At 61.3% G+C, this 57,671-nt stretch carries 47 protein-coding genes and 1 pseudogene (2 of these 48 cut by a window edge); 25 read left to right on the top strand and 23 right to left on the bottom strand.

Features of this window, described 5'->3' with window-relative positions; all coding sequences use genetic code 11:
• The 3 genes in view from IWY39_RS22875 to IWY39_RS22865 are tightly spaced (at most 24 nt apart) and all read right to left on the bottom strand, a layout consistent with a single transcriptional unit that may run on beyond the window.
• Window positions 1-158 carry the 5' end (the start) of a TauD/TfdA dioxygenase family protein gene (locus tag IWY39_RS22875; RefSeq protein WP_229380801.1) on the bottom strand. The gene continues 757 nt to the left of window position 1, outside the view, so 158 of the gene's 915 nt are visible here — the first part of the coding sequence; its start codon is at window positions 156-158; its stop codon lies beyond the left edge, outside the window.
• 14 nt (window positions 159-172) lie between these two features.
• A complete protein-coding gene (locus tag IWY39_RS22870) occupies window positions 173-1,585 on the bottom strand; it encodes an MFS transporter (RefSeq protein ID WP_107126335.1) in 1,413 nt (470 codons plus the stop codon).
• Between the two features lie 24 nt (window positions 1,586-1,609).
• On the bottom strand, window positions 1,610-4,525 hold the full coding sequence (locus IWY39_RS22865) for a TonB-dependent receptor domain-containing protein (protein WP_107126334.1): 2,916 nt from the start codon (window positions 4,523-4,525) through the stop codon (window positions 1,610-1,612).
• A gap of 186 nt (window positions 4,526-4,711) precedes the next feature.
• Here IWY39_RS22865 and IWY39_RS22860 point away from each other — a divergent pair, with 186 nt between their 5' ends.
• The gene (locus IWY39_RS22860; protein ID WP_017181261.1) at window positions 4,712-5,251 is read left to right on the top strand and encodes a MarR family winged helix-turn-helix transcriptional regulator; all 540 of its coding nucleotides are present in this window, start codon (window positions 4,712-4,714) and stop codon (window positions 5,249-5,251) included.
• A 26-nt stretch (window positions 5,252-5,277) separates the two neighbouring features.
• Here the strand turns inward: IWY39_RS22860 and IWY39_RS22855 are convergent, their stop codons facing one another.
• Together IWY39_RS22855 and IWY39_RS22850 are read right to left on the bottom strand one after the other, a co-directional pair.
• Window positions 5,278-6,915 (bottom strand): FMN-binding glutamate synthase family protein, encoded by a 1,638-nt coding sequence (locus IWY39_RS22855; RefSeq protein WP_107126333.1) that lies wholly within the window; start codon window positions 6,913-6,915, stop codon window positions 5,278-5,280.
• On the bottom strand, window positions 6,912-8,621 hold the full coding sequence (locus tag IWY39_RS22850; protein WP_107126332.1) for a thiamine pyrophosphate-dependent enzyme: 1,710 nt from the start codon (window positions 8,619-8,621) through the stop codon (window positions 6,912-6,914). The genes IWY39_RS22855 and IWY39_RS22850 overlap by 4 nt, the downstream gene beginning before the upstream one ends.
• A gap of 146 nt (window positions 8,622-8,767) precedes the next feature.
• Here IWY39_RS22850 and IWY39_RS22845 point away from each other — a divergent pair, with 146 nt between their 5' ends.
• Window positions 8,768-9,520 carry a BCCT family transporter gene (locus tag IWY39_RS22845; RefSeq protein ID WP_229380800.1) on the top strand — a complete coding sequence of 251 codons (753 nt, stop codon included), beginning with the start codon at window positions 8,768-8,770 and terminating at the stop codon, window positions 9,518-9,520.
• Here IWY39_RS22845 and IWY39_RS22840 read toward each other — a convergent pair.
• Entirely contained in the window at window positions 9,517-9,714 is a 198-nt protein-coding gene (locus IWY39_RS22840; protein ID WP_107124774.1) for a hypothetical protein, read from the bottom strand. The genes IWY39_RS22845 and IWY39_RS22840 overlap by 4 nt on opposite strands.
• 78 nt (window positions 9,715-9,792) lie before the next feature.
• On the opposite strand from IWY39_RS22840, the gene IWY39_RS22835 reads away from it, so the two are divergent.
• Together IWY39_RS22835 and IWY39_RS22830 are read left to right on the top strand one after the other, a co-directional pair.
• A protein-coding gene (locus IWY39_RS22835) for an IS5 family transposase (RefSeq protein WP_107124775.1) occupies window positions 9,793-10,559 on the top strand; the annotation gives its coding sequence in 2 pieces (ribosomal slippage) (window positions 9,793-10,117 and window positions 10,117-10,559; 768 coding nt in all).
• A gap of 23 nt (window positions 10,560-10,582) precedes the next feature.
• Complete coding sequence (locus IWY39_RS22830) at window positions 10,583-11,818, top strand: BCCT family transporter (protein ID WP_229380639.1); 1,236 nt, start codon at window positions 10,583-10,585, stop codon at window positions 11,816-11,818.
• 13 nt (window positions 11,819-11,831) lie between these two features.
• Here IWY39_RS22830 and IWY39_RS22825 read toward each other — a convergent pair whose 3' ends face one another.
• The 5 genes from IWY39_RS22825 to IWY39_RS22805 all read right to left on the bottom strand — a co-directional run bounded on the left by IWY39_RS22825 (window position 11,832) and on the right by IWY39_RS22805 (window position 15,072).
• Window positions 11,832-12,629, bottom strand: a complete 798-nt coding sequence (locus tag IWY39_RS22825) for an HvfC/BufC N-terminal domain-containing protein (RefSeq protein WP_107124776.1) — start codon at window positions 12,627-12,629, stop codon at window positions 11,832-11,834.
• Window positions 12,626-13,456: an MNIO family bufferin maturase gene (gene bufB / locus IWY39_RS22820; protein WP_107124777.1), complete on the bottom strand. Its 831-nt coding sequence runs from the start codon at window positions 13,454-13,456 to the stop codon at window positions 12,626-12,628. The genes IWY39_RS22825 and bufB overlap by 4 nt, the downstream gene beginning before the upstream one ends.
• A gap of 59 nt (window positions 13,457-13,515) precedes the next feature.
• Window positions 13,516-13,785: a BufA2 family periplasmic bufferin-type metallophore gene (gene bufA2, locus IWY39_RS22815; protein WP_107124778.1), complete on the bottom strand. Its 270-nt coding sequence runs from the start codon at window positions 13,783-13,785 to the stop codon at window positions 13,516-13,518.
• 109 nt (window positions 13,786-13,894) lie between these two features.
• Window positions 13,895-14,536, bottom strand: a complete 642-nt coding sequence (locus IWY39_RS22810; RefSeq protein WP_107124779.1) for a DUF1109 domain-containing protein — start codon at window positions 14,534-14,536, stop codon at window positions 13,895-13,897.
• Window positions 14,533-15,072 (bottom strand): sigma-70 family RNA polymerase sigma factor, encoded by a 540-nt coding sequence (locus IWY39_RS22805; RefSeq protein WP_107124780.1) that lies wholly within the window; start codon window positions 15,070-15,072, stop codon window positions 14,533-14,535. The genes IWY39_RS22810 and IWY39_RS22805 overlap by 4 nt, the downstream gene beginning before the upstream one ends.
• Window positions 15,073-15,282: 210 nt before the next feature.
• Between IWY39_RS22805 and IWY39_RS22800 the strand changes: the two genes are divergently transcribed.
• Window positions 15,283-15,558, top strand: a complete 276-nt coding sequence (locus IWY39_RS22800; RefSeq protein WP_019052323.1) for a BufA1 family periplasmic bufferin-type metallophore — start codon at window positions 15,283-15,285, stop codon at window positions 15,556-15,558.
• A 49-nt stretch (window positions 15,559-15,607) separates the two neighbouring features.
• The gene (locus IWY39_RS22795) at window positions 15,608-16,051 is read left to right on the top strand and encodes a DoxX family protein (protein ID WP_107124781.1); all 444 of its coding nucleotides are present in this window, start codon (window positions 15,608-15,610) and stop codon (window positions 16,049-16,051) included.
• Window positions 16,052-16,120: 69 nt separating this feature from the next.
• Here IWY39_RS22795 and IWY39_RS22790 read toward each other — a convergent pair whose 3' ends face one another.
• From IWY39_RS22790 to ku, 4 genes are all read right to left on the bottom strand, one after another.
• A complete protein-coding gene (locus IWY39_RS22790; protein ID WP_107124782.1) occupies window positions 16,121-18,280 on the bottom strand; it encodes a dipeptidyl-peptidase 5 in 2,160 nt (719 codons plus the stop codon).
• A 242-nt stretch (window positions 18,281-18,522) separates the two neighbouring features.
• The gene (ligD, locus tag IWY39_RS22785) at window positions 18,523-21,030 is read right to left on the bottom strand and encodes a DNA ligase D (RefSeq protein ID WP_409994382.1); all 2,508 of its coding nucleotides are present in this window, start codon (window positions 21,028-21,030) and stop codon (window positions 18,523-18,525) included.
• Window positions 21,027-21,500, bottom strand: a complete 474-nt coding sequence (locus IWY39_RS22780) for an MgtC/SapB family protein (RefSeq protein WP_107124783.1) — start codon at window positions 21,498-21,500, stop codon at window positions 21,027-21,029. Before IWY39_RS22780 ends, ligD begins: the two co-directional genes overlap by 4 nt.
• The gene (gene ku / locus IWY39_RS22775; RefSeq protein WP_196871721.1) at window positions 21,500-22,369 is read right to left on the bottom strand and encodes a non-homologous end joining protein Ku; all 870 of its coding nucleotides are present in this window, start codon (window positions 22,367-22,369) and stop codon (window positions 21,500-21,502) included. Before ku ends, IWY39_RS22780 begins: the two co-directional genes overlap by 1 nt.
• 220 nt (window positions 22,370-22,589) lie before the next feature.
• Here ku and IWY39_RS22770 point away from each other — a divergent pair, with 220 nt between their 5' ends.
• The 6 genes from IWY39_RS22770 (at window position 22,590) to glpK (ending at window position 30,967) form a co-directional block, all read left to right on the top strand.
• The gene (locus tag IWY39_RS22770) at window positions 22,590-24,770 is read left to right on the top strand and encodes a TonB-dependent receptor (protein ID WP_107124896.1); all 2,181 of its coding nucleotides are present in this window, start codon (window positions 22,590-22,592) and stop codon (window positions 24,768-24,770) included.
• The gene (locus tag IWY39_RS22765; protein ID WP_107124785.1) at window positions 24,770-26,467 is read left to right on the top strand and encodes an alpha/beta hydrolase family protein; all 1,698 of its coding nucleotides are present in this window, start codon (window positions 24,770-24,772) and stop codon (window positions 26,465-26,467) included. Before IWY39_RS22770 ends, IWY39_RS22765 begins: the two co-directional genes overlap by 1 nt.
• Before the next feature lies 1 nt (window position 26,468).
• Window positions 26,469-26,978, top strand: a complete 510-nt coding sequence (locus IWY39_RS22760) for a DUF3237 family protein (protein ID WP_229380640.1) — start codon at window positions 26,469-26,471, stop codon at window positions 26,976-26,978.
• Entirely contained in the window at window positions 26,975-27,844 is an 870-nt protein-coding gene (locus tag IWY39_RS22755; RefSeq protein ID WP_107124786.1) for a DeoR/GlpR family DNA-binding transcription regulator, read from the top strand. Before IWY39_RS22760 ends, IWY39_RS22755 begins: the two co-directional genes overlap by 4 nt.
• A gap of 139 nt (window positions 27,845-27,983) precedes the next feature.
• Complete coding sequence (locus IWY39_RS22750; RefSeq protein ID WP_107124787.1) at window positions 27,984-29,474, top strand: glycerol-3-phosphate dehydrogenase; 1,491 nt, start codon at window positions 27,984-27,986, stop codon at window positions 29,472-29,474.
• The gene (gene glpK / locus IWY39_RS22745; protein WP_107124788.1) at window positions 29,474-30,967 is read left to right on the top strand and encodes a glycerol kinase GlpK; all 1,494 of its coding nucleotides are present in this window, start codon (window positions 29,474-29,476) and stop codon (window positions 30,965-30,967) included. The genes IWY39_RS22750 and glpK overlap by 1 nt, the downstream gene beginning before the upstream one ends.
• A 16-nt stretch (window positions 30,968-30,983) precedes the next feature.
• Here glpK and IWY39_RS22740 read toward each other — a convergent pair whose 3' ends face one another.
• The 4 genes from IWY39_RS22740 to IWY39_RS22725 form a co-directional block, all read right to left on the bottom strand.
• On the bottom strand, window positions 30,984-32,129 hold the full coding sequence (locus IWY39_RS22740; RefSeq protein ID WP_196871720.1) for a FadR/GntR family transcriptional regulator: 1,146 nt from the start codon (window positions 32,127-32,129) through the stop codon (window positions 30,984-30,986).
• Window positions 32,130-32,566: 437 nt separating this feature from the next.
• Complete coding sequence (locus IWY39_RS22735) at window positions 32,567-33,715, bottom strand: extracellular catalytic domain type 1 short-chain-length polyhydroxyalkanoate depolymerase (RefSeq protein WP_107124790.1); 1,149 nt, start codon at window positions 33,713-33,715, stop codon at window positions 32,567-32,569.
• 207 nt (window positions 33,716-33,922) lie between these two features.
• Complete coding sequence (locus IWY39_RS22730; RefSeq protein WP_017181237.1) at window positions 33,923-34,375, bottom strand: PA2169 family four-helix-bundle protein; 453 nt, start codon at window positions 34,373-34,375, stop codon at window positions 33,923-33,925.
• Window positions 34,376-34,486: 111 nt separating this feature from the next.
• Window positions 34,487-35,314, bottom strand: a complete 828-nt coding sequence (locus tag IWY39_RS22725) for a transglutaminase-like domain-containing protein (protein WP_107124791.1) — start codon at window positions 35,312-35,314, stop codon at window positions 34,487-34,489.
• 214 nt (window positions 35,315-35,528) lie between these two features.
• Between IWY39_RS22725 and IWY39_RS22720 the strand changes: the two genes are divergently transcribed.
• The 6 genes from IWY39_RS22720 to peaA all read left to right on the top strand — a co-directional run bounded on the left by IWY39_RS22720 (window position 35,529) and on the right by peaA (window position 43,864).
• The gene (locus tag IWY39_RS22720) at window positions 35,529-36,311 is read left to right on the top strand and encodes an N-formylglutamate amidohydrolase (protein ID WP_107124792.1); all 783 of its coding nucleotides are present in this window, start codon (window positions 35,529-35,531) and stop codon (window positions 36,309-36,311) included.
• A 67-nt stretch (window positions 36,312-36,378) separates the two neighbouring features.
• Window positions 36,379-37,878, top strand: a complete 1,500-nt coding sequence (locus IWY39_RS22715) for a UxaA family hydrolase (RefSeq protein WP_107124793.1) — start codon at window positions 36,379-36,381, stop codon at window positions 37,876-37,878.
• 52 nt (window positions 37,879-37,930) lie between these two features.
• Complete coding sequence (gene rsgA / locus IWY39_RS22710; protein ID WP_107124794.1) at window positions 37,931-38,962, top strand: ribosome small subunit-dependent GTPase A; 1,032 nt, start codon at window positions 37,931-37,933, stop codon at window positions 38,960-38,962.
• Between the two features lie 139 nt (window positions 38,963-39,101).
• Entirely contained in the window at window positions 39,102-39,554 is a 453-nt protein-coding gene (locus tag IWY39_RS22705; RefSeq protein ID WP_107124795.1) for a (2Fe-2S)-binding protein, read from the top strand.
• The gene (locus IWY39_RS22700) at window positions 39,551-41,734 is read left to right on the top strand and encodes a xanthine dehydrogenase family protein molybdopterin-binding subunit (RefSeq protein ID WP_107124796.1); all 2,184 of its coding nucleotides are present in this window, start codon (window positions 39,551-39,553) and stop codon (window positions 41,732-41,734) included. The genes IWY39_RS22705 and IWY39_RS22700 overlap by 4 nt, the downstream gene beginning before the upstream one ends.
• Window positions 41,735-42,016: 282 nt before the next feature.
• Window positions 42,017-43,864: a quinohemoprotein amine dehydrogenase subunit alpha gene (gene peaA, locus IWY39_RS22695; protein ID WP_331274493.1), complete on the top strand. Its 1,848-nt coding sequence runs from the start codon at window positions 42,017-42,019 to the stop codon at window positions 43,862-43,864.
• On the opposite strand, the pseudogene IWY39_RS22690 reads toward peaA, so the two are convergent.
• Window positions 43,822-45,153 (bottom strand): annotated as a pseudogene (locus IWY39_RS22690) (IS4 family transposase); the annotation flags it as partial. The gene peaA and the pseudogene IWY39_RS22690 sit on opposite strands and share 43 nt — an antisense overlap.
• 133 nt (window positions 45,154-45,286) lie before the next feature.
• On the opposite strand from IWY39_RS22690, the gene peaB reads away from it, so the two are divergent.
• Genes peaB through qhpE form a run of 6 tightly spaced genes read left to right on the top strand, consistent with a single transcriptional unit; the run spans window position 45,287 to window position 51,511 of the window.
• Window positions 45,287-46,741: a quinohemoprotein amine dehydrogenase maturation protein gene (gene peaB, locus IWY39_RS22685; RefSeq protein ID WP_107124798.1), complete on the top strand. Its 1,455-nt coding sequence runs from the start codon at window positions 45,287-45,289 to the stop codon at window positions 46,739-46,741.
• Window positions 46,738-47,097, top strand: coding sequence for a quinohemoprotein amine dehydrogenase subunit gamma (qhpC, locus tag IWY39_RS22680; protein WP_017181228.1), 360 nt, complete (start codon window positions 46,738-46,740; stop codon window positions 47,095-47,097). The genes peaB and qhpC overlap by 4 nt, the downstream gene beginning before the upstream one ends.
• An 8-nt stretch (window positions 47,098-47,105) precedes the next feature.
• Window positions 47,106-48,194, top strand: coding sequence for a YncE family protein (locus IWY39_RS22675; RefSeq protein WP_107124799.1), 1,089 nt, complete (start codon window positions 47,106-47,108; stop codon window positions 48,192-48,194).
• A complete protein-coding gene (locus IWY39_RS22670) occupies window positions 48,191-49,198 on the top strand; it encodes a hypothetical protein (RefSeq protein ID WP_107124800.1) in 1,008 nt (335 codons plus the stop codon). The genes IWY39_RS22675 and IWY39_RS22670 overlap by 4 nt, the downstream gene beginning before the upstream one ends.
• Window positions 49,195-50,898: an ABC transporter ATP-binding protein gene (locus IWY39_RS22665; RefSeq protein WP_107124801.1), complete on the top strand. Its 1,704-nt coding sequence runs from the start codon at window positions 49,195-49,197 to the stop codon at window positions 50,896-50,898. The genes IWY39_RS22670 and IWY39_RS22665 overlap by 4 nt, the downstream gene beginning before the upstream one ends.
• Entirely contained in the window at window positions 50,891-51,511 is a 621-nt protein-coding gene (qhpE, locus tag IWY39_RS22660; RefSeq protein ID WP_107124802.1) for a subtilisin-like serine protease QhpE, read from the top strand. Before IWY39_RS22665 ends, qhpE begins: the two co-directional genes overlap by 8 nt.
• Here qhpE and IWY39_RS22655 read toward each other — a convergent pair.
• A complete protein-coding gene (locus tag IWY39_RS22655) occupies window positions 51,499-53,529 on the bottom strand; it encodes a tetratricopeptide repeat-containing sulfotransferase family protein (RefSeq protein ID WP_107124803.1) in 2,031 nt (676 codons plus the stop codon). The genes qhpE and IWY39_RS22655 overlap by 13 nt on opposite strands.
• 370 nt (window positions 53,530-53,899) lie before the next feature.
• Here IWY39_RS22655 and IWY39_RS22650 point away from each other — a divergent pair, with 370 nt between their 5' ends.
• A complete protein-coding gene (locus tag IWY39_RS22650; protein ID WP_181316729.1) occupies window positions 53,900-56,653 on the top strand; it encodes a TonB-dependent receptor in 2,754 nt (917 codons plus the stop codon).
• 80 nt (window positions 56,654-56,733) lie between these two features.
• Here IWY39_RS22650 and IWY39_RS22645 read toward each other — a convergent pair whose 3' ends face one another.
• Both IWY39_RS22645 and IWY39_RS22640 read right to left on the bottom strand, forming a co-directional pair.
• Window positions 56,734-57,240 (bottom strand): cytochrome C, encoded by a 507-nt coding sequence (locus IWY39_RS22645; protein ID WP_107124805.1) that lies wholly within the window; start codon window positions 57,238-57,240, stop codon window positions 56,734-56,736.
• A gap of 12 nt (window positions 57,241-57,252) precedes the next feature.
• A protein-coding gene (locus tag IWY39_RS22640; RefSeq protein ID WP_107124806.1) for a methylamine dehydrogenase light chain crosses the window boundary here: on the bottom strand, window positions 57,253-57,671 show its 3' portion. Its footprint extends 127 nt past the window's final position; the window shows 419 of its 546 coding nt (coding positions 128-546); the start codon falls outside the window, past its right edge; it ends in the stop codon at window positions 57,253-57,255.

Here is a 57,671-nt window from a genome sequence, read left to right as displayed (position 1 = left end):
GCATTGTCGAACCCGGTCCCCCGAATGACGCATACGCCCCATTGGTTCATCGCGTCCTTGATGGCGGCGAAATCGGCGTCGCTCAACGGTTTGCCGACGTCGATGCCGGAAAGCTCCGCGCCAAAGCGCGCTGTTATGGGGGTCGCAGTCAGAGCCATGATCATATTTCCTGTTAGGCTTGGTCGGCTTTCGCCGGAAGGATGGTGTTTTCGGTGGGAACGGTATTGCGGGCGGCCCGGCGCTTGCCGACACGGGCGAGCAGGACGAGCGACACGGCAGAGAGCAGGGGCGTCGCCGCCAGCAGCACGAACAGCAGGCGCGGCTGCATGTTCATCGCCAGCAGATAACCGCCCAGCAGCGGCGCGAAGATCGAGCCGATCTTCGCCACCGACGTTGCCCATCCAGCGCCATTGGCGCGGATCGCGCTGGGATAGAAGATGCCAGCGATGGAATGCATGCCAAAATGCGTGCCGCTGATCATCGCCATGCTGAGCAGAGAGAAGGCGGCCAGCCCCTGTAGCGAGACGGGCGCCAGACCCATGACCAGCAGCAGCGGCGCCGCCAGCATGGGATAGAAGGCGATGGCGATCGGACCCAGGCGGTCAGTGAAGCGCATGAGCGCCAGCCCCGCGATCGAACCGCCGATCGAACTGATGGACATGATCATCGCCGCCTGGGTCCGGGTGAAGCCGACATCCTCAAAGATGATCGGTCCCCAGTTCGACTTGAAATAGACCGCCATCGAACTGCCGATATAGGCGAGCCACAGCAAGCTGGTGATCGGGCGCAGATCGCCTTTGAACAGGGTCGTGATGCGGAAGCTTTGCCCGGTTGAGGCCACCGCTTCGTCGGTGACCGTGAAATGATCCTGCGGCCGCGCGCCAAGCCCCGGCGCCAGCGCGTTCAGCGACCTGGCGATCTTTTCGGGCGATCGTCCCTTGACCGCCAGATAGCGAGCGGATTCGGGGAGGAGGGCAAGGAGAATGGGTACGAGCAGCAGCGTCGCCACGCCCGACACCATGAATACCGATTGCCAGCCATAATCGGGCGCCAGCCAGACTGTCATCGGCCCGGCGACCACGCCGCCCAGCGTATAGCCCATCATGATGACGGTAACGACAGTCGCGCGATAGCGGCTGGGCACGAATTCGATGTTCAGCGCCCAGGCAAGCGGCATCAGCCCGCCCAGCGCCAGACCATTGAGGAAACGGAGGATCAGGAGCATATGCATGTTTGGCGCAAGCGCCATGGCTATGCTGGTGGCGCCAAAGGCCACGACCGATGCGATGATGATCGGACGCCGCCCATAACGGTCGCCCAGCCAGCCAAAGGCGATCCCGCCCAGCATCGCCCCGAACACGCCCGTCGCGAACAGTTCGCCCAGCGAAATCACGTCCGCACCAAATCCGTCGCGCAGATAGGGAGCGACGAAAGAGATGACGAGCATGTCGAAGCCATCGAGGAAGGTGACCGCCCAGGATAGCGCCACCAGCCGGATGATGAACGCATTGATCCGCTGACGTTCGATCACATCCGTCAGATGGATGACGACAGGGGGTGACGGATCGGTTGCGTTCATGCTCATATCGGCTCCTGTCGATCCCGCGCCTTATGAACCGAAGTGGAAGCGCGCGCCGACCTTGAACGCGCGACCGACCGGATCGAACAGGATCTGGTTGGTGCCGCCCGACGGGCCGGGCATTGCGGGCGGATCACGATCCAGCAGATTGTTGACCGTCGCAAACAGCTGGAAGGTCCGGCCATTGCCGGTATCGACATTCACACGGGCCGTCATGTCAAGGTAGAAGCGGCTGGGGACATTATTGTTGTCGACGCTGTTGGGCGCGGTAACGGCATAGCCATCCTGATCCGGCCCGACGAAATTGGTCCAGTAAATCCCCGATGGAATGTAGCGGCCATGGCCGGTCAACTGGAACTTGCCGACGGTCCAGGTAAGGACGCCGTCCAGCACATAGTCGGGCACGCCCGGTATCGTACCGGTACGAACGCCGGTCTGGCCTGCGCGGTCCACTGCGCCCAGGGCATCGACGGTCGTCAATTCTTTGGTGATGTTCGCGATCAGTTGCGCATTCAGTTCGCCCCACGATCCGATCGGCTGACGATATTGGAATTCGATGTCATAGCCGCTGGTCTTGAGCGCATTGGAATTGAGGATGACGTCGCGAACCTGAAGAATCTGGTTGTTGGCGTCGCGCGTGATCTGGCTGCAGAAATTGGTGGCCCCTTGGGCGCAGCGGTTGACCAGCGTTTGCGCGCCCAGCGCGCCGATCGCATCGGCCACCTTGATATTATAATAATCGACCGACAGACGCAGGCGCTGGAACGGGCCAGTGCGCGGCGCAATCACGAAACCGCCGGTCCAGCTGTCCGCCTTTTCAACGGAAAGATTGGGATTGGAGCCGGTTATGACGAAGGGGTTGGTTTGCAATCCTCCGTTCAGCGGGTCGGACAGGCCGATCGAGCGGAGCGTCTGCGGCCCGAACAGTTCAAAGATGTTGGGCGCGCGGATGTCGCGTGACCGCGTGCCGCGCAACCTGACGCCTTCGACCGGTTCATAGACCAGGCCAGCCTTCCAGGTCGTGACCGATCCTGTGGTGCTGTAATGGGTGCGGCGGGCCGCGCCATTGAGATCGAGCGCATAGCCAAAGGCTGAATCGCGCAACAGCGGCACGGCGACCTCGCCAAATACCTCCTTCACCGTCACGCCGCCCGACAGGGCCGACCCGTTGAGGGAATAAAAGCCGTTTGCCGCGGAGATGGGGTCGGCGGTGCCATCGACCGTATCCCGGCGATATTCCGCGCCGACCGCCACCGTAACAGGCCCGGCAGGCAGGTCGAACAATTCGCCGCGCAGGTCGATGCCCGCGACATGCTGTTCATTGACGGTATGTTGCAGGCCGTTGCCGGTGATGTAGCCCACCGACGCCTGGCTATATTGCCCTTCGCCAAAGGGGTTGAAGGGGACGCAGGAGGGATCGTCATTGCTGGAGATGGCATCGGCATTGACGCGGCAGACGGTCTGGCCGCCGGACTGTACCGCATCCACCGCCTTCAGCAGATTGGCCTGATTAACGAGGTTGGTCGCGCGCTGGGTGAAGTTGGTGCGGCCATATTGGTAGAAGCCGTTGATCGTCCACCTGTCGCTCAGTCGCCCCTCTACGCCCAGAACGCCGCGATAGGTTTCCGTGGTCGATGTTGCACGGCCAGGGCCAAGGTCGAACGCGGCCTTGCCCAGGATGAAGGAAGCGACGCCGTTCGCATCCATTGCCGACGCGACGGCGGCGGGAATGAACGGGTTGTCGCGCTTGATGCGACCCAGCAACGTGCCATTGAAGTCGCGGAAGATCGCGCCGTCGACCGTGCCCTTGACGCGGCCATAGGATATGTCGGCGGTGAGCGTCACATCATCGGTCAGTTCCGCCGTCAGCGCGCCATAGGTGGAAACCCGCTCCAGCGGCACTTTGAGCCGCAGGGCCGAAATGAAGCCGTTACGCCCCTGTCCTTCGCCGCCAAGCATGAAGAGCGGGCCGACCAGCGTGCCATATTGGAATTGACCCGGCGTGCCGTCGGGAAGGAACTTCGTGCCGCGCAGCGGGTCGGTAGCCGTCGTGCCGATCGCCTGACCCGCCGCATTATAGGATCGGTTGATCAGACCGCCCGGCGTCATCGTCGATGTATTGACCCCGGCGATGATGAGGTTGGCGGGCAGGCCACCGGCGCCCGGCGTGTTGCCGAGGATCAGGGTCTGGCTGTTGCACCAACTGCGGCTAGTGCAGGTGCCCAATCCTTCCAGCTTTTCATATTCCACCGCGCCGATGATATGGACGCGTTCGCTCAGGCGCATGCCGCCCGACAGGCTGGCGAACAGATTGCCATCATCGCCCCGCTGGGACATGCCCGCGGCGAATTCGCCGTCCAGCCCTTCCTTCTTGCGATCAAGGATGAAGTTCACGACGCCCGCGACGGCATCTGAACCATAAGCGGCCGAAGCGCCGCCAGTCACGACATCGACCGTGCGCAACAGGGACGATGGAATGAGGTTGGTGTCGACCGAACCCTGCACGGTGCTGGGGACGAAGCGCTTGCCATCGACCAGGACAAGCGTGCGTTGCGGATCAAGCCCTCGCAGATCGAGCAACCGCGCGCCGATATTGCCGCCCAGATTGGCCTGGGCCGCTGGACCGCTCGATGCGCGGAAACTGGGCAGCTGGTTCAGCGCTTCGCCGACATTGGTGATACCCAGCGCATCCAGACGTTCCGCCCCGATCGAGGTGACGGGCGTCGGCGCGTTGAAGCTGGACCCAAGGCGCGTCCCCGTCACGACGATGTCGGTTGTGGGGAGATCGGCGGGGACCGCGTCGTCCGATTGCTGGGTGGCGGGCGGTGGGGCCGTAACGGCATCCTGTGCGGCTGCGCCGATCGGCAATGCCGCCATCAGTGCCCCGGCAATGGCCCGGCCGCTCACATTTGCACGCATGTGCTGGGTGCTCAATCGCATCATCATTTCCCTCTCCTGGCCTTCTGCTGCGGCCTCTGGGGCAATGTATGTATCACGGTACATATATTGTCAACGGCTTCATCCATTGGCCAGATCGGCAGGAAAACGCGCATTTTGCAGTTGCTTAAGAGCGCCGCTAAGAACGACTTGGGGGATAAAATTCAGCGCACCCCGCATTGCGATGGGAATGATATGGCTACCGACGACTCCAATCCGGTCGACCCGTTCGACAGCAACACGCCGCAATATCGCGCCTATTTTCCCGAAGGATCGCGGGACGATGTCGAATTTCGCCTCACGCGCATGCTCTCGCTCGCGGCGCGGCGTTGGGGAACGCATGTCGAAAGCCGGATGCTCGCGGCGACCGGTCAGTCCAGGCCCAGATGGCAGACCCTCTTCGTCCTGAGCGTGGCGCCGCCGCCTGTTACCACATCGCTGCTTTCGGCCCGTCTGGCGATCCAATGGCCGCCGCTGATCCGGACGTTGAACGCGCTGGAAGCCGACGGTCTGATCCGGCGGACGGAAAATCCAACCGACAAGCGATCACGCCATATCGAGATAACGCCCGCCGGTATCGAGGTCGTCGAACAGGTTCAGCCGATCCTGTCCGAGATCCGGTCGGCGGTATTTGCCAAACTGAGCGAACAGGACATGGAACTGGCGACGCGCGTGCTGGGGATGATCATTGCGGGCGTGGGTGAGGCTCAGGACATGGACGATGACCCCGTGTAACGGGGATGGCTTGTCCCTTGCGGCGGTCACGCCCGTCTTGCAAAGCTGGCTGGATCGGCCGCGTTCCACCAGTTCGCAAGCCGCGGATCGCGTGCACCGTCCAGCAATTCTCCCGGTTGCACGAACGGATAGATTTCGTCGATCGATCGCATCTCCGCCGCGTTGATCCGCTGGCGCAGGCCATCCGGGGTGAATTCGTCCGGTGAATTGAGACCAGCGGCCACGACAATGTCGTGGAGCGCGTCGAGCGTTGCCCTCTGGAAGCGGGCGACCCGCTCTGCCTTTTCGGGCACCACCAGCGCACGCTGACGCGCGGGCGATTGGGTGGCTACCCCTGTCGGGCATGTATCGGTGTGACAGCGCATGGACTGCACGCAACCAAGCGAGAACATGAAGGAGCGGGCCGCATTGCACCAGTCAGCGCCCAGCGCCGCATTCATCGCGATCGCCGCGCCGGAATTGACCTTGCCCGATGCGGCAAGGCGCACCTTGTCCTTGAGGTTCGTGCCTACGAGCGCGTTGCGCGCCAATATCAACCCTTCGCGCAACGGCATGCCGACCCGGTCGGACAATTCGGTCGGCGCAGCGCCCGTACCGCCTTCCGCGCCGTCAATGACGATGAAGTCGACCAGTATCTCCGTCTCGATCATCGCTTTTGCCACGGCGAACAATTCATGCGGATAGCCCACGCATAATTTGATGCCGACCGGCTTCCCGCCGGAAAGATCGCGCATCTGCGCGGCGAAGGCGAGCAGTTCGCGCGGCGTCGAAAAGGCGGTGTGGAAAGGCGGCGACAGGCAATCCTCGCCTTCTGGAATATCCCGAATCCTTGCGATCTCCGCCGTCACCTTCGGGCCTGGCAGCAAACCGCCATGGCCGGGTTTTGCACCCTGGCTCAACTTGATTTCCGTCATGACCACGGCGTCATTGGTGGCCTTGTCGCGAAAATGAGCCGGATCGAAATTGCCGCTGGCATCGCGGCAGCCGAAATAGCCAGACCCCAATTCCCACACTACGTCGCCGCCATGTTTGAGATGATAGGGCGACAGTCCGCCCTCGCCAGTGTCATGATAGAATCCGCCAATCCTGGCACCCAGATTCAGCGCTTCGATCGCATTGCTGCCCAATGCCCCGAAACTCATCGCCGAAATATTGAGCCGCGCGGCGCTGTAAGGTCGACTGCACTGGTCCGTTCCAACGGAGACGCGTGTATATTTTTCGGCATGGCGCGATGGCGCTATCGAATGGGCCAGCCACTCATATTCCTCGGAATAGACGTCCAGTTCGGTACCAAAGGGATGGGTCGACACATCACCCTTGGCGCGCGCATAGACGAGCGCGCGCTCGTCATGGCTGAAAGGGCGTCCGTCCAGATCGCTCTCCACGATGTAGGATCGCAGGAAGGGCCGCAGCCATTCAAAGAACCAGCGGAACCGGGCCGAAACGGGATAGTTGCGGCGAAGGGAGTGGTGCGTCTGCAATAGGTCGATGAGCGCCACTACCAGCAGCGGCACGAACAGCAGCAGCAGCCAAAAGGCGCGGGGATGGCGCAAGCCTGTCAGCGTCACGGCGATCGTGCCGACCAGACCCGCCAGCAGCAGGGCGTTGCGGGACAGGGCGTGGTCGCGGAACAGGGAGTCCGCCAGGGCAGGGCGCCTGTTCATGACAGCAGGTTCCGCACGATGCCCACGACATCCCGTCCGCGTCCGTTCAGTACCGCCTTGGCCGAATAGAGCGCCATGCCGGCCACCTGCCCCGGCTTCACATTGGGCGGCATCACCAGTTCAAACCGATCGGTCACGACATCGAGCAGTGCCGGGCCCGGCTCGGCAAGCCAGGCTTGCACCATCGATTCAAGGTCTTGCGCCTTTTCGACCCTCCATCCGCGAAAACCGATGGCTTCGGCCACCCGCGCAAAGTCGGGATTGACCAGTTCCGTATAGCTGTCGAGCAGCCCCTCGACCTTCTGTTCAATCTCTACGAAGTCGAGCGCGCCATTATTATAGACAACGACTTTGATCGGCAGCTTTTCCTGAATGGCGGTCAGCAGGTCACCCATCAGCATGGCGATCCCGCCATCGCCCGACAGGGAAATGACCTGCCGGTCCGGGAAGGCCGCCTTGGCCCCCAGCGCCTGAGGCATCGCATTCGCCATCGTGCCGTGGCTGAGACTGACGACCGTGCGGTTTTGCCCGGTCGAGGCGATATGGCGCAGGCACCACACCATCGGCGATCCGCCATCCGCCGTGAATATCGCGTCGGCGTCCGCATGACGGGAGATCATTTCCGTCAGATATTGCGGATGGATCGCGCCGCCCTTGCCTTCCGTCGCGTGCTTTGCCTGCGCCGCCACCGCCTTGCGATGATGATCCAGGCATTCATTCAGAAACCCGTCGTCCTCGCGCGGTGTGATGCGCGGCAGCAAGGCTTCAAGCGTCGGTCCAATATCGCCAACCACCCCGATATCGACGGGATGGCGGCGTCCCAGATGCGTGCCGTCAAGATCGACCTGCAGGATGGTTGCCTTGTCCGGGTAGAATTGCCGCCATGCAAAATCGCAACCAAGGAGCAGCAGCACGTCGCATGACATCAAGGCGTGATAGCCCGACTCGCTGCCAAAAATGCCGGTCATGCCTACGTCGAACTGATTGTCGGCTTCCAGAAAATCCTTGGCGCGCGATGTGCGAGCGACCGGCGCGCGCAACCGGCTGGCCAGCGCTACTACCGCATCATGCGCCATCTCGCAGCCTGAACCGCCATAGATCGCCACGCGCTTGCCGGCATTGATTGCGCTGGCCAGCCGGTCAAGCTCCGCGTCGGAAGGCAGCACGACCGGCGCGGCGCGGTGCACGGTGAAATGCGGCTCGTCAGGCGCTTTGGCGCTCGACACGTCCGCAGGCACGATCAGCACCGCCACCCCTCGCTTCGCCAGGGCGGCTTGCGCCGCCATCGCGGTCATGCGTCGTGCCTGGGCAGGCGTGCGGATTTCCTCGCAAAAGACGCTGCACGATGCATAGACCGATTTGAAATCGACCTCCTGCGGGAAGTCAAAGCCAAGCTCGTCGCGGACGATCTGGCTGGCGATCAGTATCACTGGCGCGCGATTGCGGTGCGATTCGAACAGGCCGTTGATGAAATGCAGGCTGCCGGGACCACAGGACCCCGCACAGGCAGCAAGTTCGCCGGTCAGCATGGCGTCGGCGCCCGCCGCAAAGCCTGCCGCTTCCTCATGCCGGACATGCACCCAGCGTATGTCGCTGGTCCTGATCGCATCGGTGATGTGATTGAGCGTGTCTCCGGGAACGCCATAGCAGCGGCGTACGCCGGCAGATTGCAGCGTTTCTATGATCACCTGTGCGACTGTCGTCATGCGCCTGTCCTTTGCAGCGTACTCGTCTGAGCCAGGAAACGCACAAGGGGCGCAAGTGGGGTCATTGCGCACGCGAAAATATCGCGCAGAAACAAATCAGGCGTAGAGTCGTTCCTGAGGATTGGCTGAAAGGCAGGGGGTAGAGAATGGTGGACGAGCAAGAGGCCGCGACCGGCGCGCAGCCTGCGCCCCGGATGCAGGTGAATGCGCCGGTATTCTATATCTCGGCGGTGCTGATCGTCGCCTTCGCCGCGTTCGGCGCGCTGTTCCCCGATCGTGCGGGGGACATGTTCAACTCTGTGCAGAACTTTATCGTGCGCGATTTCGGCTGGTTCTACATCGCCTCTGTCGCCGGCTTTCTCATCTTCGCGCTCTACCTGATGCTCAGCCGCTATGGCGACATCAAGCTGGGGCCCGACGACAGCGAACCGGAATATAGCTATCTTTCATGGTTTGCGATGCTGTTCAGCGCAGGCATGGGGATCGGCCTGATCTTCTTTGGCGTGGCTGAGCCGGTGCAGCACTATGCACTGCCCCCGGTGGGCGAAGGCAAAACCGTGGAGTCCGCCCGGCAGGCCATGGTCCTGACTTTCTTTCACTGGGGCCTTCACGCCTGGGCGATCTACATCGTTGTTGGGCTGGCCCTGGCCTATTTCTCGTTCCGCCGCGGACTGCCCCTGACCATCCGCTCGGCGCTGTTTCCCCTGATCGGACGGCATATTTACGGGCCGGTCGGCCATGCCATCGACATTTTTGCCGTCTTGGGCACGATGTTCGGGGTGGCGACCTCGCTGGGCCTTGGCGTGCTGCAGGTCAACGCAGGTTTCAGCCATCTGTTCGGCATCCCCACCAACAGCAGCGTTCAACTAGGTCGTGAACCCATAAATGGCGGCGGCTAAAGCCCTTTGTATAAGGCTCTCGCTCCGAAGATGGCGGCGACACAAAGAGCGATCCCTGCGATGCCCTTTGCTACGCCCCAGATAGTTTGGGTTTCGGCATTGAAGAGCAGAATTGCCCCAAAAACAGCCGCCGCACCTATGGCAGCGAACGCGGACTTTGCAGCGATCAGGTCCTCGTTGAATGGGTCTGACATGAGGCAGACAATATCGTATTTCGGTCGCGCCACCTACAGTGGCTTTTCTTTATGCACGAAAGCTGATTCAGGATCAGCATGAGCCGATATGATCTGACAGACTTTGAATGGCGCGTGATCGAGCCGCTCTTGCCCAACAAACCCCGAGGCGTCCCACGCGTTGATGACCGCCGCGTGCTGAACGGCATCTTCTGGGTCTTGCGTTCGGGCGCACCTTGGCGTGACTTGCCAGAGCGCTATGGTCCGCGCACCACCTGCTACAATCGCCTTGTGCGTTGGCGCAAGGCAGGGGTGTGGGACCGAATGATGGATGCCATCACCGCCGCCCATGACGGTGACATCCAGATGATCGACAGCACTTCCATCCGGGCGCACCAACAGGCTGCGACGGCAAAAAGGGGGGTCGAGATCATTGTCTCGGTCGATCACGCGGTGGACTCACGACGAAAATCCATGCCGTCGTCGACGCGCAAGGCCTCCCGATCAGGCTCGGCCTGACTGCTGGCCAAGCCCATGATGGGCAGGTCGCCGACGAACTGCTCAACCATCTCGGGCCGCACATGGTCGTGCTTGCCGACAAGGCCTACGATGCGGATCGCATCCGCACACTGATCGAGGAGCAAGGAGCCACGCCCAACATACCGGCCAAATCTAATCGAAAGTGGAAGCCCTGCTTCAGCAAACGGCTCTATCGCGAGCGCAACCTGATCGAGCGGTTCTTCTCCAAGCTGAAGCACTTCCGCCGTGTCGCAACCCGCTACGACAAGCTCGCCGAAAACTTCCTTACCATGGTCAAACTCGCCTCGATCCGCCTGTGGCTGCGCGTTTATGAGTCTACGGCCTAATACTCATCGCCGCGATCACCGGCATGGCCACGCTGTCGGTCGTCGCCGGGCTCGACAAGGGCGTCAAGCGCTTGTCGGAACTCAACATCGTGCTGGCCATCGCGCTGCTGCTGTTCGTGCTCTTCGCTGGATCGACCGTATTCCTTCTACAGGCCTATGTGCAGAATATCGGCGCCTATCTGGGCGCGGTGGTCCAGCGCACGTTCCGCATGTACGCCTATGAGCCGAATCCGTGGATCGGCAGCTGGACGATGTTCTACTGGGGTTGGTGGATCGCTTGGTCGCCCTTTGTCGGCATGTTCATCGCCCGCATCTCGCGCGGGCGCTCCATCCGCGAATTCGTGACCGGCGTGCTGCTGGTACCGGTGCTCTTCACCTTTCTGTGGATGACCGTATTCGGCAATACAGCCATCGCGCTCGACATGGGCGGCGTCGCGCCCATTGCCCGGACCGTGGTCAACAACCTTCCCGTCGCGCTGTTCGAAGTGCTGGAGCAACTGCCGCTTTCGACGCTGGCGTCGGGTATTGCGACCTTGCTGGTCATCACCTTCTTCGTAACGTCGGCTGATTCAGGGGCCCTAGTGATCGACATGATCACGTCTGGCGGGGCGGAAAACACGCCCGTTTGGCAGCGCGTATTCTGGGCGGTCTGTGCCGGTACGGTGGCGGCGGTGCTGCTGCTGGCGGGCGGGCTGCGCGCGTTGCAGACCGCCGCCATCGCCAGTGCCTTGCCCTTTGCCGTTGTCATGATCTTCATCTGCTATGGCCTGTTAAGGGCGCTGCAAACCGAGTCCGACACGGGCGCACTCGACCTTTCCGGCGCGCAAGAGAGCGAAGATGAAACGCTGGGCTGGCAACGGCGCCTCGCCAATATCGTCCATTTCTACAAGGAAGCGGAAGTCCGCGCCTTCATAGACGATGTTGCATCCCCTGCGCTGGATGCCGTGGCTGCAGAAATGAGCGCGGCGGGCTTTGCGCCTGACATATCGCGCGGGCCGGACCATGTGACGCTCGCCGTAAACCATGGCGACCGCGGTGCATTCAGATACAGCGTGAAGCTGCGCGGCTTTCGCACGCCAAGCTTTGCCTGGGCCGAAACACGCAAGGCGCAGCAAGGCGACAAGCTGCACTACCGCGCGATGGCGCAAAGTCCCCAAGGCGATCAGCCCCGTGATGTGACCGGCTATACGCGCGAGCAACTGATCCACGAAATTGTGGGCCGCTATGCCAGCTTCCGCCACATACGCCGCATGGCCTGATCGCGTGGCCCCGTCAGCATGGCCCCTCCAGCCGGGGATTGCCGGAACCGACGGGCCTGTCCTGCGCAGTGATCGCAGCAATCAGGCCATCGGCCAGCCATTGCCCCAGCCACTGGCCGACAAGCGCTATGCCCCGATCTTCGCCAAGCTGGACCGTCACCTTTCGACAGGCCGCGCCGAAGGGCAGGCCGCCGCGCAGGTCGAGCAACGTCTGCAACTCCATGGCGTCGATGGTCCTGACGCGACATTGTTCGTCCTGACGCCATAACAGCGCTGTTTCAGGCGTTCCCAGATATTGGGACGCTGGCGGCTCTTCCCCGGCAACCAAAGCGGACCAGATGGCAAAGGCATTCGTCTTGAGGTCAACAAGGTCGATTGATCTCTGGAACGTCAACAAGGCGCACTCCCAGTCAAGGTCGTGCAGATGATCCAGCGCGACCGCCGGGCCGTCCGCCGAGATGAACAATTCTTCCAGCCCCAGTTCCAGGCAGGCGATTTCCGCGATTTCCGGATCGTGCGGGTGGAGCCTTGCCAGCGTCGCGGGGAAATCATGTGCATAGGCGTCGAGCGTCCAGCTGCTTGGCGGCACATCGTCGATATGATGCGCGGCGGCATGCAGAAACCTCTCCTCGCCAATCCAGGCACGGGTTCGCGCGAAGCTGCCTTCAATGCAGGTGACGAGCTGGGACCGGTAATTATTCTGATAGACGGCAAAGCCAGCCTCGCTGGACGACTGGATACGCGCGGCCGCAGCCATGTCGGCGCACACGAGCCAGTCGCGCATGTCGCGCTGAAGTGCGAGAAGGCTCATGCCGCTGCCCTCACTGCGCCAGCGGCGATCGTCCGTGCGGTGCCCAGTTCCGCGAGTAGATCCCCCAAAGGCGGCAAGTCATCGTCTCGCTCGATCATCGTCGCCACGGGGCCAAGACGTGGCAGGATATGGGCGTAAAGGTCCCATACCGACGGGGGGACAGGCCGATCATGCGTGTCGATCAGCAGATGTTCGCCCTGGCTGTGGCCGGCAAGATGGACCTGACGCACATGATCATGCGGGACGCCATCCAGATAGGTGATTGGATCGAAGCCGTGATTGCTGGCGCTGACAAAGACGTTGTTGACGTCCAGCAGCAGGCCACAGCCCGTTCGTGCGCACACCCTGTTCAGAAATTCCCACTCGGTCATGTCGGCTGACGCGAAGTCGAGATAGGATGACGGGTTCTCGATCAACATGGCGCGGCCCAGCGCGTCCTGCGCCCGATGAATGTTCGCGCAGACAATATCGAGCGCTTCCGTCGTATAGGGCAGGGGCAGGAGGTCGTGGGAATTGAACCCCTCGATCCGCGACCAGCTCAGATGATCAGACACGAACAGCGGTTCGATCTCGTCGACGAGTGCGCGCAGGCGGTTAAGATATAAGCCGTCGATGCCATCCGCAGAACCGACCGACATCGACACGCCGTGCAGCGCGACCGGATAGCGGGCGCGAATGTCGCGCAATATCCGCCGGGGTCGACCACCATCGACCATGAAATTTTCGGAGATCACCTCCAGAAAATCAACGGCGACATGGCGATCGAGAAAGTCGGCATAGTGCGGCGTGCGCAGGCCAAGGCCGAAGCCGGAGAAGGACGGGATCATCAGGACGCTCCCTGCTGCAAGGGAACCCGGCGCTGACGGGAGCGCCGGGCTTTCGAATGTTATTGGGGTTCGGTCAGGCTGCCGCCAGCAGCCTTGCATGCCTTGACGGTCATGGCCTTGAAGCCGTGGCCCTTGCAGACATTCTGCCCCTTGCATTCGTTGCTGGCCGTCTTGCAATCGGACGTGCCCTTGCAACTGTTGATGCCATAGCAATGCACGACCTTCGTATCGGCGCTATCCTTCGCGATGGCCGGGGCAGCGGCGGCAGCCACGATCGCGATGGAGGCAGCGGAAGCGGCGATGCCAAGGCCAGTGTTGAGAGTGAACATGAGGGATTCTCCAAAAAGCAGGTTGCGCCACGATGGCTCCTGTCTTTCGGTCCCGCCGGTCGACTGGTTACAGCAGCGAACGAAATTCCTGCTGGAACGCTGTGTCGCCTCACCAGCGCAGCAGCCTTGGCCCCACCAGCATGCCGAGCAGTGTCGCCAACATGATGCCGAGCGAATACCAGGTCAGAACGAAAATGGCCGACACTTCGGGGCAGTGTAGGCAATAGACGGTCGCCGCAAATGCGCCGGCTGAAAGGCCCGCCGCCGCCCCGGCCGCCCTGAGCCGCGTAGGGGCGAGCCTGCGGAAGGACCAGAGCAATCCCGCAAAGATCGGCGCGGAAAGCGACAGGACCATCCATGGACAGCTTTTCCAGCTATCGCCCAGCCACATCGCCAGCCATTGGGACGACGGGGTCCGCGCCAGTTCGAGAAAGCCTATGCCCGCCAGCAGGACGACCGGGATCACGAGCAGCCACAGGCCACGCAGCCGACCGCTATCGGGCCGGGCGAGTTGCGCGGTTGTCATCAATGCGGCGACCGCCAGGGAAAAGGTATAGCCCCATTTCATCCAGAAGGATGTGCCCTGCATCGCCGTGCCCAGATCCGGCCGCATCCCAAGCGCGATCAGGATCAATATGGCCGATCCTATTCCTCCGGCGGCCATGCCGATCGCCAGCCTTCGCGCGACGCTATTGCGACCGACCGGGCGCGTTTCCTTGGCCAGATGCCTGACCAGATCGTCCGTGTTCATCGCAGCACCCCCTGTACCCGACCCATCAGCGCCTTCAGTCCGCGATGTACCGAAACCTTTACGTCCGATTCCCCTATACCCTCCGCGCTTGCCGCCTCGGCGACGCTCAGTCCCTCGATCCGCGTGGCGCGGATCGCCCGCGCCTGCTTGTCAGGCAGCCCTTGCAACAGGTCGTCCACATCCAGCCGGGCGATGCTGCTCGCCTCGAAATCCGCAGCGGTCAGCCATTCATCGTAATCCTCGATCGGCCGCAGACGGCCGACGCGGCGCAGGTGATCGATCATTTTGTATCGCGCGACCGCGTACAGCCAGGCGGTGAATGGGCGCTCTCGGTCGTAGGTGGCGCGGCGGGTATGAACGGCAATAAGGGTTTCCTGCACCATATCCTCGACATCGTCGTCAGCGCCGCGAAGCCGACGCCGATAGAAGCCCCGCAGCAGCGGAACAAGCAGGCGCAGCAATGCTTCATGGGCCTTGGCGTCGCCATTCAGCCCATCGATCATCAACGCACGCAGATGCTCCTCTGTGGTCTGCATTCTGTCTCCTCATTCGCATGTTCGGAGGAAGTCGTGGCCAGGTTACAGCTTTGCGCGAAAAATTTTCGCACGAAATGTCTGTAACCGGATTTGCGCCTGTCACGAACTTGCCGACGTGACACGGGCTTTCCCCAGCCTCCTCCCCGGTCACCGCGCGGTCCGGCCTGTCCGGACCGCGTGAAGAGGCCTAGGATCAAAGAGGACATCATGATGCGTACCACCCATGCCGCGCTCGCCGCGAGCATCGCCATCGCTTCGGCAGCCGCACTTGCCATGCCTGCCCATGCCCAGGAAAAGCCGAAGATGGAAAAATGCTACGGCGTCTCGCTCGCCGGCAAGAACGACTGTGCTGCGGGCCCCGGCACCAGCTGCGCGGGCACGTCCAAGGTCAACTATCAGGGCAACGCCTGGAAGCTGGTTAAGGCAGGCACCTGCACATCGATCAAGACGCCCAAGGGTAACGGATCGCTGACGCCCAAAGCCTGACCGAAGCGGCCGGGGCGTGCCTTCGTCCCGGCCCTGCTGGAGATGATCGATGCTTGTGCCAATCCATGATCGTTGCACTCGGCGCATCGCTGCGATGTTGCCGGATGCATTGCTGTTATTCGTCGCCCGTATGGCCATCGCGTCCATATTCTTCCTGTCCGGACGCACGAAGGTAGAGGGTATCCTGACTATCACGGACGGCACATATGAGCTGTTTCGTACCGAATATGCGCTGCCGCTGGTGCCGCCGGACATCGCCGCGACCATGGCCACCGGGGCGGAACATCTTTTCCCCATCCTGCTCGTGCTGGGGCTGGGCACGCGCTTTTCAGCGCTGGCTCTCCTTATGATGACGTTGGTCATCCAGATTTTCGTCTATCCCGACGCCTGGCCGACGCATCTTAGCTGGATCGCCATCCTGCTGCCCCTCATCGCGCGCGGCGGAGGCGCCTGGTCAGCCGATGCGCTGCTGCGCCGAAAGTCGGATCGCTGAGTTAAGGCCGAAAAAATGCCGGCAGGATCGAATGATCCGCCGGCATTTTTTCATATTATAACCGTCCGATCATTCCGCCGCCGGAGCGCTGGCGGGCGGGGATGTGATCGGACCGCCCTTCACCGCAGGCGCACCTTTCAGATAATGGGCCAGCCAGCCCTGCACCTCGCGATAGAATTGGCGGCTATCCTCCGGCTTGGTGATCCAGTGCCATGCATCCGGGAAGATCAGCAGGCGGCTTGGCACCTGCATCCGTTGCAGCGTCGACCAGGTTTCCAGTGTGTTCGACATCGGCACGCGATAGTCCCTTTCGCCTGCGGTCAGCAGCATCGGGGTCTTCCAGTCCTTGCCATATGTGATCGGGCTCTGGTCGCGCCAGACCTTGCTGTCGCCCCAGGGCGGGCCGCCGCTCGCCACTTCGCGCCCATAGTTGAAATCGCTGGTGCCCCATTGGGTCAGCAGATCGACTTCACCGGCATGACTGACGATACATTTGTACCGGGTGGTCGTGGCTTCCATCCAGTTGGCGAGATGCCCGCCATAGCTCGCGCCGCCGATACAGGCATTGGTGGTATCGATGAAGCCGTACCGCTTGCCGGCCTCATCCACGGCCTGATTGATTTCGTTGGCCGGGCCGCGCAACGGGTCCAGCTTGATGGCGCGGGCAAAGGCTTCGCCATAGCCTGTCGATCCGGTATAATCGGTCAGCAGCACAACATAACCGGCGCTGGCCAGAAGATGGTAGTTCCAGCGCAAACCAATCTGATCAGCGTTGGACGATGCCGGACCGCCATGCATCAGCACCATCAGCGGATATTTTTTCGTCGCGTCGAATGCGGGCGGCGTGACGATCATATTGTGGATACGCCGTCCCCTGTCGCTGGAGAACCAGAAATGCTGGGGGCTGGACCAGTCGATCGTTTCGGCAAGCGCCGTGTTGACGTTGGTCAGATTGCGATGACGCCCGCTTTTGGGGTCGATGCGGACAATCTCCGCCGGGTTCACCGCGCTGCCATAGCTTGCAATCAACTCGGTCGATTTGGCATCGGACGGAATGTCTATGGCGGTATAGCCGCCGACCTTGGCCGCGATCGCCAGTTCGGGTTTTCCACCGGCAACCGGCACGCGATAGACATGCTCCAGACCTGCGTCAGGCACGGTCAGAAACAAGGTCCGGCTGTCAGGCGTCACGGCGTAGCCATCCACTTCGCGATCAAACGCGCCGGTCAGCAGCGTTGCAGCGCCGCCAGCGGGCCACGCAACGCGATGTAGTCGGGCCAGATCATATACTTCATCGCCCTGGCTGTTGAATTTGACGATCAGATTTTTGCCGTCGGGTGTGAATTTGGGATCGCCATATTCGCCCAGGACCGGCGTGGCCAATGTCGGTTCGCCACCGTCCGCGGACATGCGGTACAGGCCGTAATTGACCCGTGCATGGGCTGCATCCCACCGCTGCGTCGTGGCGATGAACAGGATTTCCTGTCCATTGGGACTCCATATGGGTGACAGGCTCGCGCCGCCATCATTGCGCGGGGAGCCGCCAAATCCCTCCATTTTCGCCAGTTGCGTCGAGGAGATGATGTCGCGCGCTGCCGCGCCCTGGGTTAGCGGCTGGACCCACAGGCTGGGGCGGCGATCGTCCAGCCATTCGTTCCAGTAGCGGATCGGGAAATGTTCATAGACGCGCATGGAAAATTTGCGCGCCTTGCGCTCATCGGCTGCCTTCTTGTTGGTCGCAGCGTCGACTGCGCCGGGATAGACCATGCTTTCAAACAGGATCGCCTGCCCGTCGGGTCGCCATTGCGGTCTGGCCGCACCCGTCGGCACGTCCGTCGCGCGCCGGGCTTCGCCACCCGCCAGGTCGAGAATGTAGATCTGCGCGACATCATCGCCTTCGCGCTTGGTGGAAAAGGCGATGCGGCGGCTGTCGGGCGCCCAGGCCGGATCACTCTCTCCCGCCTTGCTCGACGTTATCCTGCGCGGAGCCGCGCTGCCGTCGGTCGGCACGATCCACAGGTCGCTGACGGATTCATCCTTCGCATAGGATGGTTCGCGCAGGGAATAGATGACCCATTTGCCGTCCGGGCTGGTCAGCGGCGCACCGACCGACTTCATCATCCACAGCGTCTCATGCGTCAGCACCTGCTTGGGCTGTGCGAACGCTGGTGTGGCGCTCAGCCCAGCGACCATCGCCGCGGACACCAGAAAATGTGCGATCTTTCCCATAGTCAATCCTGTTCCAAGACGGCGGCGCAGCAGTTGTGGGCCGCGCTGCCTCATTCTATCGAAGCTGCCCGAACCGGCAGCGATAACATAGGCATATGCGTCACCTTCACGGCGGACGGAAGAAGGAAGTCGATCCATTCGCCGCTTGAGCGGCGATCGCCCGAACACGCATAGTTGCGGGATACGGGCAATGGTCCGCGAAGGTAGCGCGCTTCCTTGGGCCCGGTTGCTTTGGAGCCAGGTCAAATTTCCGGCAGGGCTTGCGCTGCAAATCCCCAGCCTTTGAGGTCTTTGCTCCTCTTCAGCAGGGTGTCGGGATCATCGATGGAGAAGGGATGGGCGTCCTTCATCCTGTCCAGTTCTTCCCAGTCGATCGGTATGGCGACAGGCGCGCCGGGGCGGGCGCGGGCGGAATAGGGGAGGATGGCCGTGCTGCCACGCTGGTTTCGCAACCAGTCTATGAAGATGCGGCCCTTTCGCTTCGCCTTGCTCATTGTCGCGGTGAAGCGGTCAGGCTCGGCGGCGCTCAGAGCCTGGGCGAAGCGGGACGCGAAATCCTTGTGCGTGTCCCAGTTGTGACCGGGCGTCAGCGGGACGACGACATGCACGCCCTTGCCACCCGACAGCATCGCGAAGGAGACAAGCCCGATGTCAGCGAGATGATCGCGTATATCCCTGGCCGCTCGCTTCACCTTGTCAAAGTCCAGCCCTTCGTCCGGGTCGAGGTCGAAGATCATGCGGTCGGGCTTCTCCACATCGTCGGTTCTGCTGGCCCAGCCGTGAAATTCAATCGTCCCCATCTGGACGCAGGCCAGCAGGCCGTCCGCACTGTCGACATAGATATAATCTTCCGACCCGCCGTTTTTCTCGCGAATGGGCATCTGTCGGACTTCCTGTCCGAAGGCGCCGCTGTCATGCTTCTGGAAGAAGCATTTTTTCGCTCGCCCTTGTGGACAGCGGACCAGACTGATGGGCCGGTTGGCGGAGAAAGGCAGCATGAGCGGCGCTATGCGGGAATAATAATCCGCCAGTTCCCCCTTGGTCTGGCCGGTTTCGGGGAAGATGACCCGATCGCGGCTGCTGATGTCGATCGCGCTCTTCGGCACAGGGGCAGGCGCGGGCTTTTCCGGTTTCACCGTCTTTGCTGGCTTATCGGCACGCAGACCCAGGAAGCTGCCATGACGGACGCGACCATCGGCAGTGAATTCGGCGAAGGCGATTTCGGCAACCAGCTTCGGCTTTATCCAGCTTACGCCGCGCGTCTCCGCGCGGGGCACGTCGACCGGGGCCGTGTCGGTTGCCAAGCGGGCCATTGCCTTGTCCAGTTCGTCCATCGCCTGACTATCGAAGCCGGTCCCGACCTTGCCCTTGTAGACCAGCTTTTGCCCCTCATGCTGGGCGAGCAGCAGGGACGCGAAAGGACGTCCCCTGGCATTGCTTCTGGTCCATCCGACAAGGACGAACTCCTGGCGCCGGGTGCATTTGACCTTCACCCAGCTGCGGGTTCGGGAACTGCGATATGGCGCGTCGGCGCGCTTGGAGATGATGCCTTCCTGCCCGGCCTCGCAAAGCGATCGGAACAAGGTTTCTCCGGCCCCCAGAACATGATCGGAGACATGGATGGGCGATTCCGCCTGATGCAGCAGCGCTTCCAGCCGCTCCTTGCGCTCGATGGTGGGCAGCCCCTTGAGGTCTTGCCCATCGAGCGAAAGCAGATCGAAGGCGAACAGGTGCAGCGGCTGTGCCCCATCCTCCTGCCCATGCCCGCGCTTGAGCGTCTGCTGCAATGTCGAGAAATCGGGATTGCCATTGCCGTCCAGCGCCACCACTTCGCCGTCTATCAGGCACGGCGGCAGGTCCAGCGCGGCGATCGCACCCATGAGCGGCGCGAATTTTTCGGTCCAGTCCAGGCCGTTGCGCGTAAACAGCTTCACTTTCTGTCCGGCTGCGGCAATTAGCGCGCGATAGCCATCATATTTGATTTCGTGCAGCCAATCGTTCCCGGTCGGCACGGCATCCACCAACGTGGCGAGTTGTGGCTTCACGAAGCGGGGCAGGGCCGTGGCGCGCGTTTTCCGCCTGTCGCTTATTTTGGCGGTATGATCCTTCGCTGCCGCCATCTTCGCAGCGAAGCCTTTGCCACGCGCCCCGGCAAGGGATTGTTCGCCAGCCTTGTCAGCCTCAATCTCCGCCATCGATCGGCCCGTCACTATGCTGGTGAGCGCACGTTCGACCAGCGCATCGCCCGACCCGGCCTCCTCGTCGTCAATCTTGCGCAACAGCCAGTTTTCGCGCTTCTCCTTGGGACGCCCTTTCATCCGCACCAACAGCCACTCGCCCTTCATCCGCTCCCCATGCAAAATGAAATGCAGGTGCCCATCCTCTATATCGGCAGCGCTCTTTCCTGCGATCGGTTCCCAGGTGCCGCGATCCCACAACATTACCGTGCCGCCGCCATATTCGCCCTTGGGGATCAAGCCTTCGAACGTGCCATAGTCAAGCGGGTGATCCTCCGTCCGCACCGCCAGCCTTTTGTCGGCGGGGTCGATGCTTGGCCCTCGCGTTACCGCCCAGCTTTTGAGCACCCCGTCCATTTCCAGCCGGAAATCCCAATGCAGGCGGGTCGCGGCATGTTTCTGCACGACGAAGCTGTTGCCCCCTGTTTTTGCCACCTTGCCCCTGGGTTCGCGCGTGCGGTCGAAATCCCGCTTGGCATTGTAAGTGGAAAGGGCATTCTTCCTGGCCATCATTTCGTCCGATCCAGAGGATCGAGCCAGCGGCGTTCGACAAAGCCCAGGACGGTCAGCATGATGATCGCCACGATCGTCGCGCTGACGACCAGCGGCCAGAGCGCCGCGCCGCAGGCGATGCCAATGACCGCCGCCAGCCAGATATGCGCTGCGGTGGTCAGGTTGCGGACCTCGCCCTTGCTGAATACGATCAGCCCGGCCGCAATGATGGCAGTAAAGGCAGCCGCTGCCTCGAACACGCGCAGCGGGTCGATATTGCCCCCGTCTTGCAACTGGAGATGCAAGGCGATGGCGCACACGGTCATTAGCGCCGCGGTAAAGCAGATAAGGCCGTGGGTCCGCATGCCCGCTGCATGGCCACGCAATTCCCGGTCCATGCCCAGCAGCAGGCCCAGCACCGCCGCAGCACCCAGCCTTAGCAGCACGGGGCCATCGATCAGATGCAGGGGGGTGACGGGGTTCAGTTCCATCACGCGCTCTTGCGTTTTGACGCTGCGGCTTTTTTGGGCTTGGCCTTGGCGACCGCGCTTTTTGTGGTCGCGCTCTTGCCCGATCCAGCGGATTTTTTCAGTGCGGCCATCAGGTCGATGACATTGCCTGCCTTGGCCCCGACCGGTTCATCGTCGACATCCTCGATGATCCGCTTGCCCTTCGCCTTCTTTTTCTTGTCGATCAGGCGGTGAAGCGCATCGACATAGCGGTCATGAAACTCCTCCGGCTCGAACGGGGCTGTGCGCTTGTCGATGATGCTGACGGCCAGGTCCAGCATTTCCGGATCAGCCTCATCACCAGGGAGTCCGCGAAAATAGCTCTGGGCCTTGTTGACTTCATCGGCATAGCGCAGCACTTCCAGCACCAACCCGCGTCCGCAGGGCTTGAGCGACACCAATTGTTCGCGCCCACGGACGGATAACTGCCCCAGGCCGACTTTCTTCGTCTGCCGCAGCGCATCGCGCAGCACGGCATAGGCTTCCTCCGCCAGATCGTCGGCGGGGACCACGAAATAGGGCTTTTCATAGTAAAGCACATCAATCGCATCGGCGTCGACAAATTGAACGAGGTCCAGCGTCTTGCGACTCTCGATCTTCACCGACTCAATCTCTTCCTGATCCAAAAGGACGTAATTGCCCCTGGAAATCTCATATCCCTTGAAGATTTCGTCGCGATCGACCGGACCGATGCCGCTGACCACCTTGTCGTAATGGATCGGCTTGCCGCTGGGTTCGTGGATCTGGCGGAATGATATGGCCGGTCCAGACTTGGTGGCAGGATAGACTTCGACCGGAATCGAAACCAGCGCCAGCTTGATTTGACCCTGCCAATATGCGCGTGCGGGCATGCATTACCTCCGCGCTATCAGCGTATGGCCGCAAGGTTGGTTCCACCGCCGCACTGGCAAGCCGGGGCAAGCAAGTCCCCCGGATCGGCAAGCGGCCTGATCGTCAGCCTCTATTCAAATAGCCCGCTATTTTCGGAAACGAAAAGCAGCGAAAAAGAGCGAAGAAAAACTATGTCGTCATCCCGTCAGAGAGATGCGGCTATTCCGGGAGGGAATTATCTTGCGCACCAGTCATCTGAGCCTGCTCATCTCCACCAGCCTTGCCGCCGCGTTCGCAGTTCCCGCTTCGGCGCAGGATCAGTCGGCGGCTAATGCGGTCTTGAGCGATCCCAACGAGATCATCGTCACTGCCCAAAAGCGGGCACAGAGCGTGCAGGACGTTCCCATCTCGATCACTGCGGTCGCCGGCTCTTCGCTCGGCACGCTACAGATGCGCAGCGGCACCGAAATCGCCCGACAGACACCCAATCTCTCGGTCAGCGTGCTGGGCAATGAGGACCAGCCCAAATTCTCGGTCCGCGGCATCGCCCAGTCGGCATTCGATCTTAACGCTTCCTCGCCCACTGGCATTTTCTACGACGAAGTGTTCGTCCGCGCTTCCTTCCTCGGTGGCGCGCAGCTGTTCGATATGGACCGGGTAGAGGTACTGCGCGGTCCCCAGGGCACGTTGTTCGGCAAGGAAACCGTGGGTGGCGCCGTCAGCTATATCACCCGGGCGCCGCAATTCGATAATTCGGGCTTCATTTCGGCCGAGCTTGGCAATTATAGCTATGTTGGCCTGCAGGGCGCGGCCAATACCCAACTTGTCGAAGATCGTCTCGCCTTGCGCGTCTCCTTCAACACCAGCGACAGCGACGGTTTCGTCAAGAATCTGTTGCCGGGAGGACGTGACAAGTCGAACTTTAACAAGGTCGCGATCCGCACCGCGCTTAAATACAGGGATGATGCGGGGTTCGACGCGACCCTGCGCTACAGTTTTACCCGTAGCGCACCCGAAGCCGTCGGCACCAACGTCACGGGATATCTGCCAGGCAATACCAATGCATTCGGATTTGACCCGCGCCGTGACCCCAATACCGGCGAACTGCTCGGCCCGCGCGAGGGCTATTATGATCGGGACGGTCGCATCCGGGTACGCGGCGACGGCGTCAGCCTCACGCTCAACAAGGATCTGGGCAATGTCGCGCTGACGTCCATCTCCTCCTACCTTAAGGGCTATTTCCTTAACGAAGTCGACGGTGACGGCAGTGCCGCCAATCTGTTGGCTCTGGATTTCGAGGCAAGGACAAAGGAGTATTCACAAGATCTTCGCCTTGCGACGCAGTTTGACGGACCATTCAACCTGATCGGGGGCCTTTATTATTTCCGCGATACGCTCGACAACATGTTCCATGTGTCGCAGTTCGATGGAGGCTTCGACGCGCGGCAAACCTATCGTCAAACGCGGACCTCCTATGCCGCATATATGGACGGTAGCTTCGACTTCTCGCCGACATTCAGTCTCTATGGCGGTGTCCGAGTGACGCATGACAAGGCGAAAATGCGCAATTTCCAGTCGGTCGTGAACATTCCAGGTCTTGGCATCCCGACGACCAATGTCGATTATACCGAGACCCAGCCCAGCGGCCGGTTGGGCCTGCGCTACAAGGCATCGTCCGATTTCATGGCGTTCGTCCAATATGCGCGGGGTTATCGCAGTGGCGGCTTTAACGGGGGTGCGGTTGTGTTCCCAGGTGACCTGACGACCGCCAAGCCCGAATTTCTCGACGCCTATGAAGCCGGGATCAAGAGCCGGTTGTTCGACCGGCGCGTGACATTGAACCTGTCTGCATTCCACTATCAGTTCAAGGACCAGCAGTTCATCGATTCGATTTCGGTGATCAACCAGGCGCTGGTCAATGCGGGCAAATCCCGGATCAATGGCATAGAGGCGGAAATCACTGCCAGTATCACGCCACAGTTGCGGCTATCGACCGGACTTGGATTGCTCGACGCGAAATATACGAGCCTGATACTCAACGGCACGGACCTTGCCGGCAATCGCATGATCGAAGCGCCCAAATTCTCGATAAGCGCCGCCGCAGACTACAGGATTCCACTCAGCGCTTCTGCCGAACTGACGCTCCATGGCGACATGGTCCACAAAAGCTCTCAGTTCTTCACGGCCTATAACGACAAGGTCTTTCCCTTCAGCCTCGGCCGTACGCCGGGATTCGAAGAATATAATGCGCGGATCGGCGTTTCCTTTGACGACGGGCAATATGAAGTCGGGCTGTGGGGCAAGAACCTGAGCGGAAACGACACGCTGGTTGGCGTCGGTATCGAAACGAACACCTTCCTGCGGTTCGGGACTGTCCCCTATCCGCGCCGCTACGGCATCGATTTTCAGGCGAAATTCTGATGATGCCGTACAGGGCCAATCCGGGGCTGCTTGTTGCCCTGATCGCCAGTCTCGTCGCCATTGCCGGGCTCTTCCTCGCTTCGGCGATCCAGACCGGCGACGGCGTGACTGTTTCGGAGGTTCATTTCCGGGGCGCAAGTGGCGCGCAAATGCGAGCATTGCTGTTCCGGCCGCGCGCAGCGACAAGTGCGAAGCCCGCACCTGCCATCCTTGCAGTCCATGGTTATCTCAACAGCGCGGAGATGCAGGCCAACTTCGCGACGGAGTATGCCCGCAGAGGCTATGTCGTGCTGGCGCCCGACCAGCGCGGACATGGCGGCAGCGACCCCGTCGCCTTCGCCGATGGTTTTGGCGGCCCGGACGCGCTCGCCTATCTTCACAGCCTGCCTTTCGTCGATCGCCGCAATATCGGGCTTGAGGGACACAGTATGGGCGGGTGGACTGTGCTCAGCGCGGCCAAAGCGATGCCCAACGGCTATCGTTCGCTCGTACTGGAAGGCTCAAGCGTAGGGGCGCCCTTCGCGCCAGAGGGCACACGGGCTTTCCCGAAAAACCTGCTGGTCGTTTTCGGGACGCGCGACGAATTTGGCGGCTTCATGTGGGGGCCTGAATCGCCACTGGCAACCGGCGCGGTCAAGAAGCTGCGCGACCTGTTCGGCAGTACCGAACCGGTCGTGCCGGGACGCCTCTACGGTCGGATCGCAGATGGCAACGCCCGCATGCTGCTGACGCCCGCCGTGACCCATGCATGGTTGCACCAGTCGTCCGCCGGGATCACCCCTGCGCTCGACTGGTTCGGTCGCACATTGAACGGGGGCAGGGCGCTTGACGTCAGGGATCAGGTCTGGCCGTGGCGGGAGGCGGGTAATTTCGTGGCGCTCATGGCAGTGCCCCTGCTGATCGCCGGATTGATCGCGGCTTCGGCAACCTTTTTCGCCACAAGGTCCGCGCCCAAGCAGAATCCGGCCCCGCCGCCATCGGTGGCCCGGCCGATCGCCAAACTTGTCGCCATAGCGCTTCTTCCAGCCTTGCTGTTCATTCCGGCATGCATGGCAACCGAAGCCCTGCTTGGCCAGAACGCCCTTTTCCGGCAGACCTTCACAAACCAGTTTGCGGGTTGGGCGCTGCTCAGCGCTTTGCTCTCCCTATTCATGCTGCGGCGCAAGGCCGGGGGTCTGGGCATGCGTGAGGTGCCGCGTGCATTGGCGCTTGCCGCGCTCATTCTGTTGCCCGCTTACCTGCTGGTGCTGGGGGCGGACCAGCTGCTTCACGTCAATCCTTCCTGGTGGTTCATCACCATCCGTCCGATCTCGCTGGAGCGGGCGCGCGATTTCCTTCTTTATGCGCCCTTCTTCGTGATGAGCTGTCTCTGCTCGCTGCAACTGGTACAGGCCGTCTCGCCGCTTGATGTCGGCAGCATGGGCGGCGCGGTGGCCCGTGCCATGGCTGCGCTGGCTGGCGGGTTCGTCCTTTTCCTCGTTGCCCAATATGGCGTGCTGGCGGCCACGGGTCACCTGCTTCTGCCTGGAGAGGGACTGCGCGTGATTTCGGCGATCGGCTTTGCGGTATTTCTGGCTTTTGTCGGCTTGTTCGGTGCCGTGTCGCAGCGCAGCCGTGGTTCGGTCGTGCCGGGCGCCCTTGTGTCGGGACTATTCGTCACCTGGCTTCTCGTCGCCACCCAACCGATCGGAGTGTGACATGAGGCGCTTTGTTGCGGCTCTCGCCGCCTCCATGCTCCTGACCGATGTAACGGAAGCGGCGGCGCCATCCGCCGACACGCCGCAACTGCGGTTCGTTTTCGAGGAACGCGTTGATCTGGGGCCGAGCGAGCCGGCCGGCGAAGGGCCGCATGGCACCGGGAACAGAATCGCTCTGCTGGGTGGCACCGTCAGCGGTCCGGCTTTGAGCGGGACAGTCGTTCCCGGCGGGGCAGACTGGCAACTGATCCGCAAGGATGGATGTACGGAGGTTGTCGCCGATTATTTCATCCGCACGCATGACGAGGCTCTGATCCATGTACGCAACCTGGGCCTTGCCTGCGCGGCAGACGGCCAGCGTATCGCTTATGAACGGGCGAACCCCGTTTTCACCGCTCCGCTCGGCAACCATGAATGGCTTAACAAGTCGGTATTCACCTCAACGATAGAGCCGGTAGTGCTTGGCGGCCAGCTTCGCCAAGTCATCGTGCGCTTCTATGAAGTCCTTTGACCAAAGCGCCGCATCCGTCGCGTTTGGCCTCCACGACGATTATGTCTATGCGGGATGGCATGGTTCAACGACCCAAATCAGACGAAAACGCCTCACGCGACCTGGCGGCAGTGCGGCAAGTGCGGCTGGTCGAGCATCTTGGTGGCGCCGGGCATGCCAAGGTGGAGGATCTGGCGCAGTTGTTGGGCGTAACGCCACAGACGATCCGCGGAGACCTACGCCAGCTGGACGAGCAGGGCGCCGTTTCACGCGTGCGGGGCGGAGCCATGCTGCGATCGCGGCTCGACAATATCGGCTATCATTCGCGTCAGGCCATGGCAGCCGACGCGAAAGGCCGGATTGGCAAAGCCGCAGCAAATCTGGTGCCGGATGGCGTGTCGCTCTTCATCAATATCGGCACCACGGTGGAAGCGGTTGCGACCTTCCTGGCCCAGCGCCAACGGTTGATGGTCGTCACCAACAACCTCAATGTCGCCGAAATACTTGCCGATGCACGGGGCATAGAGGTCATCGTGGCGGGTGGTCGGCTGCGGGCCGAGGACCGCGCTGTTGTTGGTCCGCTCACGGTCGATTTCCTCGGCGCTTTCAAGGTGGATTATGCGGTGATCGGTGCCAGCGCGCTCGATGCGGATGGCAATCTGCTCGATTTCGACATAGACGAGATCAAGGTTTCGCAATCGATCGTCGCGCATGCCCGCCATGTTGTCCTTGTTGCGGATTCCTCGAAGCTTTCTCGCCACGCGCCGGTGCGCTTCGCGACGATGAACGATGTCGATACCTTCGTAACCGACCGGATCACCGATCCGCGCCTTGCACAAATCTGTGCCGAAATGGGCGTTCGGGTTATAGCGACAGACCCGGCGTGATCAGCATGCCGTATCAGGAGCCATGCCCTGTACCGCGCCGCAGCCTTGCAACGCCGCCCATTATGGCCGTTCGGGACATGATTTGATGCCAGATTCAGCGATAAATCCGAACATGCCCCCAGCCAACCCTCCACACGGCATGCCTGCGATGTACGACATTCTGGTCATTGGCGCTGGCATCAATGGCGCGGGGATCGCGCGCGATGCTGCGGGACGAGGCCTGCGCGTCCTTGTCATGGAGGCAGGGGATATAGCCCGCGGTACCTCTTCGGCATCGACCAAGCTCATTCATGGCGGTCTGCGCTATCTTGAGCATTTCGAATTTGCGCTGGTACGGGAATCGCTGGCGGAGCGAGAACGCCTGTGGAAGATCGCCCCGCACGTGGTTCGACCGATGCGCTTCGTGTTGCCGCACCGTTCGGGCCTGCGCCCGCGATGGCTGCTAAGGCTTGGTCTGTTCCTCTATGACCATATTGGCGGCCGCCGAAAGCTACCGCCGACCAGTACGCTTGACCTGCGGACACATGAGGCTGGAAAGCCGCTGAAACATGGTTTCCGCACGGCCTTTGCCTATTCGGATTGCTGGGTCGACGATGCCCGCATGGTTGTGCTTAACCTGCGCGATGCGGCTGATCGAGGGGCAACCGTCCTGCCGCATACGCCTGTTGTCGGTCTTGAGCGGGCGCAGGGCGTCTGGCGCATCCGCGCAGGCGATGGCACGCAATATGCGGCGCGCGCCGTGGTGAACGCCGGGGGGCCGGCTGTGCTTGACGTGCTTGACCTCGCCGGCCAGCGTGGGAGCCATCGCATGCGACTGGTTCGCGGTTCGCACATCGTCGTATCCCGCTTGTTCGACCATGATTTTTCCTATTTCTTCCAGCTCCCCGACGGACGCATCTTCTTTGCCATTCCCTACGAGCAGGATTTCACCATGATCGGCACGACCGATGCCGACCACAGCGGTTCACTGACCGACATCAAGCCCGATGCCGCCGAGATCGCCTATCTCTGCGAGGGCGCGAACGGCTATTTCCGCAAGCAGATCACGCCCGCCGACATAGTGTGGAGCTTTGCTGGCGTTCGCCCGCTGATCGATGACGGATCGGGCCGGCCGGAAGCGGCGACGCGCGGTTATCGGCTCGATCTGTCGGAGGCGATCGATGGCGCGCCTTTGCTCAGCGTGTTCGGTGGCAAGCTTACCACCTACCGCCATCTCGCGCAGTCGGTGATCGACCTCCTGGCCAGTCGGATATCGGAACTCGCAGGCCCCGGCTGGACCGACAGCGTGGCCCTTCCCGGCGGCGACTTCCCGATGGATGGGGCTGCCACTCTAGTGGACGAACTCATCGCGCAATATCCCTTCCTCCAGCGCGGCTGGGCGGAGCGGCTCGTCGCCTCTTATGGCACGCGCGCCTGGCTCGTGCTGGGCGACGCGCAGGGTTTGCAGGATTGCGGCATTCACTTTGGCCATGGCCTGACCGCATGCGAGGTCGATTATCTGATCGCGCAGGAATGGGCGCGAAAGGCTGACGACATACTCTGGCGGCGCAGCAAGCTGGGCCTGCATCTTTCCGCCGCGCAGGTGGCAAGCCTGGAATCCTACCTGAGCACCAAAATGGGAGCGTCATGATGAAGGCGGTGCTGGCAATCGATCAGGGCACGACGTCGACCCGCGCACTGATTGTGGGCCAAGATGGCGCAATCGTAGCGCGATCGCAGGTCGAATTGCACCAATCCTATCCCCGGACCGGCTGGGTGGAGCATGATCCGGAGACGATCTGGCGCGATGTGGTGGCAACCGCGCGGCAGGCTCTTTCGCAGGCCACAGAAGGTGGAACTGACGTTGTCGCCATCGGGATCACCAACCAGCGGGAAACCTTTGTGGTGTGGGACCGGGAGACCGGCAGGGCCGTTCATCCCGCGATCGTCTGGCAGGATCGGCGTGGCGCGGCTTTATGCGAACGCCTGATCGGGGAAGGCGTGGAAACGGAAGTATCGGCGCGCAGCGGCCTTCTGCTTGATTCCTACTTCTCGGCCAGCAAACTGGCCTGGCTTCTCGATACCATGCCGGGTTTGCGGGGCGACGCAGAGGCGGGCAAATTGGCCTTCGGGACGATCGACACCTATTTGTTGTGGCGGCTGACGGATGGCCGCGTTCACGCAACCGATCCCAGCAACGCCGCGCGCACCCTGCTCTTCGATATTGAGCGGATGGATTGGTCGGACGAACTTTGCGCTTTGTTCGGCTTATCCCGTGCCATGTTGCCACAAGTGATGGACAATGACGCCCTGTTCGGCACCGTCGACGCAGCCGTCCTGGGACAGGCGTTGCCGATTACGGGCATGGCTGGCGACCAGCAGGCCGCGCTGATCGGGCAGGGATGTCTGAAAGCCGGTCAGGTCAAGATCACTTATGGCACCGGCGCCTTCGGCCTGATGCACACTGGCGACACGATCAGCCGATCGCGTCATCGCCTCCTTTCTACCGTCGCCTACCGTGTCGGGGGACAGACCTGCTACGCGCTGGAAGGGTCCATATTCGTGGCAGGGGCGGGCGTGCAATGGCTGCGCGACCGGCTCGGCATCATCGCCTCGGCCGCTGAAACCGAAACACTTGCCCGCACTATTCCGGATAATGGCGGGGTCTATCTTGTCCCTGCGTTCGCGGGGCTGGGTACACCGCATTGGGACTCGCAGGCCCGCGCTGTCCTGTGCGGTATGACTTTGGGCACGGGCGCGGCGCATGTGGCCAGAGCAATGCTGGAGGCGGTCGCGTATCAGAGCGAAGAACTGATCGGCACGATGCGCGAAGATACCGGGCTTTGTGCCGATCTGATCCGGATCGATGGCGGCATGGCGCATAACGCGTGGCTCTGCCAATTTCTGGCCGATGTGCTGGCAACGCCGGTCCGGCGCCCGGACAATGTCGAATCCACAGCGCTTGGCGCGGCCTTTCTTGCTGGCACGGCAGCAGGAATTTGGCCGTCGCTGGCCGACACGCCATCTTCTTCAAACAGGGATGCGGTGTTCGAACCGGCTCTGGCAGCCGCCGAACGCGCGCGGCTGATTGCGGGGTGGCGTGACGCGGTGGCCAGGACCAGGCACCGTACGAACGTGGAATGAGCAGGCTCCGGCGGTCCTACCAATAATTCTCCAGCGCCTTCTGGCAGCGAGATTGTGCCGCTACGATCGGGGCCTGGCAGGCATCGTCCAGATGATCCAGAATCTGGACGCTTGCCGACAATAGTTCGCGCGCAGCGTCGTCGGGCAGTGCGGCGCTGCGAGTCCGGCGCATTAGAATGGAAGACGCGAGCGCTCTGGCCATGAAATGCATCAGGGGATTGGCTGCCATGTCGGCAATTTCGCGAATGAAGCTGTACCAGGCTGTGCCAAGGGCGGTGCCATTGTTGGCCTGCTGCATCTGAACGAACGCGTACCGGATACGGTTCAGCCCCTCCAATGTGCGCCTTTGCCGCGCAAGTTCGATCATGCCGGTATTGATCTGGTCAAGCACCTCCCGGCAATCGGCAGTGGAAACACGCTGTGTGGCTAAATACGCATTGGCGACATGCAGCGCGCATCCTGTTCCCGACGCGCTGGCAAAAACGCCTCCCGCTCTGCCGCGGCGGACCTTCACGATCCGGGCATCGGCAAGGATACGTACAGCTTCGACCGCCACCTCAAGGCTTACGCCATAGTCGCTGCTGATGTCGGAAAGTGATCCCAGGAAAATGTCCCGGTCCTGCGATACGGAAATTTTTCCGAGCAAGAGGTTGGCAAGCCATTCGGCAAGATTGTCGCTCCGGTCGGGCGCCGGCATTGCATCCCTAACACCCTGAAAGCGCAGTAACGAACGCACCATCTCGGAAAGGGCGTCGTTCCGGCTGGCCAGTGATGGCGCAAGCCAATGCGCTGCTTCGTTCAGGACATTATGGGCCTGATCGAGACGCAGTTCGTCGGCGGCCTTGGCAACCGTTTCCCCCAAACTCGGCGCTGTGACCCAAAGCCCGCCCAGGCCGTTCCCACCGCGGCGCGGAGCAAGGACACCGCGTTGCTGTAATATGCGACTGGTCTGCCGCACAATCCTGCGACCAACGCCAAATTCCTTTGAAAGAACGCTTTCGGTAATGGGTCGATGCGGCAGGGGAGCGTTGCAAATCCATTGCTCAACTCTGTCTGCGATCGACGAAGAGTTGGAAAGCGCATCGGCATGTTCGTTGATGACCCGCCTGAACAGCTCTCGCGCTCTGGCGCGCTGCGGGTTGTCAAATCCCGGTCCTGTCATTGTGTCAGGCAATGACGAAACGGTCAGATCGCTCTCCATCCCCAACCTTGCCGATCAGCATCCAGAACAATTTTCTGATATTAGCTGCGTTGAATGTTTAAGGTCATACGCAGGGCAAAGCCACAAAAATCGGACAAAGAACTGGCCTCTCGCGGCTTGAGTAGGCAGGCGGGCGCAGTTCTCAACCAGGTGTGATCAAACTGAAGTGCAGCGCAACTGGCAATCTGGCTGAGCCGAAACATCCGCGGAACATTCGACACGGATAAGATCAGACATATCCGCTAATATTGCCTTGGCGGGCGATGGATACAGCTCGTGGATACGCAGTTCCGCTGGCAAGACCAGCCTCACTGCCTATTGTCCCGAAAAACATCTCAATCACGCGCTACGCAGATCGCCCACCAGAGCTTTTACAGCTGCATGTTTTGTTGTTGGTACTAGCGCATCAAACCTGCCGACCGCAGCGCGTCCTCGATAATCTTCTGAACGCTGCCCTTGGTCGCGGCGGCTCGTGCCGGCTTGGCCGACGATAGGGTTTCAAGTTCTGCCTTGGTCGTTGAAAGCGAATTGGGCGTTTTTGCTGTTGCTCGATCCATTGGTTTTGTACGTTGTACGACCTTTTGATCGTTCAGAAGGCCCCATGACGCCGCGATCCGTCGTGTGGAGGAGATACCGGCTTCCAGCATGTGCGGCATCGGTGTTCCGCATGCGTCATTGCCGGTGGTGGCAAGCGGCGTGCCATGGCCCATATCTGCGATGCGATAATCCTCGATCAGAGCGCGACCCTTTGCGTCGTGCCAGATGCGATAGCGATGACCGGCAATATCCTCAGTCGAGCTCGGTGCTTCGTCCAATTCGTGAACCGATAGCCATTGGGCCAGGATTGCGTCAGCATTGCTGCTCTTGACAGTTTGGTCAGCCGCGCCATGCCAGATCGCAATGCGCGGCCAGGGACCGGCATGATCGGACGCGCTTCGTACGCGATCACCAAGCTGGTCGCCAGAGAGTGTGTCTGGCGCGCGCATTGCCTCCAGCGCCTGTTGAACATTGGAGGCCGCGCCAAAGGGCAGCCCGGCTATGATCGCGCCCCCAGCGAATAATTCCGGATAGCTTGCCAGCAATATCGAGGTCATCGCGCCCCCAGCCGACAGGCCGGTGATGAATATGCGCGATGTGTCGATCCCATGGGCGTCGATCATGGTTTCGATCATCTGGCGGATCGACAATGTTTCGCCACGGTCGCGGACATTATCCGCGCGGGAAAACCAGTTGAAGCAGAGATTGGGATTGTTGGAGCGCTGCTGTTCTGGAAACAGCAGGATGAAGCCATGATCATCGGCAAGCTGTGACCATCCAGCACCATGATCATAGCCGTCCGCAGTCTGGGTGCAGCCGTGCAGGATGACGACCAGTGCCGGCTTTTGAGCGATCTGCGCGGGGATGTAGCATTTCGCCTTCAATGCGCCGGGATTGGTGCCGAAGGATTCAACCTCCCGCAATCGGCCCGGCTGGCTTGCCTCCATTGTCGGACCTGCGGCGGCGCGCATGGCCACCAACTGGGCGATATTCGCGGACAATTTTCTCATGAAATGACCTCCGGCCTTGAAGAGTGGCCAAGCTGGCCATGATAATCGGCGGCGGATTATGTTGCACTGCACAATATGGCGATCGACACCGCTACGGCAAGGTCAAAGTTCAAAATTTTCAGGTTCGCCCGCTGACGGGCGGACATTGTCCCGGTCCAGGTCTCCGGTAACGAAAAAGGCGGCGAGGTTGCCCCCGCCGCCCCAGCATCAATGCTGCATCGAATGTTTGATGTCGCGCATCTCGTCATGGCCAGCTTTGACCGACATATAGCTGGTTTCAACCAGGTCGCGTACGGCTGGACTCAGCTTTCTGTCTTCCAGCGCATCCTCGAACTTGGCTTTGATATGATCTTCGCCAGCTTCGACTTCGTTGATGATCGCCTTGTCATCATTGCCCGTCACGACCGACTTGAGGTTAAGGAACATGCGATGGGCGCCTGCCAGCAGAGTGCCGTCATCTTCCGGGTTGCCACCGAGCGCTGCGACCTGCTGCTGCAAGCGGGTGGCAATGGCGCGCCGTTCGCCAGCACGGCTGGTGAACAGGGCAGTGAAGCGGCTATTCTCGCTGTCCTTGGCGGCTTCGGTGTAGCCATCGGCGCTGTCGATCGTCGTCGCGATCAGGCTGTTGAGGGTCGAAATATCGTGGCTGTTGTCGGACATGGGGATTTCCTCCTGTGGGGGTGGCAGTCACCCCGGCGTCGGGCGACTGCTTGGTCCATCAACGACGATCCCTCCGGAAAGTCGCATCGATTATGCCCGGCTTAACCTCCATCAGTATGATTTTTCGCCGGCCGATTGCACCTCGTCAGTATGGACGTCGAACCGGACGAGATTGGTCGGGCCGAATGCCGTGGTCAGCGCCACATCGGTAGCGTCGCGTCCGCGCGCCATCAGGATGCGGCCTATGCGTGGCTGGTTGTGGCGGGCGTCGCGTGTGTACCAGTTGCCGTCGATATAGACGTCGAACCAGGCGCTGAAGTCCATCGGTGCGTCGACCGGCGGGACCCCGATGTCGCCCAGATAACCGGTGCAATAGCGCGCGGGAATGTTCATGCAGCGGCACAGGGTAACGGCCAGATGCGCAAAATCCCGGCACACGCCCCGCTGTTCCTGAAAGGCGTGCCAGGCGGTCATGTCCGACCGGGCATGATGATAGCCAAATTCTATATGGTTGTGGACGAAATCGACGATCGCATCGACCCGTGCCCTGGCCGTCGTGTAATGCGCGAAATTGCCCCAGGCGACCGCCATCAACCGGTCCGTCTCGCAATAGCGACTGCCCAGCAGGAAAGGCATTACCGCATCGGGCAATTCTTCGACCGGCGTATGCGGACCGTCGGGGGCGGGAACGTCCACCAACCCGCTATCCTCGATCACGAAATCGCATGACAGGGTGACGCCGCCTGCGGGAATGGTGAGGCGCGTGGCGACATTTCCAAACCCGTCCTCAAAATGATAGAGCGGAACATCCGGGTCGGCCAGCAACCGCTGGGGCGTGCGCAAGTCGAGATGTCGGGAGGGGTGCAGGCTGAGCAGCGCCATGATGGCTGTCTTATTCTGTGTTTCAAATCTGATGTCATATCCGCAACGGATCAGCATGGACGGGACTTTCCTCAAGGTGCCGACGGAGCGGCCGTTAATGGCATTGTTTGGGGCAGGGCGACGCGGGCCGGGGATCAGTGCAGACCGGGGCGCTGGCCAAATGGCTCCGGCAAGCGCATCAGGATGGTATGACTACGCAGGAAACCCCGGTGCCGACCGCTATGACGGATAACAAAAAGGGTCTTCGGCTTGGGCATGGGGAAATATCCTGATGGCCGGAGACGGGACGGATGCATTGTTGGACCTGAACGATCCGGCACCGTTCGGGCTATTCAACGCAGCAGGCGCTTCCCCGTTCCTGCTGATCGGCGATCATGCAGGAGCGGCCATTCCGGCTGCATTGGGCGACCTTGGCCTGAGCGCTGCCGACCGGCGGCGTCACATTGCCATCGATATTGGCGTTCATGAAATGGGACATAGGCTGGCCGAACGGCTCGATGCGGCCTTTCTGTACCAGACTTATTCGCGCCTCGTCATCGATTGCAATCGCGATCCCGTGCGCGACGATGCGATCCCGGCAGTTTCCGACGGGAGCCGTATCAATGGCAATGAAGCGCTGGATGCGACGGCCCGCGCCGCGCGGGTGGCGGCGATCCACGCACCCTATCATCGGGCGATCAGCGACATGATTGCGGCGCGATGCGCGTCCGGGCGCGACACCATCCTGCTGTCGCTGCACAGCTTCACGCCGGTCATGGACGGGATCGCCCGACCATGGGATGTGGGTGTGCTGCATTGTCGTGGCCGTACCGATTTTGCCCATGCCATGCTGGCTACGTTAAGGGATGACGGCGTCCTGGCGGTGGGGGACAATGTGCCCTATGCCATGGACGCGACCGACTTTACCGTGCCTTTCCATGCGTTTGCCCGCGACCTTTTCTATGCGGAAATAGAAGTGCGGCAGGATTTGATCGGCGATAGCCAAGGGCAAAACATCTGGGCCGACCATCTGCGCCGCGCCGCAGAAGCAGCTTTACTGCGTATCAGTGAATAGTGTCCCGGCATGATACTGGCCGTCAATTGCACTTGTGCTAGCGCTGGCAACGATTTAGGCACGACCCATGCCCGACCCAGAAATCATGGCGCTGCAAGTCGCCTCGGACGATGATGTAGCCGTTGCGTTGACGCCGCTCGTGCCAGGGCAGGTGGTCGTCTTGGCTGACTGCCAAGTCACCCTTGTCGACGCGATTGCACCGGGCCACAAATTTGCGGTCCATGACATAACTGCAGGCAGCGCCGTCCGCCGCTATCGTGCCCCGATCGGGGTGGCGACACGGGATATCGGCGTTGGCCAACATGTGCATAGCCACAATGTGAAAACCGCGCTGCGCGGCGAACTGGCCTATCATTATGTGGCCAAGCCTGTTGAGACGGTCGAAAGGCTGGTTGATACGCAGCCCGGTTTTATGGGCTATGTGCGGCAGGACGGCAGTGTCGGTATCCGCAACGAAATATGGATTTTACCCTCGGTGGGCTGTGTCGGACGCTTGGGCGAACGACTGGCGCGCTGGGGGGAGGGGCTGGTTAGCGATCATGTCGATGGCGTTCATGCATTCAACCATCCTTTTGGCTGTTCGCAATTGGGGCATGATCTGGATGGCACGAGCGCGATCCTGGCCGCACTGGCACAAAATCCCAATGCTGGCGGAGTGCTGATTTTAGGGCTCGGTTGCGAATCCAATCAACTCGACCTTATGTTGACCCGGATTCCGCGGGAAATGCGCGCACGGATACGCACGGTAAGGGCGCAGAGCGAGCAGGATGAATTTGCCGCGGGCAAGGCGGCACTGGAGGCGCTGGCTGAACGGATGGCGCAGGATGTGCGCCAGGCCGTACCGTTGTCGGCGCTGCGGCTGGGGGTCAAATGCGGCGGTTCCGACGCTATGAGCGGCCTGACCGCCAACCCCCTGATCGGCCGGATGGCCGATGCGGTCACGCAGGCGGGTGGCACCGCGGTCCTGACCGAAATTCCCGAGATGTTCGGGGCGGAACAATTGCTGCTTGTGCGCGCGGAAAATGAGGCTGTTTTCCATCGGCTGACTCGGGTGGTCAATCGGTTCAAACGCTATTTTCTGGACCATGGTGAACCGGTTTCCGAAAATCCCAGTCCAGGCAATATTGCAGGCGGCATCACCACGCTGGAGGAAAAATCGCTCGGCGCGGTGCAGAAGGGTGGGCTCTCTAACGTCGTCGATGTCATTGATTATGGCCATATCGCGACCCGGACAGGCCTGACTATATTGGAGGCACCGGGCAACGATGCTGTATCGACGACAGCATTGGCGGCGGCAGGAGTGACACTGACGCTGTTTTCCACTGGCCGCGGCACGCCGCTTGGCAGCCCTGTGCCGACGATGAAGATCGCCTCCAACTCTGCCCTTGCGGCGGCCAAGCCAGGCTGGATCGACTTTGATGCAGGTATGGTCCTGACCCATGGCATGGACGCAGCGGCCAGCGCGTTGCTGGATCGCATCATCGCGGTCGCCAGCGGCGAACCGGCGTGCAACGAACGCAATGATGAGCGTTCAATCGGTATCTGGAAACGCGGCGTCACTTTGTAACAGCTGCAAGGCGTCCCTATACAAACCGCCATTTGAGCGGCATGCAGCAATTATGGACTCCGTTGATAAGACCTTGGATGAGCTTGGCTGGCGCCCGTTTTTCAGCGCGCAAATGTCAGAATTGGGCGATAGCGCGTCCAGGCCGTTTCGCGTTATGGCCGTGCATCGCGGTAAGATCGTGGTCGCTGGCGAGGGTGGGACTCGAGACATTCAGCCCGGCTTTGGCGACGGCTTGGCGGCGGAGGATCATCCCACCGTCGGCGACTGGGTGCTTGTCGACAGCGCCACTTGCCAGATCACGCACATCTTGCAGCGCGCCAACCTGTTCAAACGGCGCGCGCCAGGTGGTGACCAGAAAACGCAGTTGATCGCTGCCAATGTCGATACGCTGTTCATCGTCGCCTCCTGCAATCAGGATTTCAGCATCTCCCGGCTGGAGCGTTATCTGATCCTGGCGCGCGACGTAGGGGTTCATCCCGTAATCGTCCTGACCAAGACCGATCTGACCGACAAGCCAGAGGCTTTTGCAGCGGCGGCGCGCGATTTGCAGCCGGGATTGGAGGTGGAGAGCATCAATGGCAAAGACCCCGCCAGCGCCGCCCGCCTGTCGCGCTGGTGTGGCATGGGTCAAACGGTCGCGCTTGTCGGATCGTCCGGCGTCGGCAAATCCACGCTGGTCAACACATTGCGCGGCTCTGATACTGTCGCGACCCAGGCCGTCCGCACAGCCGACGACACCGGACGGCACACCACGACAGTGCGGGAAATGCATAGGCTGGACCATGGCGGCTGGCTGCTCGACACGCCGGGGATGCGCGAATTGCAGCTTACCGATGTGGCGTCGGGCCTTGCCGCTGTGTTCGCCGACATTGTCGAGGCGGCCGAGCAGTGCCGCTTTTCGGACTGCGCCCACAACAGCGAACCGGGTTGCGCGGTCCAAATGGCGATCGCAAATGGCGTCTTGACGCCCACCCGCCTGGATCGCTGGCGCGCTCTGGTTGCGGAGGAAGCCTATAATAGCGCCAGCCCGGCAGAACGCCGCGCGCTTGACCGTCTTGCAGCGGCGGCGGCCAGGCGAAAATAGGATGTGCTGGTTGCGCGGTTCATCCCCGTCCAACGAATGATCGAAGAAGCGCAGCGCGCGCCGCCCCATCGCTGAACCGACTGGACAGATGGGTGCAGATCAGCATCTAATGCGCGCGACATAGTCAAAGGTGGGCGGCATGGCGATCAGTCTGACGGTAAATGGCAAGACGCGGCAGGTGGAGGGTGATCCGGCCAAGCCGTTGCTATGGGTGTTGCGCGAGGATCTTGACCTGGTCGGCACCAAATTCGGCTGCGGCGCCGGGCTTTGCGGCGCGTGCACCGTCCATGTCGACGGACAGGCGGTGCGGTCGTGCCAGACCCTGCTGGGCGATGTGAAGGGCGCAGCGGTCACCACGATTGAGGGCGCGGCAGCCACTGACGTTGGCAAGCGCATTGCCGCCAGCTGGATCGCCCAGGACGTCCCTCAGTGCGGCTATTGCCAGGCCGGGCAGATCATGAGCGCCACCGCACTGCTCAGCCAGACGCCCAAGCCCACCGACGAGGATATTGACGCCGCGATGATGGGCAATCTGTGCCGCTGCTCCACCTATGTCCGCATCCGCGCCGCGATCAAGGCGGCCGCAGCATGAGCCGCGCGACACTCTCCCGCCGCGGGTTCATTTCCGCGTCACTGATCACGGGCGGCGGATTGCTGTTCGATTTTGCCGTGCCGATCGCGCAGGCGGCGGACGGCACGCCGGTCATCATCAACGCCTTCATCCGCATCCTGCCGGACAATCGCGTCATCATCGGCGCGAAAAATGCTGAAATCGGCCAGGGCGCCAAGACGATGCTGCCGATGCTCATCGCTGAGGAACTGGACGTCGACTGGGCGCAGGTCAGCATCGAACAAACCCATGCCGACGCCAAGATTTTCGGCGGGCAGAGCGCGGGTGGCAGCCGGACGACCCCGCGTGAATGGCTCCCCATGCGGCAGGCTGGAGCGGCGGCGCGCGCGATGCTGGTCGCCGCTGCAGCAGCCCAATGGGGCGTTGCGGCAGAGATGCTGACGACCGGCAGCGGCAAGGTGACCGACCCCAAAACCGGCAAGTCGATCCCGTACGCCACACTGGCAGGCGCAGCGGCGAAGCTGCCAGCCCCCGATCCCACGACGCTCAAACTGAAAGACCCGGCAAATTTCCATATCATCGGGCAGTCGGTCGGCGGTGTCGACACGCCTGCCATCGTCGCGGGCAAGCCGCTGTTCGGCATCGATGTCAAGCTGCCGGGCATGCTCCATGCTGTACTGGAAACCTGCCCGGCATTTGGCGGCACGTTCAAATCGGCCAATATGGACGCAGTGCGCGCGCTGCCCGGCATTGCCCATGTGCTGACGATCAAGGGCGATGGCACCCCTGAATCCGGCTATGATGGTGTCGCGATCCTCGCCAAAAGCTGGTGGACCGCCAATCAGGCGCGCGAGACGCTGAAAGTCGAATGGGACGACAGTGCGGTCACCGGCTTTTCGACCCAGGGCTATGCCGCGCAGGCCGCGACCCGTGCGAAGGGCAAGGCGGACGGCAATATCGTCCGCACTGGCAATGTCGATGGCGCCTTCGCGTCGGCGGACAAGGTCGTGACCGCAGACTATAGCTACCCCTTTCTCGCCCATGCCACGCTGGAGCCGCAAAATTGCACGGCCCTGTTCAAGGATGGCGCCATCGAAATCTGGGCGCCGACCCAGAATCCGGAGAGCGGGCGCGGACTGGTCGCCCAGGCGCTGGGCCTGCCGCCGGAGAAGATCCGCATCAATTTCTCCCGTATCGGCGGCGGTTTTGGGCGGCGGCTCATGAACGACTATATGGTGCAGGCGGCGCGCATCGCCGCGCAAGTGCCGGGCGTACCAGTCAAACTGCTCTTCACCCGCGCTGACGACATGCGCCGCGATTTCTATCGCCCGGCAGGCTGGCACGGCTTCCGTGCCGCGCTCAACAAGGATGGGGCACTGACTGCCTTCCACGATCATTTCATCACCTTTGGCAAGGATGGCAAGCCCGTGCGGTCGGCCGAACTGTCACCCGGTGAACTGCCCGCGGGTCTGATCGACCATGTGCTGTTCGAGCAAAGTTTCCTGTCCACCAACATGCCGACCGGCTGGCTGCGCGCCCCCGGCTCCAATGCGCTGGCCTTCGTCTATCAGGCTTTCATGGATGAGGTCGCGGCGGCGGCGGGCAAGGATCTGCCTACGCTGATGCTCGAACTCCTGTCCAAGACTGCGCAGGTCAGTCAGGGAGCCAATCGCCCTCCCTTCGTTACAGCGCGCGCAAGGGGCGTGATCGAAAAGGCGCTGGCCATGGGCGACTGGGCAAACCGCACGGCGTTGCCCAAAGGGCAGGGCAAAGGCTTTGCCTTTTATTACAGCCATGCCGGCTATTTCGCCGAAGTGGTGGAAGTAGCCGTTGCCGATGGCGTGCCGAAAGTCAGGACGGTCTGGGTTGCAGGCGATGTCGGCAGCCATATCATCAACCCCATCAATGCGCTGCACCAAGTCCAGGGGTCGGTGATCGAAGGGCTGGGGCAGGCGCTCGCCGGGCAGGCCATCACCCAGGTCGCCGGAGCGATCGAGCAGGCCAATTTCGATACCCACCCGCTTCAGCGCATTCCCGACACGCCAACCATCCATGTCGAATTCGTCAAGACCGATTACCCTCCGACGGGCCTGGGCGAACCCGCGCTGCCTCCAGTCATTCCCGCACTGGTCAATGCCATCCACGCCGCGACCGGCAAACGCATCAGATCACTTCCGGTGACGGCCGAGATGCTGGTCTGAAAACAACCCGGCCGGGTAGCGCGATGGGTTTTGGCGCGACTGATTCCGGGCGGCCATTTCAGGATGCTGTCATGCCGGGATCGGCGTGCCCCCCCCTTCGCGCAAGTATCGCGATTGGGGGTCGGAAGCGGCCGATCAGCCCGTTTGAAAAAATCTTGATAGCTGTCCAGTTTCCTATGGCGGATTTCCACTACGCCATACGTTTCCGAGACGATAGCGCACGGTGTGCGTCTGCCTAAGCTTGGGTTTCGCGCATCTTACGGTGCTTGTGGGGGAAACGGGGTGAAGCGGGTAACGGTCTCGAAATTCGGGTTGCTGGCGCTGTTTTCTACATCGATCCTGTTCGCGCAGGCCGATGGCGGGCCGGATGGCGCGCTTATGAAGGAAAGCGATCCGGGGATCCCGGTTGCAGACGCGCTGGTCAAGGAAAAATGCGGCACCTGCCACGCGCCCGATGCCAAGGGGAATTTGTCGCGGATCAGCTGGGTCCGCACCACGCCTGAAGGCTGGTCTCAGGCGATCAAGCGTATGGTCCGGTTGAATGGCCTGGCGATCACGCCCGAAGAATCGCGCGCTATCGTTAAATCCCTCTCTTCGTCGCATGGCTTGGCCCCGCAAGAGGCGCTGCCGGTCATGTATCTGGCCGAAAAGCGGATGATCGACGAGACCAATATCCCCAACGAAACCATGCGCGGGGCGTGCGCTGCCTGCCATAGCTTTGCCCAGCCATTGTCCTGGCGGCGGTCGAAGCTGGAATGGAAGCAGTTACAGGATCTGCATGTCGCCATGTATTCGCAGGCGGACGCTCAATATCGACGCCCGGCCGAGGATAGCGAGCAACCGGCGGGCCGCGATCCCAAGGACAAGATGCTGCGCGGCGAATATGCGCTTGGCTATTTGGCGAAGGCCGCGCCGCTGCACACGCCCGAATGGGCCGCATGGCGATCGCGCCAGAGCGTGCCGCGTCTGGCGGGCGAATGGCTGGTCGTGGCATCGGCGCCGGGGCAGGGGCGTTTCGTGGGCAGCTTCAGTATCAAGCCCGGCAAGGCAGCGGACGAATTCCTGACCAGCAGTGTGCTGCGCTCGCTCAACAATGGAGCGTCGGTGAACCGCAGCGGGGCGGGCATCGTCTACGCCGGTTATAGTTGGCGCGGATCGTCAAAAGGCGCGGCCGTCGCTGGCAGGCCCGATGATCTGGGCAGCGCTGCGCGCGAAACAATGTGGTTCGCGCCGGACCAGCAAAGTGCGGTGGGGCGCTGGTATTGGGGCGATTATCAGGAGTTCGGGCTGGACGTGAAATTGACCCGCGCAACGGCTGCGCCAGCGGTGCTGGCCGTCATCCCCGGTCCGGTGAAGGCCGGGACCAAGGGCGCGCAGTTCCGCATCGTCGGGCACAATCTGCCCGCTTCGCTTACGCCCGCCAACATTGATCTGGGCATGGGCGTGACCGCGACGAAAATACTGTCGGCCAGCCCACAGGAACTGGTGGTGATGGCTGACGTCGCCGCCGGGGCGGCGTCGGGACAGCGCAATGTCGCGGTCGGTGGCGCGGTGCTGGAACAGGCTTTCCCGGTCTACAGCAAGATTGATTATATCAAGGTGACACCGGAAACCGCTCTGTCGCGATTGGGCGGGATCAAATTCCCCAAAGGCTACGCCCAGTTCGAGGCGACAGGCTTCGAAAATGGCATCGACGGCAAGCAGGGGACGGCCGACGATATTGCAGTGGGGCCTGTCGACGTCACCTGGTCGACCCAGGAATATCTGGCGGTCTATTATGATGATGACGCCAAATATGTCGGCACGCTCAGTCCCGCCGCGCTCTTCACTCCCAACAGCGAAGGGCCGAACCCCGCCCGCCGCTTTGGTCGCAATAATTATGGCGATATTTGGGTCGTGGCTACGGCCAAGGTCGAAAAGGACAAGTTCGGCAAGCCGTTGACCGCCCGGTCCTACATGGTTGTCGCCGTGCCAGCCTATCAGAAATGGGATCAACCGGCTTGCTCTTACCCACAAGTGCCTGCTGGGGGCCTCGAGATTCGAGCTCCCTCAACGAGATCGGCGAGTCGCGTCATTCCTCTCCATATGACGGTCGTGCCGGGTGGTGGGTCAGACGCGCGGTCCAGGTAGCCTCCGAGCCTTGCGACGGCTCTGACATAGAATGCGAGGTTGCGGGATGGCGCGCGTCTCAACTTTGGCGTCGAGCTATCGAGAAGGTTGCGCTCCGTTTCGGTGAAGACGGCAGCAGGCGTGGCCTCTGGAGCCTCACGAGCCAGGATCGTCAGCCATGACACGCGCCAGGCAACGACGCAGCACAAGGCGATACAATTGGCCAAGCGGTTGATCGTAGTCAGGCGAAGTTCTTCGATCCGGCACCCGGTTTTCAGGGTCCGGAAGAATGTCTCGATCTTCCAGCGCTTGGAGTACCAGTCAAGCTTATGCACGGCATCGGCGTGGTTTTTGACAGGCAAATTAGTTATAAGCTTCCAGTGAATCCGTTCGCGATCTTCCGGCGGATTGAGTTCTTCGGCATGGATGATCTGAAGCTCTTGGTTTATGTATTTCTTCTGTTTTCCGATTGGAGGCCGGACCGTCATTGTTGCATATCGTATCGATAGCACTGCCCGCTGCTCCTTGCCTTTCGCATCGCGGAATTGGATCTCGTGGGTCCCGCTGCACGGCGTCCTTTCCATAACTTGGGCGATGGTCGTCTTGCCATCTTGAGCCAGGCGGTCGACGCAGCTGCGCACGAGGAATTTGGTACCGAGCTCTTCAGCCAAGCAATAAAGCTCGTAAATGTCGCTTTCGCGGTCTCCGATATGTACACATCGCCCCGGCTCTCCAGCCAATTCGGTAGACCGGCGCAAATTATCAAGCCAACGGATACTTTCCTTTTGATCGATGGGAATTCGGGTCAAATTGACCCTGCGCTTGAGCTCTGCAGTTCCCTTGAACTTGGAGCGTGACCAGAATTTCGCCGCCGTGAGACCCAACGGCAGTCCATCTGGCGTAATCGCAAGGCTGACATGCATCAGAAGGCCGCAGATCGTGAACTTCTGGAACCGGCCATCCTTCAACTTGCGACCAGTCGAGCTTTTCGTAAATCCGATCTTATCCGGATCCGCGCGCTTGAAATTGAATTCGGTGGTGTCCTGCAAGATGAGGATCGGACCTTCGGTTGCCTGAATGCGCAAGGCGGATGCTGCAAAATGCCCTTCCAGGATTTTGTCTTCGCTCACGTTCTCGTTCGAGAGGAACCGGTAGGCGGCCTTAGTATTCGACCAGTCCTGAAAAGCCGTCGGCAGAGATTGCCCAGGGCGCTGTTCAAGTGCTTCAAGCATCGCTCCAAGTCGTCGGTTCAGCCGCGCATCACCCAAATTGGTCTCGGCCGTTTCCTTGTCCACCCAGCTATGTTCCATCCCGGCACCTCACTATCCAAAGGTGCCGGAGAATGAATCATGGGTGATTCCAGCCACGCAATGGGCGCGCGGCAGGCCGAATCACGCACGCGACCACTTGTGGGTAAGAGCAAGATCAACCGGAGGTGTCGCAATGACCGTGATGCAGGCACCCACCTATCGCCGGGCGGAATATCACGGCTTTGATGCAGGCGGCAGCGAATTCGTCTATCTGGTAAGCGCGGGCGCCATCTTCGAAATTGACACCCATGTTCGTGGGGTTCTGGGCCGACTTGATGGACAGGAACTTACCCACGCAGCGCTCGTGCGCGAATTGGTAGCCGAAGGCAGCACGGCGGAAGAAGCCGATGGGCTGGTGCGCGAATTGCGGCAGGCGCGGCTCATCCATCTGGGCCACGCCATGCCGGTTGCAGAGGCGCCCCAGGCTCCTCCGGCGGACTTTCCGTTGCAGGCGCTGGTGCTGAACGTCACCAATCAATGCAATCTGGCCTGCACTTATTGTTACGAATTCGGCGCGGACAAGATCGCGACGCCAGCGGGCAAACCCAAATATATGACGCTTGAAACGGCGATGGCGTCGGTCGATCTGCTGATCGCGGAGGCAATCGGCCGCAAGTCGGTGCACATCACCTTCTTTGGTGGTGAGACCTTGATGAATTTCAAGCTGTTACGCGATGTTGTGGCCTACGCCAATGAAGCTACGAACGCAGCCGGCAAGGACATCACCTACAGCCTCACGACCAATGCAACGCTGCTGACGCCTGAGATCGTCACCTTCCTGTCGGACAATCGCATCGGCGTGACCGTATCGATGGACGGCCCGCCGGAATTGCAGGACAAGCATCGCGTCTTCAAGAATGGCAAGGGCAGCTATGCGGTGATCGAGCCGCGCCTGCGCACGCTGATCGCGCATCACAAGACGCGGGCGATCACCGCGCGGGTGACGCTGACCGAAGGTGTGACCGATGTCGTCCGCATCTTCCGCCATCTGAAGGATGATCTGGGCTTCCACGAGGTCGGCTTCGCGCCGGTGACGACGGGGGAGACGCGCGCCTATTCTCTGGACGGCAACGGCATGGATAGCGTGCTGGCGCAGTTCAACAGCCTAGCGGACGAGTGGCTGGAATATGCCCTGCGCGGGGAGTCGCACGGCTTCACCAATGTTAGCGAAACGATCAGCGAGCTGATTTCAGGCGTCAACAAATCGCACCCCTGCGGCGCTGGGCTGGGCCTCATGGGGGTCAGTCCTTCGGGCGACCTGTCGCCCTGCCATCGCTTCACGGACGCTGACACGCATAGCATGGGGCATGTCTCCAGCGGCATAGACCGCGTCAAGCAGGGCGATTTCTTGGCCAAGGGGCATGTCCAGGCGAAATATGACTGCCAGAGCTGCTGGGCGCGGCCGCTTTGTGCGGGCGGATGCCATCATGAAGCATTTGTCCGCTATGGCGATACCGGCCACGCCAACCTCCACTATTGCGACTGGATACGCCAGTGGACCGACACCTGCCTGCGTATCTACGGCATTTTGTCGGTGCGTAATCCGGGCTTCCTGGAACGCTTTGCCGAAAGAAAGGGGTTGTCATGAAGCATCTTCGCGCCATCAATAAAAAGGCGCAGCGGATCGACGAGGCCGTGACGCAGATGGAGGCAGCCGCTTCCCCTGATGCGGACATGGAGGAGGATGTCGTCGCCCTTCAGCAGACGCCGCGTCCGCATGTGCCGATGGGTTGTTCGCTCTCCTTTTCCCCTGGCTGGGAAGTCGATGCCAGTGGCGGGACGGCGGGGCTGTGCCAGCCGGTCGAGCGCGATATTTATGATTGCTACGTCACCTGTTTCTGGCCGGTTCAGGTGCCCGATCATGTCAACTATTCGCCAGACTGGGCCAGTAACTGCGCTACCGCGACCAAGGATTGGCGCAATCTCGATCTCGTTTTCCCATGAGGGCCGCCATGCATAAATTTCGTCTGATGCTGGGCGCTGGCCTGGCGATGCTGGGCGCTGCGCCCATGCACGCAGCTACGCTGTTCATGGGCTCCTATCCCGACCGCCTTCTGGTGTTTGAAGAAAGCAAGGGGGCCGTCACCGGCACGATCAAGCTGGACACCGGCCTGCCCACGTCGATGCAATTGTCCGACGATGGCAAGCGCATCTATGTAACGACCATCACCACCGGCGGGATTGAGGTGATCGACACCGCGACGCGCAAGGTGATCAACAAATTCAGCCTGAACGACGGCACCACCCGCTATCGTTTCTGGGGCGGGGTGCCCGATCCTACGGGTCGCTATTTCTACACCGTCCTCTCCAAATTCGACAAGGGCATAGACCGCTATACCGTCAGCAAGCCCATGTATGGCGTCATCGACCTGAAACAGCAAAAGGTCGTCCGGACGGCCGAGCTCGACAAGGAGGATGAACGTTCCGGCAGCTGGCGCGCGGGGTATAAAGTGTCGCCAGACGGTAAAACGCTCTACGCCTTCGGGGAAAAGGTCGCGATCATCGACCTAGCGACGCTCAAGGTGACGGACCGGATCGACCTGGCCAAGCCGGAAGGCACCGGCATGGAAAATGTCGGCTTTGGCGGCACGTTGGACGCCATCCGTACACCGGGGCAATATGTGGCGCTGTTCAATGCCGCCGACACCTATGTCCATAACAAGATGTTCGGCCTGGCGCGCTTCGATTTGTCGACCCGGCAGTTCGATTTTACTCCCATCGGCCCTGCACCAGACGCGATGGCCGGACTACAGGTTACGCCCGACGGCAAGCAGGCCTACACCGTCGTCACCAACGGCAAATATGGCAATAAGCGCTGCGAATTTTGGCATATGGACATGGCCAGCAATGCCGTGGTCGACAAGGCGGAGTTTCCATGCCGGTCGCGTTTCCGCCTGGGCATGTCCATCGATGGCGCGAAACTATATATTTATGGCGCGAGCTATGATCTGGAAGTCTATGACGCCCGAACGCTCAAGCATGAGGTGACGCTGGATCTGGGCTATGACACCACTGGCGCAGGCATGGTCGCAGTGGAATGAGCCAAAGGCGCTTGATCGTCGGCATCCGGGGCAGCGGGATTGCGGCGACGACATGCGCACATCTATTGCATGGAGCGGGCCTTCGGGTCGCAAGCGAAGCCGCTCATCGCACGCCGGTGCCGACGATCCTGTTGAGCGATCCCGCTCTGGCGCTCCTGCGCGACGTGTTCGGGCGGCCCGGCCTCTTTGCAGATAGTCCCAGGATCAAGCGTCGAGTGATTGCCTGGGGTGGTGCGCCGGTGGCGGTCCCCCACAGCGCGGCTCTGGTGTCGGAAGAAGCGGTGCAGGCGGCGTTGGCCAGCGACAAACCTGCCGCCGGGCCCGTGCCGGTCGATTTCTCCATTCACGCCGCGCCGCCGCAGCCATCGGGCGAGATGCGTATCTTTGGTGATCGCAACGCCGTCGCCGTGAAGATACGCTTGCGGGACCCGGCTTGCGCGCAGGAGGGCATGGTAGAGGCGGTACCGGATGGCTGGCTGTTTCTGGTGCCCGCCGGAACGGGGGAAGGCTGGTTGCTGGGGGTAGGCGGGTCTCTGGACGACCTGCTGGCGCAGAGCGGATTGATTGCGCCAGTGGTCGACGCCGTCGGGGCGGCCTCCATGCCCTTTCCCGCAGCGCCACGGCTGCATCTGCCCCTGTGCGGCGACGACTGGCTGGCCTGTGGCACCGCGGCATTGGGCTTCGATCCGCTCTGTGGCGATGGCACCGCGCAATCGGTGCGGGAAGGCATATTGGCCTCCGCGCTGCTGATCGGCATTGCAGAGGGCGGCGATCGCGCGGCATTGCTGACCCATTATCAGTCCATGCTGATCGCGGCGATGCGGCGGCATCTGGCGCTCTGTGCGCAATTCTACGCCGGCGGCGGGACGGGTGACTGGTGGCGGGCGCAGCATGATGCATTGATGGACGGGCATCGCTGGTGCACCGGCCTGCTGGCGAAGATGCCGGAGCCAGCCTTCGTGCTGGACGGGTTCCGGCTGGTGCCCCGGCAGCAGGCGGCATGAGTTGCGCAACGCCCGCGCCGGTTGCCGACTGGAGCACTTACAAGCGACTAAGCCCCTTCCTGCGGCCCTATCGCGGCGCGCTGATGGTGGTTCTGGCGATCAGCCTTGTGTCGACCGCGCTGGGGTTGGCGCAGCCCTATCTGTCCAAATTGATGATCGACCAGGCGCTTTTGCGACGAGATATGGGCGCGCTGGTACGGATCGCCGCGATCATGATTGGCGTGACCGTTGCCGGGTTCGCGGTCAACATCCTCGCCAGCTATCGCTATGTCGCCCTGTCGGCGGCGATGCTCTATGATATTCGCGCGGCCCTACTGCGCCATCTCCAGACGCTTTCGCCACGCTTTTACGGCAGCTTCCGGCTGGGCGATCTCGTATCGCGGATGAACAGCGATGTAAGCGATGTGCAGCGGATCGCGTCCGATACCATGCTATCGGTCGTCAGCAACCTGCTCTTCTTCGTCGGCTGCGTGGCCATGATGCTGTGGCTCGACTGGCGGTTGTTCCTGGTAAGCGTCGTGCTGGTCCCGGCAAGTCTCGCGACATTCGCTTACTATCAGCGGCGGTTGATCGCGCTGACCCGTGACATGCGGGAAAAGGGTGCGGACCTGGGCAGCTTGCTGGTCGATACGATCATGGGCATGCGGGTGGTGGCTTCGCTACGCGCGGGCGAGCATGAGGTCGGACGCTTCCAGCGGAAGAATGATGCCTTTGTCGGCGCAATGTTGCGGATGCAGATAGCCTCCTACATGACTGGCGCGTTGCCCGGCACGCTGATGACCGCTGCGACATCGGCAGTGATCCTCTATGGCGGCTGGCGCATCATCGAAGATGGCATGAGCATCGGTACGCTGGTCGCGTTCATGACCTATCATATGCGGCTGCTATCGCCGATCCAGACGCTGATGGGGCTGACGTCTGGCCTCGCGTCGGCACGGGTTTCGCTGGGCCGGATATTCGAATTGTTTGATACAAAGCCCGATGTGGTCGAGGGCGCCGAACCAGTGCCGCTGGAGCGGGCGCAAGCGATCCGGTTCGAACGGGTGGCAATGCGCTATGATCGTGACGTCGTGCTACGCGATATCGACCTCACGATAGCAGCGGGCAGCCTGTGCGCGATTCTTGGACCGAGCGGAGTAGGAAAATCGACCATGGCGGACCTGATGGTGCGCTATCTTGATCCCGATGCCGGGCGCGTGATGGTCAATGACCGTAACCTGCGCGACTATGTGCTTGACGATGTCCGGCGGGAGATCATTCTGGTCGACCAGTCGCCCTATCTGTTTAACGATACGATCGCGGCGAATATCGGCTTTGCGCTTCCGGATGTGCGACAGGCCCAGATAGAGGCTGCCGCCCATGCGGCGGGGCTGGACGATTTTATCGCGCGGCTGCCGCTGGGGTACGACACGCGGGCGGGGGAGCGTGGCATGGCATTGTCGGCGGGGGAGCGGCAACGGATCGTTCTCGCGCGGGCATTGCTGCGCTCGCCCAGCATCCTGATACTCGACGAGCCGACATCGGCGCTGGACGGGGAAACGGAGCAATTGATTGCAGGGCGGCTGCGCGGGGCGTTGCCCGATGCGACCATCATCATCATCACGCACAAGCCCGCCATGGCGCAGCTGGCCGACATGATCGTGACGCTGACGGACGGGCGCGCTAGGGTAGAGCGGCGCGGTGAGCCGGTTCATGCCTGATCCGGTACGGATCGCGATCATCGACAGCGGGGTGCATCCCGACCATCCGCATATTGATGCCGCGCGCCTATTGCCGGGCTTTTCCGTGGCGCGCGATGGCAGCTTTACCCAAGGCGATACGCTGGACGACCTGGGCCATGGCACGGCCGTAACCTCTGCCATCATGGATCAGGCGCCCGATGCCTTATGCCTGCCGATCCGGGTCTTTCATGCGGCGCTTCGCGCCAGTGCGCGGGCGCTCGTCAGCGCGATTGATCTGGCGGTCGAGGCGCGGGTCGATCTGATCAATCTCAGTCTTGGGACCATCAATCCGGCGCACAGCGCGGCTTTTGCGGCGGTAGTGGAGCGGGCCAGGGTTGCAGAAATTCAGATTGTCGCGGCGCGCGATGTTGACGGACAGGCCTGCTATCCGGGCAGTCTCGACGGGGTCTTCGGCGTCACCCTCGATTGGGATTGCCCGCGTGGAATCTATTCTGTGCAGGATGGGGTCATCCATGCCAGCGGCCATCCACGCCCAATCCCCGGCGTCGAACAGCGGCGCAATCTTCATGGGGTGAGTTTCGCTGTCGCCAATGTCAGTGGGATCATAGGGCGGGAGCGTCAGGCCGGATAGGCTGCGATTTCCGGTCCCAGCGCCTCTTCCAGAGGACCGAGCAAAGGCGCGAAATGCCGCCAATGATCGACGCCATCAGTGAAGATCGGCTGACGCACCTGTTCCGAACTCGCGGTGCGGACTGCCCGCTCCGTCCGCCAGAAGGCAAGGCATGCCTCCTCGAACGGCAGGCCGAGATAGTCGAGCAGCCGCGCGACTTCGCGGGGCGTGTCGGCGACCATATGTTCATAATGCACACGGTGGACATGGCCGGGCGCTGCCGCATCGAACGCGCTCATCAGCGCCACATAATCGCGATAATAGCGACTGATCTCGCTCAAATCGTAAGTAAAGGCCTGACCGCGAGCGAAATGCTGTTTCCATCCTGAAAAGCAGCAGCCCATCGGATGGCGACGCGCGTCAATGATCTTGGCGTTTGGCAGGATCAGCCGGATCAGGCCAACATGCTGCCAATTATTGGGCATTTTGTCGATGAAGCGGGGCTTGTCGCTCTGGCGGTGAACGCGGGTGCGATCGATATATTCCTCGCCCAGCCGTTGCCGGTCGGCTGGCGTCAACGACGCGATCATCGTGGCAAAATCAGGGAATTCGCCTTCGTCGATGCGTGATTGCAGGCGGCTGGCGATGATCATCATCTCCGGCAGTTCCATCGTCCCCTCAACCTGACTGTGGCTGGAGAGTATCTGTTCGACCAGCGTGGAGCCGGACCGGGGAAGGCCGACCACAAAGACGGGATCGGGCGCAGCGGCGCCGCCTTTTCCCATTCGCGTGAGGAAGGCGGCAGTAAAGCAGGCTTTCGTTGCCTTGACTTCCGCGGCAAATTCATCGGCATCATAGGATAGCAGCGAGCGGCGCAGGCGGTTGCCGCGATCATAATGACCAAAGGAAGCGGCATAATCGCGCGCGTCCTCCAGCGCCTTGCCGAGTGAAAAATGGAGGTGGAAGATGTCCTCGCTCCGTGTCGCCGCCTCCGGCGCCAGCATCGACAGCGCCTGTTCCATCGCGGCAATATCCGCTGCGTCGAGCTTGACGGTCTTGAGATTGGCAAGGCTCCACCAGGCTTCGCCCATGGTCGGCAGATAGCGCACCGCCTGGCGATAGGCATGAATTGCCTCCGCCTGCCGCCCCAGCGTCTTGAGCGCATGGCCCAGATTCTGCCAGAGTTGCGGTTGATCCGGCTTTTGTGCCAGCAGGCCTTCATAAATGGCGGCCGCCTGCGCCTGATCGCCCAGCCGCACCAGCACCGAAGCACGCAGCAGCGCATAGCCCGGATTGTCGAGCGGAGATTGCGCCAGAATATCCGCGTGGGCGAGCGCGTCGGTCAGGCGGTTGTTCTGGAGCAGCAGCCGGATGAGAAAATCGCGCGCCAGATCGAAGCCGGGGGCGGTGGCGACAGCGCGTTCGACCAATATCAGGGCCGCGCTCATATCCCCGCGACGCCAGTGAATTTCGCCCAGCAACCGCGCAGCGACGGGATCGTCCGGCAACCGGGCAAGCCGTGCATGCAGACTCGCAACGGCATCGTCCAGCCGACCCTCATTCATTGCCACCGCTGCTTCAAGCAAATCGCGGTCGCGCGATGAGGCATGGATGCCCGACAGGTCTGCGCGCCATGCCTGGTCGTCACGGCCGACTTTCCGTAATTCGCGCGCCAGCAGGAACCAGCCGCTCGCCACACCGGCTTGTTGGCGGACCAGGCGTTCCAGCGCGGCGATAGCCTGCGCACTATCGCCCGTTTCGCTCGCAGCCTGTGCGAGTTCCCATAACAGGGCGGGCACGTTCGGCTGGCGACGGGCAAGCGCTGCAAGCCGCGAGAGAGCGGCGTCTGGCTGGCCCAAGCGCCGCAAAGCCTGGGCAGCGACCAGTTCGGCGGGCGGCAGGCCGGGGGTTTTTGTCAGTATCTCTTCTGCATGCGCCAAAGCCTCTGCCGGCCGGGTGTCCAGCAGCTTGGCAGCGCGATCTACCGCCACGTTCAGTGCGCGGGAAGGGGGGACCGGCGGGTGCGAAGCAGCGTCCATGGAGGCTTTTACTTCCTTTCTCGTTTGCACAATGAACAGGATATTGCAGTTGCGCAACAACAGGAGCGACCGAAGGGCGGGAACAGCAAAATTAGGCTGTTGACTCCTGCCATCGTTACAGCATTATCAAACTTGGACAAGCGTACGAAATAGCGAAAGTCCAAGGGGTATACAGGTAAATTGTGATGCCATGCCGTCGTTCGGCAGGTCTGGAGGCGTGCGCCGTTTCCGGTCGTGGGGCTGTTTTGCCCTTGCGAAATTCGGCTTGTGACACGCCAGCTGAAAATACGCTGCAATGCGTCATAATCGCGCGGGATAACCGCGATTTTGGGAGAGTGGAGGGCATCTTTTCAAGGGGGAGTCCAACACTATGAAAATTCCGTCTCGTCGCCGGTCGCAACTTGTGAAGATATTGGGCGTGACCACCATATTGGCCGGGCTGGGCGCTACAGGCATGGCGCGCGCGGCCAGTGCCGTTGCTGACCAAGCCGCTGATCCAGCCATGACATCACCTGCCGACGAAGCGGGCGGTGGCCTCACTGAAATCGTTGTCACGGCAACCCGCAGTGCACAGAGCATCCAGAAAGTGCCGATTTCCATGCAGGCGCTGGGTGCTGAAACGCTGGCGGAGCGGCAGGTCAAGGGCTTGAGCGATTTCGCCACCCTGTTGCCGTCCGTATCGTTCGAGGGGATCGGGCCAGGCCGGAACACCGCCTTTTTCCGCGGCATCGTGCCAGCGGGCGGCGCTTATGCCTCGGTTGGCTATTATCTGAACGACATTCCGATCACGGGCACGGAAGTGCCCGACATCCATGCCTATGATCTGGAGCGCGTAGAAGCGCTGGCCGGGCCGCAGGGCACGCTTTATGGCGCGGGATCGCTGGCCGGCACCATCCGCATCATCACCAACAAGCCCAATATGGACAAGTTCGAGTTCGGCTACGATGTCGAGGCCAATAAATATGGCAAGGGGGACTTTGGCGGCCAGCTCGAATCCTACATCAACGTGCCGCTAAGCGACACATTGGCGGTCCGCGCCATGGGCTATTACCGGCGTGATGGCGGCTATATCGACAATAGGCCCAATAACGGATTGCTCAACAATGGCGATCCGGCCGTTTATACGCTGGGAGACGAAAACCCGGCGACCTTCTTCAATCTCGACAATTCCGACATCGCCAAGGATGACTATAATAATATCAAGGAATTTGGCGGTCGCGTCCAATTGCTGTGGGAGCCGGTGGATGGCTGGTCGGTCGCGCCGGAAATCACTGCGCAAAAGCAGGTTGCCAACGGCTATTTCGGCTTTGATCCGCGCGTCGGCGATCTGGAAGTGCATGATTATGACAAGACCAGGAATGACGATCGCTGGTATCAGGCGGCGCTCAGCATCCATGGTCATATCGGCGACTGGGACATTGTTTCGGCGACCGGCTATTTCAAACGTAGGACGCGAACGCTCAACGACTATACTTATTATACAGTCACTTATGACGGTTTCGGGCCGGGCTATGAAAGCTATTTGCAATTTTTCGATAATTGCACCGGGTCGGGCGCATCACAGCAATGTTCGCTGATCGACCCGACGCAATATTATCATGCCGATACGCACCGCAACAAATTTACCCAGGAATTACGCCTTTCGACGCCGAAGGATTGGCCGTTCGACGTGACGATCGGTGGTTTCTATCAGCGGCAGAAAAATAAGACGAACACCTATTATGCCATTCGCGGGCTGGATACGATCACGGGCTATACCCAGACCGGCGGCGGCGATGTGGCTGGTGGGTTGATCGGCGTACCGGCGATGTTCGCGATCGATTATGATCAGGATGGAATACCCGACACCGCGGATGATAGCGTACCTTACTTCACCGACACGGTTATCAACCCCAACGGCAATCCGCTTGGCACGATGCTGCTGGGGACACAGGCGGTAAAGGGCGATGGCTTCTACGCTGTCGAGCAGAACCAGCTTTATCATGACAAGGCGATCTTCGCCGAAGGCCATTATAATATCACGCCGACATTGAAGCTGACCGGCGGCATTCGTTATTTCTGGACCGATTATGCGGTCAAGGGCTTTGCCGGTGTTGCTGGGTCTGCGGCGAATACGGTCACGTCGGTCTTTGTCCCGACCGGGGAAATGGGTTGCCCGACGCCACTCCCAGCCGAGCGGCTGCAATGCCTCAACACCAATTTCCGCGCGACCGACCAGACAGGACGCTATGAGGAAGATGGCGAGACGCACAAGGTCGCGCTCGACTGGCAGTTCCAGCCCAACAAGATGGTCTATTTCAATTATTCCACCGGCTTCCGCCCCGGCGGTTTCAACCGTCCACTGCGCATCCGCAACTTCGGCCCGGTCGATGTCGCTCCGTTCAAGTCCGAAACGCTCACCAATTTCGAACTCGGCGTCAAAACGACCTGGAACAACATCTTCCGCTTCAATGCAGCGGTCTATTATGAGAAATGGAATAATATCCAATATGGTGTCGTGGTGTCCGGCGCGCAGGGTGCGGGCATGACCGGCAATGCGGGCAAGGCGGTGGTCAAGGGTATCGAATATGATGCCGACCTGAAGCTGGGCAAGGTGACGATCTCGACCTCCGGTGCCTATAATGACGGCAAGCTGAAAGGCAATTTCTGCAACTTCGCGCTGGACAAAGATACATCGACCATCTCCCAACTATCGAGTTGTACGCTAGGTCAGGATGTGCCCGAATCCAGCCCACCAACGCCGCAGGTCGCTGCTGCCAATGGCACCCGCCTGCCACGCCAGCCCAAGTTCAAGGGCACGACATCAATCCGCTACGACACCTATATGGGCGACTATAGCGCCTATGTGCAGGGCGCGGCGCTCTACCAGACCGGAGCGACCCAGGATCTGAACGTCGATAATAATGCGCTGCTTGGCAACACAAAGGGCTTTGTCAGCTTCGACTTTTCCGGCGGCATCAAGAAGGACAGTTGGAGCGTGACGCTGTTCATCCAGAACGCCTTCGACAAGCGTGGCCAACTGACCAAAAATACTTTCTGTTCGATCGACTTCTGTTCCGGGTCGTCGCGTACCTTCACCATCAAGCCGCAATTTTTCGGCATCCGCTTCGGCCAGAAATTCTGAGCGCTTGCTACTGACTTGATAATGCCGCCGGACCAGCGATCCGGCGGCATTATTTTTACCAATTCGGTTATGAAATCCTTTTATTCCTGCCCCGGATAGAGCCGTCGCATGGCGGCCGGCGCGCCGCACTGGCGGATTGCAGCCTCGACATAGCGGGCGCGCTCCGCCTTCAGCGAAACGGATGTCAGCGCGAACTGGCGTTCGTGTGCCACCTCTTGCGCCGTGAAAGGCTTGGCGCCCTTTGGCACGCTGGCCCCACCCAGGCCAAAGACCATGTAATTGACCAGATCGGCAAGCTGTTGATTGTCCTTGATCCGGCTGTGCGCGATATTGGGCAGGCGGATAAGATAGGCCCGCGATTGCGGGGTACACATGAACCAGCCAACCCGCCCGCGCAATTCGGGCAATAGCGCGGGTGCAGCGCTGCCCTGAATACCATGGCAGCCACCGCAATGTTCGGCATAGTCGGATCGCGCAAGGTCAGGATCGGTGATCGCGGCGGGCAGCGGGCCCAATGGCGGCAGCGCGGCGCGGCCAATACCGACCGCGCCGATCAAGAACAGCGAACCAAGAACAAGCCTGCGCATCGCCGCCCGATCCTAGCTGGCGGATCCCACCAGCACCGCGGTCGAACAATGATACTCCATGCTGGTCGTACCGAAGCACCAGATCACGTCATTGTTGAGTTGCGGCACATAGAGTTGGGTTTCGCGGTCGGTATTGTCGCAACCGCACTGCCCGCAGGCCGGTTTGCCGCAACAGTCGCGATAGGCGATGAGATAGGCCTTGCCGTCGTCCGGGTTGATGCAGGTGCCGACCCAGGACACGGGCGAAGGCTCGGCCCCCGGCGGGCAACTGTGGATGCCGCCGCCGCAGCATGTGCACAGCGCTCCGTCGATGGCGCAATAGCGCCAATAGTCGCACTTGGTGTCGTCTTTCGTCTGGGCGTTGCGCGCGAAACCGGTCTTGCCTTCCGGTGACCGGTCTGGCTTGGCTGCTTCGGCGCGGCTGACCGGCA

The sequence above is a fragment of the Sphingobium sp. JAI105 genome (assembly GCF_015752145.1).
GTDB lineage: Bacteria > Pseudomonadota > Alphaproteobacteria > Sphingomonadales > Sphingomonadaceae > Sphingobium > Sphingobium xenophagum.
The sequence above is the reverse complement of the archived record's forward strand: the minus strand, read 5'-3'. Positions and strand labels throughout refer to the sequence as shown.

Coding starts and splice junctions, on each gene's coding strand:
- IWY39_RS22870 (WP_107126335.1), bottom strand. CDS start 1,585: ATGAGCATGAACGCAACCGATCCGTCACCCCCTGTCGTCATCCATCTG.
- IWY39_RS22865 (WP_107126334.1), bottom strand. CDS start 4,525: ATGATGATGCGATTGAGCACCCAGCACATGCGTGCAAATGTGAGCGGC.
- IWY39_RS22860 (WP_017181261.1), top strand. CDS start 4,712: ATGGCTACCGACGACTCCAATCCGGTCGACCCGTTCGACAGCAACACG.
- IWY39_RS22855 (WP_107126333.1), bottom strand. CDS start 6,915: ATGAACAGGCGCCCTGCCCTGGCGGACTCCCTGTTCCGCGACCACGCC.
- IWY39_RS22850 (WP_107126332.1), bottom strand. CDS start 8,621: ATGACGACAGTCGCACAGGTGATCATAGAAACGCTGCAATCTGCCGGC.
- IWY39_RS22845 (WP_229380800.1), top strand. CDS start 8,768: ATGGTGGACGAGCAAGAGGCCGCGACCGGCGCGCAGCCTGCGCCCCGG.
- IWY39_RS22840 (WP_107124774.1), bottom strand. CDS start 9,714: ATGTCAGACCCATTCAACGAGGACCTGATCGCTGCAAAGTCCGCGTTC.
- IWY39_RS22830 (WP_229380639.1), top strand. CDS start 10,583: ATGGCCACGCTGTCGGTCGTCGCCGGGCTCGACAAGGGCGTCAAGCGC.
- IWY39_RS22825 (WP_107124776.1), bottom strand. CDS start 12,629: ATGAGCCTTCTCGCACTTCAGCGCGACATGCGCGACTGGCTCGTGTGC.
- bufB (WP_107124777.1), bottom strand. CDS start 13,456: ATGATCCCGTCCTTCTCCGGCTTCGGCCTTGGCCTGCGCACGCCGCAC.
- bufA2 (WP_107124778.1), bottom strand. CDS start 13,785: ATGTTCACTCTCAACACTGGCCTTGGCATCGCCGCTTCCGCTGCCTCC.
- IWY39_RS22810 (WP_107124779.1), bottom strand. CDS start 14,536: ATGAACACGGACGATCTGGTCAGGCATCTGGCCAAGGAAACGCGCCCG.
- IWY39_RS22805 (WP_107124780.1), bottom strand. CDS start 15,072: ATGCAGACCACAGAGGAGCATCTGCGTGCGTTGATGATCGATGGGCTG.
- IWY39_RS22800 (WP_019052323.1), top strand. CDS start 15,283: ATGCGTACCACCCATGCCGCGCTCGCCGCGAGCATCGCCATCGCTTCG.
- IWY39_RS22795 (WP_107124781.1), top strand. CDS start 15,608: ATGCTTGTGCCAATCCATGATCGTTGCACTCGGCGCATCGCTGCGATG.
- IWY39_RS22790 (WP_107124782.1), bottom strand. CDS start 18,280: ATGGGAAAGATCGCACATTTTCTGGTGTCCGCGGCGATGGTCGCTGGG.
- ligD (WP_409994382.1), bottom strand. CDS start 21,030: ATGATGGCCAGGAAGAATGCCCTTTCCACTTACAATGCCAAGCGGGAT.
- IWY39_RS22780 (WP_107124783.1), bottom strand. CDS start 21,500: ATGGAACTGAACCCCGTCACCCCCCTGCATCTGATCGATGGCCCCGTG.
- ku (WP_196871721.1), bottom strand. CDS start 22,369: ATGCCCGCACGCGCATATTGGCAGGGTCAAATCAAGCTGGCGCTGGTT.
- IWY39_RS22765 (WP_107124785.1), top strand. CDS start 24,770: ATGATGCCGTACAGGGCCAATCCGGGGCTGCTTGTTGCCCTGATCGCC.
- IWY39_RS22760 (WP_229380640.1), top strand. CDS start 26,469: ATGAGGCGCTTTGTTGCGGCTCTCGCCGCCTCCATGCTCCTGACCGAT.
- IWY39_RS22750 (WP_107124787.1), top strand. CDS start 27,984: ATGCCTGCGATGTACGACATTCTGGTCATTGGCGCTGGCATCAATGGC.
- glpK (WP_107124788.1), top strand. CDS start 29,474: ATGAAGGCGGTGCTGGCAATCGATCAGGGCACGACGTCGACCCGCGCA.
- IWY39_RS22740 (WP_196871720.1), bottom strand. CDS start 32,129: ATGACAGGACCGGGATTTGACAACCCGCAGCGCGCCAGAGCGCGAGAG.
- IWY39_RS22735 (WP_107124790.1), bottom strand. CDS start 33,715: ATGAGAAAATTGTCCGCGAATATCGCCCAGTTGGTGGCCATGCGCGCC.
- IWY39_RS22730 (WP_017181237.1), bottom strand. CDS start 34,375: ATGTCCGACAACAGCCACGATATTTCGACCCTCAACAGCCTGATCGCG.
- IWY39_RS22725 (WP_107124791.1), bottom strand. CDS start 35,314: ATGCTGATCCGTTGCGGATATGACATCAGATTTGAAACACAGAATAAG.
- IWY39_RS22720 (WP_107124792.1), top strand. CDS start 35,529: ATGGCCGGAGACGGGACGGATGCATTGTTGGACCTGAACGATCCGGCA.
- IWY39_RS22715 (WP_107124793.1), top strand. CDS start 36,379: ATGCCCGACCCAGAAATCATGGCGCTGCAAGTCGCCTCGGACGATGAT.
- rsgA (WP_107124794.1), top strand. CDS start 37,931: ATGGACTCCGTTGATAAGACCTTGGATGAGCTTGGCTGGCGCCCGTTT.
- IWY39_RS22705 (WP_107124795.1), top strand. CDS start 39,102: ATGGCGATCAGTCTGACGGTAAATGGCAAGACGCGGCAGGTGGAGGGT.
- IWY39_RS22700 (WP_107124796.1), top strand. CDS start 39,551: ATGAGCCGCGCGACACTCTCCCGCCGCGGGTTCATTTCCGCGTCACTG.
- peaB (WP_107124798.1), top strand. CDS start 45,287: ATGACCGTGATGCAGGCACCCACCTATCGCCGGGCGGAATATCACGGC.
- qhpC (WP_017181228.1), top strand. CDS start 46,738: ATGAAGCATCTTCGCGCCATCAATAAAAAGGCGCAGCGGATCGACGAG.
- IWY39_RS22675 (WP_107124799.1), top strand. CDS start 47,106: ATGCATAAATTTCGTCTGATGCTGGGCGCTGGCCTGGCGATGCTGGGC.
- IWY39_RS22670 (WP_107124800.1), top strand. CDS start 48,191: ATGAGCCAAAGGCGCTTGATCGTCGGCATCCGGGGCAGCGGGATTGCG.
- IWY39_RS22665 (WP_107124801.1), top strand. CDS start 49,195: ATGAGTTGCGCAACGCCCGCGCCGGTTGCCGACTGGAGCACTTACAAG.
- qhpE (WP_107124802.1), top strand. CDS start 50,891: ATGCCTGATCCGGTACGGATCGCGATCATCGACAGCGGGGTGCATCCC.
- IWY39_RS22655 (WP_107124803.1), bottom strand. CDS start 53,529: ATGGACGCTGCTTCGCACCCGCCGGTCCCCCCTTCCCGCGCACTGAAC.
- IWY39_RS22650 (WP_181316729.1), top strand. CDS start 53,900: ATGAAAATTCCGTCTCGTCGCCGGTCGCAACTTGTGAAGATATTGGGC.
- IWY39_RS22645 (WP_107124805.1), bottom strand. CDS start 57,240: ATGCGCAGGCTTGTTCTTGGTTCGCTGTTCTTGATCGGCGCGGTCGGT.